Here is a 57098-nt window from a genome sequence, read left to right on the forward strand (position 1 = left end):
CGACGAGGAAATCGAGGAATCCATGAAGTCGATCACCATCGCCGAGCTCGCTGCGCGTGAGGGCACGCCGCTCATCGACGTGCGCGAGAAGGACGAGTTCGCCGCCGGGCACGTGCCCGGGGCAGTGAACATTCCGATGTCTGAGATCGGAAACCGTTTGGATGAGCTTCCTGCCGAGGCGTTCGACGTCATCTGCCAGGCTGGCGCGCGCTCCGGACGCGTGGTGCAGGCGCTCGAGCCGCGCGGCTACGACGCGACGAACGTCGAAGGCGGCACCGGCGAGTGGATCGCAGCGGGTCGTCCGGTTGAGGTCCCCACGGCGTGACCACGATCACGGTCATCGGCAGGCATGGATGCCACCTGTGCCCGACGGCGCTCGGAATCGTCGAAGAGGTCGTCGCGGGGCTTCCGGATGACACCGCGGACGACATCGAGATCGTAGAGCGGTCGATCGACGACGATCCGACCCTGTATGAATTGTGGTGGGAGAAGATCCCCGTCGTGCTGATCGACGACGAATTTCACGCGCAGTGGCGGGTATCGCCCGATCGGCTGCGCCAGAGGCTGGAGAAGATATGACGCTTCGTCACGTGGTCACCTGGAAGCTCGCGAGTGAGGATGCCGCGGAGCGCGGCGCTCAGGCGGCCGAGATGGCCCGCCGCCTGAACGCCCTGGACGGCGTCGTGCCCCAGATCCGCTCGATCTCCGCGGGCGCGAATGCGATCTATCCCGACGTGAACTGGGACGTGACGGTCGTCGCAGATTTCGATTCCGTCGAAGATCTCGAAGCATATGCCGTGCATCCGGCTCACGAAGAGGTCGCCGTCTACATCCGCTCGGTTGTGGCATCGCGAGTGGCCGTCGACTTCGAGGTCTGAGCCGATCCGCTCGCTGAGCCTGTCGAAGCGCGCGGGCGAAATGCAAACGTAATCCGCGGATGCTGGGAAAAATGCGCTGCGCCGTGTCAGGATGAACTCCACACCCGTCAGCGGGCCACGCGGCCCCCTCAGCTTGGAGCGGTCATGACCCGTCGCCGTAACCTCATTCTCGGTATCGCACTCGCTGCGAGCGCCACTCTTGCTCTTGCCGGCTGTGCTGGCGGAGGAAACGATGCGGGGGGCGATGCTGATGCTCCGGCATCCGCGGGAGACGAATACGGTCTGGTCGAGGCGGGCGCGCTGACGATCTGCTCTGACATCCCCTACGCTCCCTTCGAGTTCGAGGGCGGCGACAACGGCACCGGCTACACCGGCTTCGACATCGACCTGCTCGACGCGATCGCGAAGAAGCTCGACCTCAAGCTCGCTGTGCAGGACGTCGGGTTCGACGCTCTGCAGTCCGGCACGACTCTCGCGTCGGGTACGTGCGACATCGGAGCATCCGCCATGACGATCACCGACGAGCGCAAGGCGAACCTCGACTTCTCCGACCCGTACTATGACTCGCTGCAGTCGCTGCTGGTCCCCACTGATTCCGGAATCACGTCGATCGACGACCTCGACGGCAAGATCGTCGGCGTTCAGCAGGGAACCACCGGCGAGGCCTACGCTTCGGAGAACGCACCGGGCGCCGAGCTTCTGCAGCTCCCGTCCGACGGTGAGCTGTGGCCCGCGATCCAGGCTGGCACGATCGATGCGATCCTGCAGGACCAGCCGGTGAACCTCGAGCACGAGAAGGCCGACTCGAACTACAAGATCGTCGAGGAATACAACACCGACGAGCAGTACGGCTTCGCTTTCGCCAAGGGTGAGAAGACAGCACTGCTCGAGGCCGTCAACTCCGCACTGCAGGAGCTGCGCGACAGCGGCGAATACGACACGATCTACGACACGTACTTCACCGCGAACTGACCCGGAGGAACGAGCGGGTCGGGAGGACCTTGACGATGGCGTTGAGGCGCACGCAGAAACAGAAGCTCTACCGCTACACCGTGTACGTGGTGCTGGCCGCCCTGTTGGTATGGGCGCTGGTCACCGCGGATTGGGCGCGGCTCGGGCCGCTGTTCCTCAACCCTGAGGTCGCGCTCAAGATGCTCCCGGGCATCGTCACGGTCGGTCTCGTCAATACGCTGTGGTTCACCGCGGTGGCATTCGCGGGCGGGCTCGTGCTCGGTGTCGTGCTGGCGCTGATGAAGATGTCGGTCATCGCACCGTTCCGCTGGATCGCCACGGTCTGGATCGAGCTGTTCCGGGGGCTCCCGGCGCTGCTGACGATCTTCGCGATCGCCTACATTCTTCCGATCGCGGTCGGTGTGCGAAACCAGGACCTCGGCGGCCCAGTCGTGCTGGGCCTCGTCGGCTTGATCCTCGTCGCCTCGGCGTACATGGCAGAGACGATCCGTGCAGGACTCCAGGCCGTGCCGAAGGGGCAGACCGAAGCTGCTCGCTCGCTGGGCATGTCCCCGCTGAAGACCACGTTCTGGATCGTCATTCCGCAGGGCTTCCGGATCATCATCCCGCCGCTCACCAACGAGTTCGTGCTGCTGCTGAAGGACACCTCGCTGCTGTTCATCGCGGGAAGCTTCATCTGGTCGAAGGAGCTCACCACGTTCGCACGCGACGCGACGACGCAGAACGGCAACGCGACGCCGTTGATCATGGCGGCTCTGCTGTACCTGGTCGTGACGATTCCCCTCACGCGGTTCAGCGCGTGGCTCGAGCGACGAATGGCGAGGCAGCGATGAGCACCGATCTGATCGACATCCACGCTCCGGCCATCGAGGTCCGTGGGCTGGTCAAGACTTTCGGCGACAACGAAGTGCTCAAGAACATCGATCTGACCGTCTCCGGCGGTGAGGTGGTGTGCGTGATCGGCCCGTCAGGCTCAGGCAAGTCGACGCTCCTGCGCTCGATCAACCTGCTCGAAGAGCCCACCGGCGGCAAGATCCTCATCGAGGGCATCGACATCACCGATGAAGACACCGACATCGATCGTGTGCGCACCCGCATCGGCATGGTGTTCCAGAGCTTCAACCTGTTTCCGCACCTCGATGTGATGGGCAACCTGACCCTCGCGCAGCGGCGCGTGAAGAAGCGCACCAAGGCAGAGGCCGAGAAGGTCGCACTCGCGATGCTCGCACGCGTGGGACTCAGCGAGAAAGCCGATGCGTACCCGGGGCACCTCTCGGGCGGCCAGCAACAGCGTGTGGCGATCGCCAGGGCACTGTGCATGAACCCCGACATGATGCTCTTCGACGAGCCGACGTCGGCCCTCGACCCCGAACTCGTGGGCGAGGTGCTGCAGGTCATGCGTTCTCTTGCGGACGAGGGGATGACGATGCTCGTCGTCACTCACGAGATGGGTTTCGCGCGCGAGGTCGGCAGCCGCCTGATCTTCATGGACGGCGGACACATCCTCGAGCAGGGCGATCCCCGCGAGGTGCTGGCGAACCCGCAGCATCCCCGCACACAGGATTTCCTCTCGCGCGTGCTCTGAGCCTGCGGCATCCGCTCGCCCTTCCGCGCCGCGGGCGCCCCGCGGTCAGGAACGCGCGCGCGCAGCCACCGGCACCGGCGCGATCGCCAGCCAGACGCGGTCGCCGAAGGCCGGATGCTGGTGCGCGTCGTGCTGCACGCGGACCAGCTCGCCCGAATCGGTCTTGACCAGAGTGCGCCGGATGCTGCCGAGGAACGTGCTCTCCTCGACCACGCCGCCGGTCGCGGCATCCGCCTGCCCCGTGAAGCGCAGGTTCTCGGGGCGCAGGTGCACATCGACCTCGCCGGTGACCGGGGAGTTCAGGGGAAGCGATCGTCCCCACACCGACACGCTGTCCCCTGAGGCGGCGCCAGGCACGACGCTCGACAGCCCCACGAACGCAGCGACGTGGGCAGTCGCCGGGCGCAGGTAGAGCTCTTCCGGAGAGTCGATCTGGTCGATGCGTCCGGCATCCATGACGGCGATCCGGTCAGAGACGGCCAGCGCTTCTTCCTGATCATGCGTGACGAACACCGTCGTGATGCCCAGGCGCAGCTGGAGGCGGCGGATCTCATCGCGCAGCTGCACTCGCACCTTGGCATCGAGCGCCGACAGCGGCTCGTCGAGGAGCAGCACTCGCGGCTCGGTGACCAGGGCGCGCGCGAGCGCGACGCGCTGCTGCTGCCCGCCCGAGAGCTGGTGTGGAAAGCGGTCAGCGAAGCCGTCGAGACCGACCAGCGCGAGCGCGTCCAGTGCGCGGCGTCCCGCTGCGGATCTGCTCACGCCGCGCCGGCGCAGACCGAATGAAGTGTTATCCGCAACGCTCAGGTGCGGGAACAGCGAGTACGCCTGGAAGACCATGCCGATATCGCGCTTGTTGGTGGGCACGCGCGAGACGTCCTGGCTGCCGAGCCGCACGGCGCCGGCATCGGCGTTCTCAAGCCCTGCGAGAATGCGAAGCGCGGTGGTCTTTCCGCAGCCGGACGGGCCGAGCAGCGACACGAACTCACCGGGGGCGATGTCGAGGTCGACGCCGTGCAGCACGCGGTTCGTGCCGTAGCTCTTCTCGATGCCTCGGAGCTGCACGCGCGTGCCTTCGCCGGCCTCTGCGAGCAGCTGATTGTCCTTGGTCGGGGGGAGCGGGATGGTCATTGTGAGGCCTTTCGGTTGCCGCGCGCGGTGCGGCCGATGATGAGCAGCAGCAGAAAGCAGAGCAGCAGCGCGAGCAGTGTGAAGATCGCGGGGGCATAGGCATCCTGCTTGCCGACGACGACCATCGCCGTCTGGAACACCTGACGGTTCAGCAGAGAGGCGATCGTGAACTCGCCGAGCACGACGGCGATCGAGATGAGCGACGCCGACAGCAGCCCCTGTCGCAGGTTGGGTGCGAGCACCTTCACCACCACGGTCGGCCAGCTCGAACCCAGCGACCTTGCCGCTTCTGCGAGCGTGCGGAGATCGGCGGCATCGATGGATGCCTGGATCGAGCGGTACGCGAATGGCAGCACCGTGATGCCGTAAGCGAAAGCGAGCGTCCAGGTGCCGGTGCCGAGAGCGCGCCCGATCTGCAGGTAGATCGGCGAGAGCCCGACGACGATGACGATCGCGGGGATCGAGATCGGCAGGAGCGCCGTGAACTCGAAGAACGGCTTCAGCTTCGGGAACCGCAGATTCACCAGGATCATGGTCGGCGCGAGCAGCAAGAGAACGATCAGGACCGTGACGAGAGCGAGGATCAGCGAGTTGCCCAGGCCCGTCCAGATCGGCTTGATCGCCGAGGACGCCGCGGGGTCCAGCAGCGTCGCCCAGCGTTCGAAAGAGAGCTCGCCGTCGGTGCCGCGCAGCGTGTAGAGAAAGGTCGAGATCAGCGGGATCGCGAAGAAACCGCCGATCAGGATGCCGATGATCCAGCGCGTCACGCGGGAGGGAGCGATCTTGTTCACGACTGCCACCTCGCAGCGCGCCGCTGGATCAGCGAGTACAGCGCCATCACCACGCCAACGACCAGGATCATGCCGAGCGCGAGGGCGCCGGCGAGGTTCTCGCGGCCGAGTACGGTCTCGCTGGTGAGAGCTGCGCGGATCTGCAGGGGGACGATCTGCGACCCCTGGCTGGCAAGAGCGGCCGCCGTGGCATACGAAGAGAACGCGTTGGCGAACAGCAGCAGCAGGCTGGCGAGGAACGACGGCGCGAGCACCGGAACGCCGATGCGAGTCCAGAAGCCGAGCCGCGTACCGCCCAGAGTGAGGTTCGCCTCGGACCACTGCGGCTTGAGTGCTGCGAGCGCGGGCATGAACGTGATCACCATGAGCGGCACCTGGAAGTAGATGTAGGGGAAGATCAGGCCAGGCACCTCGTACAGCCACATGCCGTTTTCGAAGATGTTGACCCCGAACGAGTCGCGGAGCAACACCGTGATGACACCCTGGGCGCCGATCGTCGCGATGAACGCGAACGCGAGCATGACGCCGCCGAACTGCGCGAGCACGCCGGCCGCAGCATCCACGCTCTGGCGCACCGCGCCCTGCGGATTCATGCCGAGCATGCCGTAACAGACCACAGCGCCTGCGACGGCGCCGACGACGGAGGTGAGCAGCGATACCCACGCAGAGTTCGCGAAGGTGTTCAGCACGACGGGATCCGCGAGGGCTGCGACGTTCGTCCACGTGAACGCTCCGTCTTCGCCTGCGAAGCCCGAGCCGATCGCAAGGATCGTCGGCACGCCGAGGAACAGCAGCACATAGGCGCCGAAGGGCACGAGTCCCAGCCACGCCCACGACAGACCCGACCGCCGGGCCGTGGGAACGGGCCCGGCGGTGGTGGGGGCGGATGCGGGAGCACCCGCCCCCGTGATGATCGCTGTCACTGGACGGCCGCGGCCCACTTCTCGCCGAGCAGGGTGCCCGCTGCCGTGGACTGCTCTTCGGTCGGGACGACGGTCTCCGAGGGCACCTCGGGGAGAGCCGCAGCGAGCTCGGCGTCGATCGTGCCGGCCTCGGTCATGGCCTCCATACGGGCAGGACGGGCGCCACCCTTCAGCCACAGGTTCTGCACCTCGTCGCTGTAGAGGAACTCCTGCCACAGACGGGCGGCGGCGGGGTGCGGAGCATCCTTGTTGATGGCCTGGTTGTAGTACGAGGCGTAGCCGACGCCGTCGAGCACGACGACCTTCCAATCGGCGTTGTCGGCACCGGCAGCGGCGTTCAAGTAGTCCCAATCGAAGACGACCGGAGTCTCACCGCTGGTGATCGTCGCAGGAGTCACATCGACCTTGAGGAAGTTGCCGGCCTTCTGCAGTTCTCCGAAGTACTCGATTCCGGGGGTGAAGTCATCCAGGTCGCCACCGGACTGCACCGCGGCGAGACCGACGGCTGCGAAAGCAGAACCAGCCTGAGTCGGGTCGCCGTTGATCGCCACGGCGCCCTTGAAGTCAGCGCCCTTGAGATCGTCGAGCGACGTGGGCTCGTCGAACTTCGAGGAGTCGTAGCCGATCGACATGTATCCGCCGTAGTCGCCGACGAAGAGGCCGGTCGGCTCCTTCAGAGCGTCGGGGATCTCGTCGAAGTTCTCGACCTTGTATGGCGCGAACACGTCCGTGTTCTCGAGCGCGACGGCCAGTCCCAGGTCGAACACGTCGGGGGCGGTGTCGAGGCCCTGGTTCGTCTCGGCTGCGGTGATCTCTTCGGCGCTGGAGACGTCGGGAGACGCCTCATTGATCGTGATCTCCGGGTAGCGCTCGGCGAAAAGGTCGAGGATCTCGCCGTAGTTGGCCCAGTCGCGGGGGAGGGCGATGACGTTCAGCTGGCCCTCGGCCTTGGCTGCGGCCTCGAGATCCTCGAAGCTGCCGAAGTCGGCGAGGGACGTGGCGGATGCGGCGGCGGAAGAGTCGCCGGCGTCGCTGCTTCCGGCGCTGCTGTCGGCGGCGCAGGAGGTCAGCGCCATGGCGGCGGATGCAGCCAGGGCGATGCCGGCGATGAAACGTGCACGGCGGGTAATTGTTGCCATCAGGGTGGGTTCCTCTCGGAGGTTCGGCGCGCAGGGCGTCGGTGTCGGGATGCCACTGGACGCTACGGCGCGAGAGTTACCGGTTCTCGCGGGCGCGATGAACGCGCAGAGTCCTGAAGGTGAACGCCGACCCAGCGTGGCCTCGAGAATCGGCCTGCCGTGCGAGAATCGCGCTGGCAGGCAGAGCCTCGCCGCGCAAAGCAACTCTCAGATCAGTGTGCGGGGCGGGGAACGTCGTACTTGAAACCGACGTGTGAGCCGACGTACCCGAGGCGATCGTAGAACCGGTGCGCGTCGGTGCGTGCGGCATCAGACGTGAGCTGCACGAGGGACGCGCCGAGGGCGGGAGCTGCGGCATCCGATACCCAGCGCATGACAGCCGAACCGATTCCGGACGAGCGCAGACTGCTGCGCACCCGCACCGCCTCGACGAGCAGGCGGCGCGCACCCCGGCGCGCCATCCCGGGGATGGACGTGAGCTGCAGCGTGCCGACGACGGTGCCATCGAGGTCGACCACGAGCAGGTCGTTCGACGGTTCGGCGAGGATATCCTGCAGTGCGCTGGCGTAGGCGTCGTGATCCGCGTCGGATGCGACGTCACCACGTGCGGCGCTGATCGGGTCGTCGGAGAGCAGCGCCATCAGTGCGTCGATGTCGTCGCCCGTGGCACGGCGGAGCACCGCGGATCCGACACGAGATTCGAACGGATGCGGCAGCGGAAGAGCATCGAGCATGATCCCAGTCTGTCATCGAGACACGACCGCAGCGCGCGATAATGATGCAATGGAAATCGGTGAGCTGCTCGGGCTTGAACAGCTCACCTGGGGGATGCTGATATTCGTCGTCCTCGCAGCCTTCGGCGCCGGCTGGATCGACGCTGTCGTTGGCGGTGGTGGGCTGCTGCAGCTGCCGGCGCTACTGCTGATCCCGGGAATCGCTCCGGTGCAGGCGCTCGCGACGAACAAGCTCGCCTCGGTCTTCGGCACGGCCACGAGCAGCGCCACGTACTACCGACGAGCGAAGCCCGATATCCGCACGGCCTTGCCGATGGCGGCAATCGCGCTCGCGGGCTCGTTCGGAGGCGCAGCGGTCGCCACCGTGCTGCCCCCCGAGGCGTTCAAGCCGATCATCGTGGTCGCGCTGCTCGCGGTCGCGATCTTCACGGTGTTCAAGCCCGAGATGGGCGTGGCGACGAAGCTGCGATTCGCGGGGCATAAGCACCACATCATGGCGGGTGCCGCGGGACTTGCGATCGGCTTCTACGACGGCATGATCGGCCCTGGAACCGGGACGTTCCTCGTCATCACGCTCGTCGCTCTCATGGGATACGGCTTTCTACAGGCCAGCGCCAAGGCGAAGATCGTCAACCTCGCCACGAACATCGGCGCGCTGCTGTTGTTCATCCCGCACGGGTCAGTGCTGTGGGTGCTCGGTGGCATCCTCGCGGTGGCGAACGTGGCCGGCAGCTATCTGGGCTCGCGGATGGCGATCGCCCGAGGGACGAAGTTCATCCGCATCGTGTTCCTCGTCGTCGTGGTGGCTCTCATCGGAAAGCTCGGCTTCGACGTGTGGAACGAGAACATCGCTCCAGGGCTCGCCGCCCTGCAACACTGAGACCCCACCTTTGTGCCGAGACCTCGTCGTGCAGACGTCAATACGACGGGGTCTCGGCGGCAGGATGGGGTCTCAGCGACGGTAGAAGGGGGTCAAGCCTCCGGAACGAAGTCCACGCCGGCCTCGGCGCGCTGCGCGTCGGTGATGGGGGCGGGAGCAGAAGTCAGCGGGTCGAAGCCGTTGCCGGTCTTCGGGAACGCGATGACCTCGCGGATCGACTCGGTCTTGGTGAGGTGCTGCAGCACGCGGTCCATGCCGAGCGCGATTCCGCCGTGTGGCGGGGCGCCGAACTTGAACGCGTCCAGCAGGAAGCCGAACTGCTCGTTCGCAACCTCTTCCGAGATACCCATGACTTCGAAGACACGCTTCTGCACGTCTTCGCGGTGGATGCGGATCGATCCGCCGCCGAGCTCAGAGCCGTTGCACACGATGTCGTACGCGTAGGCGAGCGCCGATCCCGGGTCGGTGTCGAAGGTGTCGGCGAACTCCGGCTTCGGGCCGGTGAACGCGTGGTGCACAGCGGTCCATGCGCCGGCTCCGACGGCGACGTCGCCCGAGGCCACAGCGTCCGCTGCGGGCTCGAACATCGGAGCATCCACAACCCACGTGAACGCGAACGTGTCGGGGTCGAGCAGATCGAGGCGGCGGCCGATCTCGACGCGTGCGGCGCCGAGCAGTGCGCGGGAGTCCTTCGCCGATCCTGCGGCGAAGAACACGCAGTCGCCCGGCTTCGCGCCCACGAAGTCCGCAAGACCCGCCTGCTCCGCATCGGACAGGTTCTTGGCCACGGGGCCGCCGAGCGAGCCGTCCTCGTTGAACAGCACATACGCGAGGCCGCGGGCGCCGCGCTGCTTGGCCCAGTCCTGCCAGGCATCGAGCTTCTTGCGCGGCTGCGATGCGCCACCGGGCATGACCACTGCGCCGACGTACTCCGACTGGAACACGCGGAAGGTCGTCTCGGAGAAGTACTCGGTCGCGTCGACGAGCTCGAGCCCGAAGCGCAGGTCGGGCTTGTCCGAGCCGTACTTCGCCATCGCGTCGGCGTAGGTGATGCGCGGCAGCGGGGTCTGCAGGTCGACGCCGATCGTCTTCCACATCGCCGTCAAGACGCTTTCCATCATCTCGATGACGTCTTCCTGGTCGACGAAGCTCATCTCGATGTCGAGCTGCGTGAACTCCGGCTGACGGTCGGCGCGGAAGTCCTCATCGCGGTAGGAGCGAGCCATCTGGTAGTACTTCTCGATGCCACCGACCATGAGCAGCTGCTTGAACAGCTGCGGCGACTGCGGCAGGGCGTACCAGCTGCCGGGGTGCAGACGCGCGGGCACGACGAAGTCACGGGCGCCCTCTGGCGTCGACTTCGTGAGAGTCGGGGTCTCGACCTCGACGAACTCACGGCTGTCGAGAACGTCGCGCACGGCCTTGTAGACCTTCGAGCGAAGACGAAGAGCGGATGCTGCGGCCGGGCGTCGCAGGTCGAGATAGCGGTACTTGAATCGCACATCCTCGCCGACGGTCTCGGAGTCGCCGAGACCGGTGGACACCTGGAAAGGCAGGGGAGCGGACTCGTTGAGGACCTCGACCTCGGTCGCGATGACCTCGATGTCGCCGGTGGGAAGGTTCGAGTTCGCGTTGCCCTCAGGGCGCTGCGAGACCTCACCGGTCACCTTCAGCACGAACTCGCTGCGCAGTGGGTGCGCAACCTCTTCATCGCGGATGACCACCTGGGCGATGCCTGAGGCATCGCGGAGATCGATGAACGCGACTCCTCCGTGATCACGACGACGATCGACCCAACCCGTGAGGGTGACAGTCTGGCCGATGTGCTCGGCTCGCAGTGAGCCGGTCGTGTGAGTGCGAAGCATCCAGCCAGTCTACGTGGGCGCATCGCGGCATCCGCACTCAGGAGCGAGTGCACCTCTAGACTCATGGCCATGGACCTCAATGACTACACCCAGCAAGTGTTCTCCGGCAGTGCGGGCATCATCACACTGGTGCTCTACATCCTCTACGCGGTGGCATTGTGGAAGGTGTTCACGAAGGCTGGGTACCCCGGCATCCTGGCCCTTATTCCGATCGTCAACCTGGTCTTCCTCGTCAAGATCGCAGGGATGAGCGGATGGTTCGTTCTGCTGTACCTGATTCCGATCGTCAACATCGTCTTCGCGATCGTCGTCGCCGTCAAACAGGGCAAGAACTTCGGCAAGGGTGGAGTGTTCTCCTTCTTCCTGCTGTGGCTGATCCCCATGATCGGGAACTTCATCATCGGCTTCGGCTCCGCGCAGTACCGAAAGGTGTGAGGTGCCGGCCGAACGCCTTCACCTTGTTCGTCACGGGGAGGTCCACAACCCGCAGCGGCTCCTCTACGGGCGGCTTCCGCACTACCGGCTGAGCGAAGACGGGCGCCGCATGGCGCGAGCCGCCGCCGAGTATCTCGAGGGCCTCGATCGCTCGGTGACGGCTCTGCGGTGCTCTCCGCTGCAGCGGACGCAGGAGTCTGCCGAGCCCTTCGCCGAGATCTTCGGGGTCGACCCGGTGCTGGATGAGCGGGTGATCGAGCCGACGAACCTGTTCGAAGGCAAGCGGATGAGTCGTGCACTGCGTGACCCGCGTAACTGGTGGAAGCTGCGTCGTCCCGCGGTGCCGAGCTGGGGGGAGCCGTACATCTCCATCGCCGAGCGCATGGAAGCCGCGCTGAACGACGTCTGGCACGAGACCGATAGCGGCGACATCGTGATCGTCTCGCACCAGGCGCCGATCTGGATCACGCACCTGCATGTCGCGGGGCTCCGTCTGCCGCACGACCCGCGGACGCGCCGCTGTGCGCTCTCCAGCATCACCTCGTTCGAACGTGTGGGCGACGTGTGGCGCGAGGTCGACTACGCCGAGCCCGCCGCGGCCGGCATCGACCTCGGCGCAGTCTGACTTCTCAGTCGCTCAGCTCCTGCACGATCGCGGACGCTGCCAGCTGTCCTGCCGCTGCGGCCTGAAGGACCGACGGCATCGGCCCTGGCATCGAGGCGCGGTGCGCGAGGTCTCCCGCCGCCGAGATGCCTGCGATCGAGGTATGCCCGAAGTCGTCGATCTCGATCCCCCCGCTGTCGAGAATGCGCAGTCCGAGCTCCGCGATGAAGGGCGCACTCTGGCGAAACGTTCCCGCGGCAACGAACAGACCCGCCACTGCGAACTCCTGGTCACCGGCGGTCACGGTCACGCCTTCGTCTGCTGCAGTCGCCGAGTCCACCACCGGCGCGACCTGCACATCGGCGTACTCGAGCCCGGCCAGGTCGCCGGGAAGATCGGTGGCGAGCGGGAACACCGTGATGCGCGAGGCGATTCTCCCGAGCATCCCGATCAGGTGCCCGGCGCGGGGACCTGCGCCGATGACTCCGATCTCTTTGCCGGCGAACTCGTGGCCGTCGCAGAACGGGCAGGCGAAGGCGCGCCGCCCCCAGAGCTCGGTGAGCCCTGGGACAATGGGCAGCTCGTCGATGGCGCCGGTGGCGAGCACGATGCGGCGCGTGTCCTCGCTGTGTCCGTCGGGGAAGTGGACTGTGAAGCCGTCGATGGCGCCGGAGATGCGAGCGACGGTGCCGGGACTGAGCTCCACATCTGGATACTCCGCGAGCTGCGTGCGCGCCCGTGCGCGGTAGTCCGCTGGTGCCGTCCCGTCGTCACCCAGCACGTTGTGCATGTGGGAGACGGTGCCATTGCGGTACTTGCCCGAGTCGAGAACGAGCGTCTTGCGGTGCATCCGTCCCAGGGTCAGACCCGCCTGGAGACCCGCGGGTCCGGCGCCGATAACGATCGCGTCGTACATGGTGTTCCTCTCGTGAGCTTGATTTCTCGATCAGTCTGTGACTTCATGTCAACATGAAGTCAAGCTCTTCTCGTCCCTGGTCCGTCGGAGAGGTCGCCGAAAGAGTCGATCTGCCCACGAATGTGCTCAGGCACTGGGAATCGGTCGGACTTCTTCGTCCGGCGCGCGATCAAGCCGGACGCCGTCGGTACGGCGAGGAAGAGATCGTCCGCATCGCCGTGATCCAGCGCAGCAAAGCCGCCGGAATGACCCTCGAGCAGATCGCGATCCTGCTCGATGACGGCCGGAGTGGGCGCCATGAAGTGCTCTTCGCTCATCTCGCTGATCTTGACCGACGGATGGAGGAGATGCGCCGCTCGAAAGAGATGACCGAGCACGCCGTGCGCTGCACTGCGCATGACATCACCACGTGCCCGCGGTTCCGTTCCGGCGTCGAGGACGTGCTCGCGAAGTTCTGATCACGGCACCTGCACCTTCCAGATCACCCATAGAAAGCCCTGCGTAAACTGGGAATATGCCCCGCCCCCGCTTGCTGCTTTCTGCCGCGCTCGCCGCGGTGTTCGCCGTCACGCTGGTCGGTTGCGCAGCGGACCCCGTCGCGCAGCAGTATCTCGACGGTGACGGCAAGGGATACATCTCCGCCGATGGCGCGGTCGAAGAGATTCCCGTCGCAGAGCGCGGTGAACCGGTCGTCTTCAGTGGGGTGACCGAAGAGGGCGATCAGTTCGAGAGCACAGACATCGCCGGCGACGTCACAGTCGTCAACTTCTGGTACGCCGGATGCGCACCCTGCCGTGCTGAGGCGGGTGCTCTCGAAGAGGTCTGGCAGCAGTACTCCGACGACGAGGTGTCGTTCATCGGCGTCAACACCTACGACCAGCCCGACACGGCGAAGGCTTTCGCCAAGACCTACGGGGTCACGTATCCGAGCCTCATCGACGTCGACAGCGGCACGGCCAAGCTCGCCTTCGCGGGCGCGACGCCGATCCAGGCGACGCCGACGACTCTCGTGCTCGACAATCAGGGCCGGGTCGCAGCGCGCATCATCGGGCAGCTCGACGGGCCCAGCATCCTCGCAACCCTCGTCGGAGACGCGCTCGCGGAGGGCGCGTGAACACCCAGGAACTGATCGGATCCGGCGCCCTCTGGCTTGCCATCCCGGTTGCAATGCTCGCGGGCCTCGTCTCGTTCCTCTCGCCGTGCGTGCTCCCGCTCGTTCCCGGGTACCTCGGATTCATCGGGGGAGCGGCGGCGCCGCGCGGCACGACCGCGAACGCTGCTCAGACTGGCCGTGGCCGCCTGGTGCTGGGCGTGCTGCTGTTCATCCTCGGTTTCAGCATCGTGTTCATCACGTTCACCGTCATCGGCGGCGCAGCATCCGTCTTCTTCCTGCAGTGGGGCGAGCTGATCACCCGAATCCTGGGGGGCGTCATCATCGCGATGGGGCTCGTCTTCCTCGGGATGTTCGGCTTCGCGCAGCGCGAGTGGCGCATGCACGTCACATCGAAGACCGGGCTGATCGGTGCCCCGCTGCTGGGCTTCGCGCTCGGCATCGGCTGGGCGCCGTGCATCGGCCCGACCCTCGCCGCGATCACCAGCGTCGCGTGGACCATCGGCGACCCCTGGCGGGCAGCCCTCCTCGGCCTCGCGTACAGTCTTGGCCTCGGCATCCCGTTCCTGTTGGTCGCGCTCGGCTTCGGTTGGGCGACGAAGACCATCGGGTTTCTGCGCCGGCACATCCGCGTCGTCAACATCATCGGCGGCGTTCTGCTGATCGCGCTGGGCGTGCTGATGGTCTCTGGTCTGTGGACCGACCTCATGTCGAGGCTCACGGCGGTGATGGGCAGTGTCCAGCTCCCGCTCTGATTCCCCCGCTCCCAAGAAGGATGCTGTGACGAGTTCCGACCCGCTCCGCCCGTCTGATCACATCGACGGCGATAACAGCACCATCACCCAGCCGCGCCTCGGGTTCGTCGGTTGGCTGCGCTGGGGCTGGCGTCAGCTGACCTCGATGCGCACGGCGATCGTCCTGCTGCTCGTGCTTGCGATCGCGGCGATTCCCGGCTCGATCTTCCCGCAGCGGATGGCAGACCCCAACGGCGTCACCCAGTGGGAGGCCGACAACCCCGACCTGTTCCCCGTGCTCGACGCGATGGGCCTGTTCGACGTCTACCTGTCGCCCTGGTTCTCCGCGATCTACCTGCTGCTGTTCATCTCGCTCGTCGGCTGCGTCATCCCACGCGTCAAGCACCATCTGAAGGCTCTGCGCGCCCGCCCGCCGCGGACGCCCGCTCGTCTGCAGCGTCTCGAGGACTACCGCGAAACCGTACGCCCTTCGACAGGCTCAGGGAGCAATGAGGCGGATGCTGACGCCGAAGCATCCCGTTCGATCGATGTCGCACAGAAGCAGCTGAAGGCCCTCGGCTACCGTGTCGAGCGCTACGACCTCGCCACCAAGACGGGGCGCACGTACTCGGTCTCGGCAGAGCGCGGCTATTGGCGCGAGACCGGCAACCTGCTCTTCCATATCGCGCTCGTCGGCGTGCTCGTCACCGTCGGGGTCGGGGGAAGCTTCGCCTACACCGGTCAGCGGGTGGTCGTGGAGGGGCAGACGTTCGTCAACACGCTCCTGGATTACGAATCGATGAACCGCGGCCGGTTCGTCAGTGATGACGCGCTCAGCCCATATTCGATGACCCTCGACTCGTTCGATGTGACGTATCAGGAGTACGGGTCGGCGGCATCCGGTCAGGCGGGGGACTTCTCGGCCAACATGACCATTCGCGAGAACGGTGAGACGCGCGAGGCCTCCGTGCGCGTCAACCATCCGCTCAATATCGCCGGCAACAACGTCTATCTGCTCGGCAACGGCTACGCGCCGACGATCACGGTCCGAAACGCTGACGACGAGGTCGTCTACCGCAACTCGGTGCCGTTCCTGCCTCAGGACACGGCGCTCACCTCGCTCGGCGTCATCAAGGTGACCGATGGGATGCCGGAACAGCTCGGCATCGCCGCATTCTTCTACCCCAGCGCGGTGAAGAACGACAACGGTGCATTCGCGTCGGCGCACGGCGATCTGCTCGCCCCTCTGCTCACCCTCCGCGTCTACGAGGGTGACCTCGGCATCGATGACGGTACGCCGAAGTCCGTCTACGTGCTCGACACCGATGAGCTCACCCCGATCGCCGGCGACGGGGGCGATGCGCCCTCGATCGAGCTGCAGCCGGGCGAGACTGCCGAGCTTCCGGGCGGCCGCGGAACGATCACGTTCGAAGATGAAGCGCCCGCGGGCGCCACCGACTTCACCCAGTCGGTCAAGCGCTTCGCGTCTCTGCAGGTGCACCACGATGCATCCGCCGTGTGGGTGCTCGTCTTCGCTCTCCTCTCGCTCGCCGGCCTGATGCTCGCGCTGTTCATTCCGCGCCGGCGCATGTGGGTCAAAGCATCCGTCGCGGGTGGTGAGGTGCGGCTGGAGTACGCCGGCCTCGCCCGCGGCGAGGATCCCACTCTCGGCGGCGCCGTCGACGACCTGGTCACAGGTCACGCGCGGCTGCTCGATGCCCCTTCCTCCGCGACAACCCGAAAGTAGACTGGCACCATGCCCGATCTCGACTCTCTCTCGATCCTGTTCGTCTGGACGGCGATCGCGATCTACGCAGCGGCTTTCATCGCCTACGCCTTCGATCTCGCTCGGCGTTCCGAGGTGAGTTCCGATGCGCGTCTCGTCCGCGAGAGCGAGGCGGCGCTGGTCGGCGCCGGGGCGCCGGTTGTCGACAGGTCTTCCTCATCGGGTGCGGATGCGGCGGGCGACGCATCCGATGTGCCGGTGAAGCCGCGATATGTGATGGCCAGGATCGGCACCGTTCTGACGACGCTCGGGTTCGTGTTCCACCTCGCAGCGACGGTGTTGCGCGGAATCGCCGCTGAGCGCGTGCCGTGGGCGAACCTGTACGAGTTCGCGATGATCGGCACGCTGCTGATCGTCTTCGTCTATCTGCTCGTGAACCTCCGGGTCGATCTGCGCTACCTCGGCACGTTCATCCTCGGGATCGTCGTCGTTCTGCTGGGTGCCGCGTCGCTCAGCTTCTACGTCGGGGTCGTGCCGCTGATGGATCCGCTCAAGAGCGTGTGGCTCGTCATCCACGTCTTCGTCGCGTCGCTCGGCACCGCGTTCTTCGCTCTCGCCTGCGCGCTGTCGATTCTGCAGCTCATGCAGACCCGGCGCGAGCGCCGCCTGGCAGAAGCGCTTGAGAAGCCTGGTCCTGGCTTCCTCGCGACGCTGCCGAGCGCCGACCGCCTCGAGGGCACGGCCTTCCGATTCGCGATCATCGGCTTCATCCTCTGGACCTTCACGCTCATCGCGGGTTCCATCTGGGCGCAGGATGCCTGGGGCCGTTACTGGGGCTTCGACGTCAAGGAGACCTGGACGTTCATCATCTGGGTGCTTTACGCCGGATACCTGCACGCACGTGCGACCCGCGGATGGCGGGGAACGCCATCGGCGTGGCTGTCGATCATCGGCTTCACTGCCGTCATCTTCAACTTCACGATCGTCAACGTCTTCTTCAAGGGGCTGCACGCCTACAGCGGCCTCAGCTGACCCGTCACTGCCGATATGCTCAGGGGGCGAGTGAGCATGCCTAATGCTCCCGCCCTAAACAAGGAGTGAACGGCATGACATTTTGGACCCAGATCTGGGACGTCATCTGGTGGTTCCTGACGATCTTCGTGTTCGTCGCCTACCTGATGGCACTTTTCTCGATCATCACCGACCTGTTCCGTGACCACAAGCTGAATGGCTGGGCCAAGGCAATCTGGTTCATCTTCCTGATCTTCCTGCCGTTCGTCACTGCGATCGTGTACCTCATCGCACGCGGACGCGGCATGTCGGAGCGCGCGCAGAAGCAGGCTGCTGCTGCGCAGTCGGTAACGGACGACTACATCCGTTCGGTGTCGGGCAGTGCGCCCACCCCGGCGGCCGAGATCGCCCACGCGAAGGAGCTGCTCGACTCGGGTGCGATCACCGCAGCAGAGTTCGACAAGCTGAAGCAGGCGGCGCTCAGCCGCGCCTGAGACATTCGAAAAAGCCCCCTCCGTCGCACGCTGACTGTGTGCGGGAGGGGGCTTTTCGCTGTCCGGATGCTACGCCGTGGCGAGCACCGCCTTGACGGAGGTCGTGCGGCGCAGGGCGACGGCGATCGTCGTCGCGACCAGTGACAGCACCGCCCAGACGACGAGCCCTGCGACAGCTCCGCCGTTCGCGGCGATCAGCCCTGTGAAGGCCGGTGCGGTCGGGAGCGCGGCGCCGATGGAGGCGAGCCACCCCGGCACTGTCGAGATGAGTCCCGTTGCCACGGCGGTGACCGCGATGACAGCGCTGATCCAGCGTCCGGCACCGCCGAAGATGGCCACCAGCGCCTGGTTCACCGCGGCGAATGCGACGCCGGCGAGCACGGCAGTTCCCGCGAAGGCCCACCAGGTCGCCAGATCGTACGAGGCGACGATCTGCACGATCAGCGCGACGAGCACGCCCTGGCCTGCTCCGATCGCCGCCGCAGGCCAGAGAGCCCGCAGGGCAAGCCCCGCCGATGAACGACGCGAGGTGAGCGTGCGGGCGGTGTGCGCGCGCATCACGATGAACGAGGCCAGGCCGCCGAGCCACAGCACCACCGCTGCGAGGAGCGGAATCGCGGTCGGCCCGAAGATCATGTTCGCCTGCGCGTTCGACGACACGGGGTCGGCGATCACGGATGCCAGCGACGTCGACTCCTCGTCGTTGAATGACGGAAGCTGCTCGGTGGCCTGGCGCAGTCCGCCAGCGAGATCGGCGGTGCCCGTTGCGAGCTCATCGAGTCCGGAGGCGAGCGTGGCGGCTCCGTCGGCAAGCGCCGTTGCACCCTCGCTGAGCCCTGATGCTCCGGTGCTCAGAGCGGATGCTCCGGCGGACGACTGAGACGTGCCATCGGCGAGCTGGGTGAGGCCAGTGGCGAGCCCGGTTGCGCCTTCACCCGCGGAGCGGAGCTGACCGGCCATCGTCGCCGTCGCCTCAGTGTTGAAGATCGCGAGGCCGGATGCTGTTCCTGCGGCGGCCTGGGCTGCCTGGGCTGCTGGCTCCGTGAGTGCGCTCGCAGTCCCCGACGCCGTGGCGAGATCCTGGCAGAACTCTGGGGTCCCCGTGAAGTCACAGGTGGCGAGCAGGTCCTTCAACTGAGAATCCAGGCCGGCGAGCCCCGCTGAGACACCCGTGGTCGCCTGCTGTGCGCCATCGGCAGCGGTGAACAACTGTGCCGGCACGAGTCCGGACTGCTCCAGAGCCGCAGCCCCACCCGTCAACCCCGAACCGAGCGCGCTCGCACCGTTCGCGGCATCCCGCGTGCCCGATGCGATCGTCCCCAGACCCGAGGCCAGGTCCGACGCGCCGGAACCCAGCTGAGATGCGCCGCTGGCAAGCTGCGTCGCGCCGTCGGGAAGCGCAGCTGCGCCATCGGCGGCGGTGCGCGCGCCGCCGGCGAGCTGGTCCGCACCGGAGGCCGCTTCGCCGATCTGATCGCCGATCGTCGTAAAGCCGACGAGCACGTTCTCCATCGTCGCCTCGCTCAGCATGGTGCCCATGGTGGAGGCCGCGACGGATGCGATCTGCGAGGTGATGAGGTCGTCGGCGACGAGGCCGTCATCGGGAGTCGTGACCTCGATCGTGGCCTGCTCGGGCGTCCCGCTGCCGTTCGCGATCGTCTGGCCCGCGGAGGTCGCCGCTGCCGAGAACTCTGCCGGAATCGTGACAATCGCCTGGTAGTTGCCGTCGGCGAGGCCCGCCGCGGCATCCTTCTCGTTCGAGATGACCCAGGTGAGGTTCGAGTCCATGTCATCGGAGCCCTCGACGAGGCCAGCGGCGAGCTGGCGTCCGAGGGGCGTGTACTGCTCGTTGAGCGTCACCGGCTCGTCGAGATTGACGATGGCCGCGGTCATGCTGTCGAGGCGCTCGGTCGGGTTTTGCAGAGCCGCGACCAGGATGCCGCCGATGATCGCCGGCAGCAGCAGTACGCCGATGATCGTCAGCAGGGTGACGGGCTTGCGGGATCGTGCCCGCTCGATGGAGAGGTTCATGCGTCCACCTCGAGGTCGTTGTGGGAGTTCGACGTCTGCGCGACGTCGAGGACGGAAGCGGTCGGCCAGCCGGCCTCCGCGAGAAGCGTGCGGGCGATGTCAGGGTCGGATGCTGTCGCGAAGACCGCGAGCGGACGGGATGCCGCAGCGCGCTGCAGCATCGTCGTCGCCTGATCGCGCTGTCCGCCGGTGAACCGGTCGATGCCGTCGATGACGACGAGGCGTGACCTGCCGCGCAGCGCCTCGCGCAGGTCGAGCAGCGCAGCATCCGCATCATCGACCAGCACGCTGCCGACGTGCCCGCGCACCCAGGCCGCGCGGCCCGGCAGCAGATGTCCGACGACGCGGAGCAATCCCGCATCCGCAGTCAGGCGCCCCGCGACCGCCAGCGCGACCGCGCGGCGGACCCGGGCATCGCGACCGGCCGCGATGACGGCCTCGCCGGGAGCCACGCGCAGCGACAGTCCTTCGACGATCGGAGCATCCGCGCTGAGCACGAGATCGTCGGCGGCGACGACCGAATCGTCACCAGGCCACCCCGAGAGGTGACGTTCGCGCTCGACGGCCTCACCCTCGATGTCGACGCTCGGAAGGATCTTCTCCAGCCAGCGCGGAATCTCCCAGGCGCGCTCGCCGAGGATCGCCATGAGCGCGGGGATCAGGGTCATACGCACGAGGAACGCGTCGATCGCGATACCGGCGGCAAGGCCCAGCGCGATGGGCTTGAGCGACGAGTCGCCCTCGGGCACGAACGCGACGAAGACGGCGAACATGATGAGCCCCGCGGCAGTGACGACCTTGGCCGATCCGGTGAAGCCGGAGCGGACGGCGCGGAGGGCTGCGGCACGGCGCTTTGCACGAGTCGCGGATTTCGATTCGGGGTCGTGTACGAAGTCCTCGCGCATGCGCGAGACGAGGAACACCTGGTAGTCCATCGCGAGACCGAACAGCACGCCCATGAGGATGATCGGCATGAAGCTGATGATCGGTCCGACCTTCGCCACGTGCAGAGCATCGGCGAGCCAGCCCCACTCGAACACGGCGCCGACGACTCCGAACGCCGCGATGATCGACAGCAGGTAGCCGAGGGCTGCCGTGATCGGCACCCAGAGCGAGCGGAACACGATCGTCAGCAGGATCAGCGACAGCCCGATCACGAAGATGCCGAACGGCAGCAGGGCCGCTCCGAGCTGGTCGGAGATGTCGATCGCGACGGCGGTGAAGCCGGTGATCTTCACGTCGATGCCGAACTCTTCGAGCCACTCGTCGTGGTGCGAGCGCAGCTCACGGACGAGGTCGCTCGTCGCCGGGTCATCCGGCGCGGTATCGGGGATCACCTGGACGATGCCGGTGTCTGCGGTCTCATTCGGTGTCGCGAGAGCGACTTCCTTGACCCCTGGGACCTTCGCGACAGCATCTCCGAGGTCTTCCATCAGGGTGAGCGGATCGGTGGAGGTGACAATCGTTCCGGTCAGGACGAGGGGACCGTTGAAGCCAGGGCCGAACTCATCGGCGACCAGGTCATAGCTCTGTCGAGCTTCGTCGTCGGGTGCGAGCACACCAGCGTTCGGGAGGGCGAGATTGAGGCTGAGGGCCGGGACAGCGACGATTCCGAGGCCGATCACGACCGCAAGAGTCGTGATGACCGGATGCTTGGTCACCCCGCCGACCCAGCGTTCGCTGAACTGACGGCGCGGTGCGCTCGTCTTGCGCTCCTTCTTCGGGCGGCCTGCAGCCTTGCCCCCCAGGAATCCGAGCAGAGCGGGGGTCAGGGTGACGGCGATCGCGACAGCCACCGCGACCGCGACCGACGCGGCGATGCCCATCGTGGTGAGGAACGGGATGCCGGCGAAGCCGAGCCCGATCAGCGCGATGAGCACCGTAATGCCGGCGAAGACCACGGCGGAGCCCGCGGTGCCGACGGCGCGGGCAGCGGACTCTTCCGGGTCGGTGCCTTCGCGCACCTGATCCTGGTGCCTGGCCATGATGAACAGCGCGTAGTCGATGCCGACCGCGAGGCCCAGCATGAGCGCCAGCAGCGGCGTCGTCGAGGAGACCGGGGCGAAAGCGGTGGCCGCGAAGATTCCGGCCATCGAGATGCCGACACCGAGAACAGCGGTCAGCAGCGGGAGACCGGCGATCACGAACGATCTGAACGTGACGATCAGCACGAGCAGAGCGATGACGAGGCCGACGGCTTCGGTGAGCGTCACGCCGGGGATCGAGATCGCGAAGAGGTCTCCGCCAAGTTTGATTTGCGAGTCGGCGGGAAGCTCAGCGCCGAGCGCATCTACTGCCGCGGTGAGGGTGTCTTTCGTCTCGTCGGAGACGTCGGTGGACTGGCCATCGAATTGCAACTGCACGATGGCTGCGGTCTTGCCGTCATTGATCATTCCCTCGATCATTTCGTCGTAGGGAGACGTGGCCGCGAGGACATCGTCGAAGTCAGCGAGTTCGGTGACGGCCTTCTCGATCGGCTCGCGGTAATCGTCGTCGGTGATCTTGTCGCCTTCTGCGGCGACGATGATGAACTGGGCATTCGTGCCGCTCACCTGGGGGAAGGAGCGCGAGAGCTGCTCGATGCCCTCCTGAGCTTCGGTGCCCGGGATGGTGAAGGAGTTGTCGGTGCCCTGCTGCAGGACCACTGCACCGCCACCGGCCGCCGCGAGGATGAGGAGCCAGGCGACGAGCACCCGCCACGGGTGGCGGAATGACCAGCGTCCGAGCGACGATAGGAGTGTGGACACAGGATCCTCCGAGAAGCAGGCGTGGGAGACTGGATACAGAGATGTATCCGATACACATATGTATCCTACGATTATTCGAGTTGCGAAAACTGTGCGCAGGATGTGAAGTGAGGCCATGACGACCCCCGTGACGAGACGACGCGAGAACACGCGTGCGCGCCTTCTGGAAGCCGCAGCCCAGGTCTTCGCGGCAGTCGGGCTCGAAGGGGCGAGTGTCGAGGCGATCTGCGAGCGTGCGGGGTTCACGCGCGGCGCGTTCTACTCAAACTTCGAGTCGAAGGACGAGCTGTTCCTGCAGTTGGCAGCCGCTGTCGCCGAGCAGCGAATCACCACAGTGCGCGCGCGCATCGATGAGTTCGTGAAGTCAGGAATCCTGTCGGCCGATGCCGATCCTGCCGAGCTCGTGCAGCGTGTAATGGACTCGGGCGAGGATGATCGACTGAGCGTCCTCCTGATGAGCGAGATCCGCATACATGCGCTGCGCGATGCAACATTCGCGGCGGCGTATCTCGCCCAGGAGAATGCACTTGCGAGCAGTATCGAAGGCATCATCCAGGGCATCGTTGACTCAGGCCTCTTCGCCCTGCGGGTGGAGGTTCCTGCCGCGGCCCATATTCTGATGGTGCAGTGGGAAGGAAGCATGGCCCGCGGAGCGATCGCAGGTCACGACGGCGAGCAGTTGCACCGCGTCGGCGCTGAGGCGCTTGCTCGGGTCGTCGAACTGATCATCGCGCCGGCCGTGCCGCCCGCCGTGCCGCTCGTTGGCGAGAAACGTCCTTCTGCCTGACACAGGTGCTTCCAAGACGTTTCTGATGCTGCAGGATGTTTCTCGCGTCAGTTGGCGGATGCCGCGAGCAGCGCGTAGCTGCGACGCAGGCGGTCGAGCCACCACTGCTGACGATCAGCGGAGGCCGCGAGCCGATCGAGTCGTGCAGAGTCAGGTATCACGCGGCCGACTTGGATCGCGCCGTCAGCAGGCGACAGATCGACCACGTCCTCGATGAAGAGCGCACTGGTGCCGAGGCCGCAGTCGAATTCGAGCTGGGGGAGGGCTGCGGCGAGCGCCGCGCCGTGACTCAGGCCGACCGCAGTGTCGAGCGCGCTGGAGACGACGGCGGGCAGCCCGGCTTCGGCGACGATGTCGAGCGCTCGCCGGATGCCGCCCAGCGGCTGGGCCTTGATGACGATGAGGTCCGCGGCGCCAGCTCGTGCGACGGCCAGTGGGTCCTCGGCCTTGCGGATGCTCTCATCCGCCGCGATCGGGATGCCCATGTACTTCACGCGCGCGCGCAGTTCGGCGAGCTCTTCAACCGTGGCGCACGGCTGCTCGGCGTACTCGAGGTCGAACTCGGCGAGAGCGTGCAGCGCCCGTTCTGCCTCGTCGACGTTCCAGGCGGCGTTCGCGTCGATGCGGACTCGCCCCTCGGGCCCCAGCGCTTCGCGCGCGGCGCGCACGCGGGCGATGTCGTCTTCGAGGTGCTGCCCCGGGTCTGCGACCTTGACCTTCGCGGTGCGGCATCCGGGAAAGCGCGCGAGGATGTGCGCGACTTGACCGGCGGCGACGGCGGGAACGGTGGCGTTGACCGGGATGCTCTCGCGCAGCGGCGCGGGCTGTATGTTCCAGGCGAAGTCAATGGCCGCGGAAAGCCAGACGGATGCCTCGGCATCGGCATACTCGACGAACGGAGAGAACTCCGCCCACCCCTGCGGGCCCTCGAACAGGAGCGCCTCGCGGGTGGTGACCCCGCGGAAGCGCGTTGTCATCGGCAGCGACACCACGCGCGCTGTGCTGAGCAGATCGGCGATGTCGGCTGTCATGTGCTCATTCTGCCCCGAACCCTCGTCCAGGTCGCGAATTGCGCCGGTTTGGCGTCCGCATAGCGGCACAATTCGCGACCTGAACGGGGGCGAGCGGGGCTACAGCTTCTTCTGGAACTCGGCCAAGTGCTCGGAGGGGGCGAAGCCCAGTGCGCGATTGATCGCAAGCATCTGAGTGTTCACGCCGGCGTTGTACGTGTGGAGTGAGCGGACCGCGGACGCGTGCTGCTGCAGCATCCGAAGATTTGCGACCTTGACAGCCATACCCAGGCGGTGCCCGCGGGCCTCGCGCCGTACGAGCGTGCCCCATTGGTACGCGTTGCCGTCATCGCCCGAGACGACTAGCTGGGTGTAGGCGACCACGCGGCCGGTGGCATCTTGCGCGGCGGTGCCGTAGCTGCGCCGATTCTGTCTCGCGAGCAGCACCTCGTTCTCGCGTACCGCATCGACGTCGACTGTCGTGGGTTCGATGTCGAGGTCTCCCACCGGCGCCTCGGTATCGAGGGAGGCATCCAGCTCGGCCCAGTCGCGGACGAGATCTTTCGGGATATTGCCGATCCATGAGCGCAGCGTGTAGCCGGAATTGTGTCGCGTCGCGTCGTGCTCGAGGTCACCGAGCAGCTCCGCATCCAGCGGCAGACGCAGACGGCTCTGCACATCGCCGAGTGCGAGCGTATACCCGTGGCGCCGCGCGAATTCGCGACCCGGGATGCCGGTGCCGTCGTCGCCCGCAGAGTAGGGCCACGATGCATTCGAGGTGAGGATGCTGCGCCCGGCGCTGCGCGCCGCAGTCTCCAGGGCGCTGAGCACTGCCGTTCCGGTGCCGCGTCGTCGAAGGTCGGGGGCGACGTGGACGCCGAGGGCGGCCGAACGCAGGTTGTCGCGCAGCGGCAATGCGAGTCGTCCGCTCGCGACGACGTTGCCGTCGAGGATCGCCAGGTAGGCGCGGCGCTCGACGGTGTCGGTGCGCTGCTGCAGTTCGTGCCGTGACTCGTTGCGCGTCCACACGGCCGTGTCCGCTCCGCGATCGGCGCGTTCCGCGGCGGCGTAGATGTTCCACCACAGATCGACCGATGCGCGGTCGAAGGGGTCTATCTGCGTGACCTGAAGCATCCTGCAACGGTACCCTCGATCCAGTCTCATCAATGTGTCATTGACAATAGTGTGTGACGCACAGTAATGTGATCGACATGAACGAAACGCTCGATACGCACCTGCAAGAGCTGCGGCGCGGCACCATCGTGCTCGCCTGCCTGCAGCTGCTTCGCACTCCGGGTTACGGCTACGGCCTGCTCGAAGACCTCGAGCGCCATGGGTTCGCGACCGACGCGAACACCGTGTATCCGCTGCTTCGCCGTCTCGAGAAGCAGGAGTATCTCACCAGCGAGTGGAACACCGAAGAGGCCCGGCCTCGAAAGTTCTATCGCACCTCTGGTGCCGGCATCCGCCTGGCTGATGCGCTCACGACCGAATGGGCCTCGCTCACCGAAGCGATCGCGACCCTCCCCCTGGACACCCCTGAACAGGAGAACTGATCATGGCTGCAACACTCATCGAGCGGTACATCGCCGCCGTCACGAAGTCTCTGGACCCCACCACCCAGGAAGACGTCCGCGCCGAGCTCGAATCCTCCATCAGCGCCGCCGTCGAGGCGCGCGCTGACCAGGGCGAGAAGCGAACGGATGCTGAGCGCGCCGTCCTCACCGAACTCGGTGACCCCGCGGTGCTTGCGGCCGGCTTCGCCGATCGTCCGCTGCACCTGATCGGGCCGAAGTACTTTCTCACGTGGTGGCGACTGCTGAAGCTGCTGCTGTGGATCGTGCCCGTGAGCGTCGCGGCAGCCGTGGCGCTCGGGCTGACGATCTCGAACGCGCCTGTCGGCGAGATCATCGGTCAGACGATCGCCGTGACGCTCTCGGTCGCCGTGCACCTCTGCTTCTGGACCACTCTGGTGTTCTTCATCCTGGAGCGGACCGGGGCCGACACGGGGGTGAAATGGTCGGTGGATTCTCTGCCGGAGCCGCACGAGAGCGGTGCGGGTCGAAGTGACCTCATCGCCTCGCTGGTGTTCCTGGGGCTCGCCGCCGCGGCGCTGCTGTGGGACCGTTTCGTCGGATTCGTGGTGTTCTCAACGGGCGACCTCGACGTGACCAAGGGACTGGGTGGGCAGACGGCGGCGATGCCGTTCCTGAATCCGGAGCTGTGGCCCTGGTGGCTGGGCGGGGCTCTGGTGCTTATCGCGCTCGAAGCGGCTCTCGCGATCGCCGTCTACGCAGGGCGCGGATGGCATTCGGGCCTGGCCGTGTTCAACACCGTGCTCGCCATCGTGTTCGCATCCGGTGCGATCTACCTGCTGGTGACCGGCCAGCTGATGAACCCGGACTTCCTTGCGTTCGTGGTGGATGCCGGCGGAGAAGGCTTCGCAGCCGGAGACGCCGAGGCAGCGGGTGAAGGCGGTATCTTCCGGATCCTGGCGGTGCTCACGGGCGCGGTCATCATCGGTGTCGCCGCCTGGGACATCATCGACGGCTGGCGCAAGGCGCGTCGCGCGCAGCGCGGCTGACGACCGCCCGCTCGTTCGCTGACGCGACACACGTTCAGGTCGCGGCATAGGCTGGAGCCATGGTCTCTGATCTCTTCGATCCCGCGGAATGGGTGCTCGCGCCCCGTGCCGACGCCTACACTGACATCACCGCGCACGTCACTCACGACGGCGGCGTCGCTCGCATCGCGTTCAATCGTCCGGAGGTGCGCAATGCGTTCCGCCCGCACACCGTGGACGAGCTGTATCGCGCGCTCGACATCGCCCGTCAGGATCCGAAGATCGGAGCCGTGCTGCTCACGGGCAACGGCCCGAGTGCGAAGGACGGCGGTTGGGCGTTCTGCTCGGGGGGTGATCAGCGCATCCGAGGGCGTGATGGTTACAAGTATGCTTCGACAGGCTCAGCAACCGAGGGCGCTACATCCTCTGCCTCGTTGGGGCGCCTGCACATCCTCGAGGTGCAGCGACTGATCCGTTTCATGCCGAAGGTCGTCATCGCGGTCATCCCCGGGTGGGCGGCTGGCGGCGGACACTCGCTGCACATCGTGTGCGATCTGTCGATCGCCTCGGCTGAGTACGGCAAGTTCAAGCAGACGGATGCTGACGTCGGTAGTTTCGATGCCGGATACGGCTCGGCGTACATGGCGCGCCAGAGCGGGCAGAAGATCGCCCGCGAAGTGTTCTTCCTCGCTGAGGAGTACTCGGCGCAGCGTGCCTACGAGATGGGCACCGTCAACCGCGTCGTGCCGCACGAGGAGCTCGAGAAGGAGGCGCTCGCGATGGCGCGCACGGTGCTGACGAAGTCGCCGACGGCGATTCGGATGCTGAAATTCGCGTTCAACGCTGTCGATGACGGACTCGTGGGGCAGCAGATCTTCGCCGGTGAAGCGACGCGCCTGGCCTACGGCACTGACGAGGCGGTCGAGGGCCGCGACTCGTTCCTCGAGAAGCGCGATCCCGACTGGTCGTCGTTCCCGTACCACTTCTGACGCGGGGAGGCCCGAATGACCCAGCTCGTCACTACCGCGGCTGACGACGCGGCTCTGCTGCAGCAGCACCTCGCGCGCGCGCTCGCCGGCGGCCCCGCACTCGGGCTCGGGATGCTGGGGGATCAGCCAGGCGAGGTTGAAGACGGCACCGCTGTGGTGATCGGAACCTCCGGCTCCACCGGCATCCCCAAGCGGGTCGTGCTCAGCGGCGAGGCTCTGCGTGCCGGAGCCGAAGCGACAGCGAACCGGATCGGCTCTGGGCGCTGGCTACTCGCGCTGCCCGCCGGTTATGTCGCGGGGCTCCAGGTGCTGGTGAGGTCCATCCTCTCGGGCACGAACCCTGTCGTTCTCGACGGTGGGTTCTCGCCGCGGGCGTTCGCCGAGGCGACGCTCCCCATGATCTCGGCGGAACCGCTGTTCACGTCTCTCGTCCCCGCACAGATCTCGTCACTGCTCGACGCGGCGGATGATACGACCGTGCTCGCAGCGCTCCAGGCCTATCGGGCGATTCTCGTCGGAGGCCAGGCATTGCCGCAGCCGGTGCGCGATCGCGCGACCGAGCTGGACGTGCGGCTCGTGCGCACCTACGGCTCGACGGAGACGAGCGGCGGATGCGTGTATGACGGCATCCCGCTCGACACTGCCGCGGTGCGCACGGTCGATGGAGAGCTGCAGATCGCCGGTGCCATGCTCGCAGACGGTTACCTCGGAGATCCCGCGCTGACAGCGCGGACGTTCCTGCGGGATGTGCACGGCATTCGCTGGTATCGCACGGGCGATCTCGGGATCGTCGAAGACGGCACGGTCAGCGTGCACGGGCGGGCGGACAACGTCATCGTCTCCGGGGGCGTCAACGTCTCACTCGACCGGGTGGAGCGCATCGTCCGCGGCATCCCTGGTCTCACGTCTGCCGTGGTCGTCGGCGTCGATGATGAGCGGTGGGGCGAAGCATCCGTCATCGTCGCCGCACGCGGCGAGGCCCTGCGCCGCAGCGAAGCCGAGCAGCTCGAGCGGGCCCGCGAGGCGGTGGCGGAGGAGCTCGGGAAGCCGGCGAGGCCCGCACGGCTGATCCTCGTCGACCAGCTTGCGACGCTGTCTTCGGGCAAGCCCGACCGCGAGGGGATTCGTCGCATCGCCGCCGAGCTCCGCTGACCCGCGGGCGGGCGTGCCAACCGACGGATGCCCACCGCGGCGATGGTGCGAGACTGAGCGAATGGCCACCTACACCCACGGACACCACGAGTCGGTGCTGCGCTCGCACAACAACCGCACGATCGCGAACTCTGCTGAGTATCTGAGGCCGCATCTCGCACCCGGCATGAGCCTTCTCGACGTGGGCGCGGGGCCGGGCACGATCACGATGGAGTTCGCCGCGGCGGTCGAACACGTCACCGCGACAGAGATCGGCGATGCCGAGCTGGCGCTGTCGCGGGCGCTCGCCGCAGAGCAGGGCGTCTCGAACATCGATTTCGCGGTCGAAGACGTGCACGCGTTGAGCTTCCCCGACGACACTTTCGATGTCGTCCACGCGCACCAGGTGCTGCAGCACGTCGCGGACCCTGTACAGGCGCTCCGCGAGATGGGCCGCGTCGCCAAACCGGGCGGTGTGGTCGCCGCGCGCGACGCCGACTATGCGGGGTTCTTCTGGTTCCCGCTGCTGACGGAGCTCGACGAATGGCTACGCCTGTACCGCGAGGCCGCACGCGCCAACGGCGGCGAACCGGATGCTGGTCGCAGACTCCTCTCGTGGGCACGCGCCGCCGGGTTCGAGGACATCACGTCGACAGCATCCACCTGGTGCTACGCGACGCCCGAGGAGCGCGCGTGGTGGGGCGGCATGTGGGCCGATCGCATTCTCGAGTCGGCTCTTGCGCGGCAGCTGGTCGATTCTGCGATGGCGACCAGAGCGGACCTCACACGAATCAGCGACGCATGGCGCGCGTGGGCGGATGACGGTGACGGCTGGTTCCTCCTGCCGCACGGCGAGATCCTCTGCCGCGTCTGAGCACCAGATACATCTCCAGGCGGATGCCGCAGACCACTCGCTCGCGTAGCGTGAAAGCGTGACCCGTCCACTGTCTCCCGCCGCGCTCGTCCTCGACATCGTCGGGGCCTTCGTGCTGTTCGCCGTGGTTGCTCCGTTGTCTCTGGTGTTCTATGCCCCTGGCAGCATGAGCACGATCGCTTCCGAATCAGTGTCGGTCGCCGTCGTGTTCATCGCGGGACTGCTGCAGTGCGGTGCGGTTGCGATCGGCAGGCTCGCCCCGGGCCTCGCGCTCGCAACAGCCTGGATCGGAGCGGTCGTACAGATGGCGGCGGGCCTGGCTCCACTGCCCATCAACGTCGCGATCCTCGCAGTTCTCTACGCCACTGCTGCGTGGGGGGCCACGCGGACGTTCTGGGCGGGGCTGGCATCCGTTCTCGTGGGCGGGGTCATCGCCGGTGCATACATGGTCTACGTGAACGGACTGCTGACCGGCGTGAGCGCGCTGAGTAGCGCCGTCAATGTCGTGCTGTTCAGCATCATCAGCATCCTGGTTCTCGGCGCGCCGTGGCTCGGCGGCTTCGGATGGCGAATGGTGCTGCGCTGGCGCGCCAGCCGGGCGGCGCAGTCCATCGCAGAGCTCGCCGCCGCCGAAGAGCAGGAACGCGTGCGCATCGCGCGTGACATGCATGACGTCGTCGCGCATTCCCTCGCGGTGATCATCGCGCAGTCCGATGGTGCGCGGTATGCGGCGGCAACCGCGCCCGACGTCGCGATCGAGACGCTCGGAACGGTTTCGCAGACCGCGCGCGCCGCGCTCTCAGACGTGCGGATGCTGCTGACCCAGTTGCGTCATCGCCAGGGAGACGGACCCCAGCCGACGATCGCCGACCTGGAGCAGCTGTTCGCGCACGTGCGACAGGCAGGGCTCGAGCCGCGCGTGACCGTCGATCCGATGCCGCCGGGGGAGCCGCCCGCGGCGGTGCAGCTCGCCGTGTACCGGATCCTGCAGGAGGCTCTGACCAACGCGATCCGGCACGGTGCGGGAGACAATGTTAACGTGCGAATGGCGTGGATGGCGGACCGCGTCGACCTCGAGGTGAAGAACTCGGTGGCCTCGACGCAGACCGCCGCGACCGGCGGTCACGGCATCGTCGGCATGCGCGAGCGCGCACAGTTGATCGGCGGCGTGCTGACCGCTTCTCGTGACGGCGAAGAATTCGTCGTGCGCGGCACATTACCGATCGGGAGCACCATCGGTGCGGGAGGACAAGAATGATCCGAGTGCTGCTGGTGGATGACCAGTCGCTGTTCCGTGCCGGCATCCGCATGCTTGTCTCTTCGCAGCCCGACATGGAGGTCGTCGGCGAAGCAGGAAACGGGCAGGAAGCCTTGGGCGCAGTCGCCGCGCACCGCCCGGATGTGGTCCTGATGGACATTCGGATGCCGGTGATGGACGGCCTGACGGCGACGGCCGAGATCCTCTCGCGGCCCCAGCCGCCCAGGGTCGTGATGCTCACCACGTTCGATCTGGATGAGGCAGCGGCACGGGCGATCCGTCAGGGCGCGAGTGGGTTCCTTCTGAAGGATGCCGAGCCGGAGTTCCTGCTCGCCGCGATCCGCACTGTGAATTCCGGATCGAGCGTGATCGCGGCATCCGCCACGCGTGAGCTCTTCGCCCACTTCACTCCACAGACGCGGCCGGTACCGGACTGCTTCGCCTCGCTGACCGAGCGCGAGCAGGAGATTTTCGCACTCGCAGCAAGGGGCCTCTCGAACGCCGAGATCGCCGGGCGTGAGTACCTGAGCGAAGCGACAGTGAAGACGCACATCAGCCGCATTCTGACAAAGCTCTCGCTACGCGATCGCGTGCAGCTGGTGGTGTTCGCCTTCGAGCACGGCCTCGCCTGACCCCCTCCCTCCCGCCAAACCTGCAAAACCACGCCGAGACCACGGCTACACGATGCGGTCTCGGCGTGGTTTTGCAGGGTTGCGGATCATCCTCGAGATGTAGACGGATGCTCCGCGCGGGCGATGCGGCGATGCACAGCGCCGAAATAGCGTCGAAGTCATGGAGATCACGACCACCGACCTCGGGCTCGCCGCCCGGGTCCAGCACCTGACCAAGTCCTACGGCTCCGGCGACGGCGCGGTGAAGGCGCTCGACGACGTGAGCGTCGGCATCCGCCGCGGCCAGTTCACCGCGATCATGGGGCCGAGCGGTTCGGGCAAGTCCACGCTCATGCACATCATGGCGGGGCTGGATGCTCCGACCGAAGGGCGAGCGTGGATCGGCGACACCGACGTCACCGGCCTCAACGACGTCGAGCTGACGATCCTGCGCCGTCGCCGCGTCGGGTTCATCTTCCAGGCGTTCAACCTCGTGCCCACGCTCGATGCGCTCGGCAACATCCTGCTGCCCTTCGAGCTCGACGGGCGCAGGCCCAGCGCCATCGAACGCGCGCGAATCGATGCGCTCGTCGAACGGCTGGGGCTTGCGGCGAGACTGAATCACCGTCCGCACGAGCTCTCCGGCGGGCAGCAGCAGCGCGTGGCGATCGCCCGCGCGCTCGCCACCGGCCCAGACCTCGTCTTCGCCGATGAGCCGACCGGCAACCTCGACTCCCGCAGCGGGCGCGAGGTGCTGGCGCTGCTGGCCACGGCGAGCCGCGAGCAGGGACAGTCGATCGCGATGGTCACCCACGATGCGATCGCCGCCAGCCATGCCGACCGCGTGCTCTTCCTCGGCGATGGTCGCATCGTCGCCGACCACCCCCGCCAGAGCGCCGAGCAGATCGCGTCGCACATGCTGGCGGCTGAAGCTTCCGAAGCGGCAGAGGCCGCCGCATGAGCGCCGTGATGACGTCCGTCCCCGAATCGACGGCCACAGGGCCACGGTTCGGCTGGCTGCGCGAGCGCGGGATGGGAGCGAGCATTCTCGTCGCCGCACTGTCGTCGGCGTTCGGGGTGGTGCTCGTCGAGGCGACGGCCTACATCGGTGCGCTGCTGAAGGCAGACCCGTACATCGGCGACAGCGGGACCCTCGCGGTGATCGTCGCGATCCTCTCCGTCCTCCTCGTCGGTGTCGCCCTCTACGTCGCGGCGATCGTCACCGCGAACACCTTTGCGACGATCGTCGCCGGCCGCACACGTCGCATCGCGCTGATGCGACTCATCGGTGCCACGGCACGCTCGCAGCGCGCCGAGGTCGCAGGCCACGGTTTCGGCGTCGGCGCGCTCGGAGCGCTGATCGGTCTGGTCGTGGGGCTGCTGGTTGCAGCCTCCGGCCTGCTTCTCGCCGATCGGCTGCTCGGTGCCGTGCCGGAGGCGTCGCTCGTACAGCCGGCGGTCCTGATCCCGGCGCTCGGCGTGGTGCTGACGACCTGGCTGGCAGCGTGGGTCGGCTCACGCCGAGTGCTGTCGGTGACCCCGCTGCAGGCGATCGGCGGTTCTGTCGAGCGATCGCACGACAACGCGAAAGCCCGCCCCGCCCGTCACGTCGGCGCTCTGCTGCTGCTCATCCTCGGCCTCGCGCTGCTCGTGTTCGGAGTCCTCGCGGGCCTCGTCACCCCTCTCGGTGTGATCGTGGCGTTCTTCGGCGGCCTGCTGTCATTCACCGGGCTCTCGATCGGCGCAGTGCTCGTCATGCCGCCGCAGCTGCGCCTGGTCGGACGCCTGTTCGGGAAGTCGGCGACGGCGCGGTTGGCCGCGGAGAACGCGCTGCGGTATCCGGAACGCTCGAGCCGCATGGCGATCGGCGTGGTGATGGGGGTGACGTTGGTGACGATGTTCGCCGTCGCGCTGGAGTCGGTCAAGGTGCTGCTGACGAAGGCGGCGGGTGGAGAACTCGACTCGGAGTTCGCACTCATCATGGACGGCTTCGCCGCGGTGATGATGGTGCTCGTCGGGATCTCGGCGGTGATCGCTGCGGTGGGGCTCGTGAACCTGCTGACAATCGGTGTCGTGCAGCGGCGCCGTGAGCTCGGACTGCTGCGCGCGATCGGCCTGTCGAACGTGCAGGTGCGACGGATGATCCTGCTCGAGGCGCTGCATATCACCCTCACCGCGACGGCCACGGGGCTCGTGCTCGGTGTGCTGTACGGCTGGATCGCCGCGCAGTCACTGCTCGGCTCGGTGAGGATGCCGCCGCACTTCGATCAGACGGCAGGGCTCATAGCTCCGGCGGTTCCGTGGGTGCCCGTGCTGGTCATCGTCGTCGCGACCGCGGTGCTGACTCTCGTCGCTGCCGCAGCACCGACGAGGCTGGCAACCAGGGTGGCGCCGGTCGAAGCGCTCGCGGTGGATTGACCACTCGGGTGGCTCGTGACAGTGCGACACACGCCGTCGCCACGAGGGCACCCGCCTCTAGGCTGAGACGCATGTCGCAGCCGTTCTCCCAGCCGTCGTATCAGGTCCGCTTCGAGTGGGGAGTCGCGGGTCTCGCTCGCCTCGCCCCGGCCGACATCGTGGTCGTGGTCGATGTGCTGCGCTTCTCCTCGACGGTGACGGATGCCGTGGCATCCGGCAGTAGCATCTCGCTCCCGGATGCCGTGAGCTGGTCCCGCAACGGCGCAGCCGTCGCGGCGGCAGCGGCAGGGGATGCGACGGTGCTGGTCGGATCGCTGCGCAACGCCTCTGCGGTTGCTCGTGCGGTGCTGGAAGTGCAGAACCGGCGTCAGACGCGCACATCGGTCAACGTGATCGCCGCGGGTGAATTGACGGATGCCGGAGACGTCCGCTTCGCCGTCGAAGACCAGCTCGGCGCGGGGATGATCATCGCGGCGCTCAGCGACCTCGGCGCGGATCACACTTCGCCGGAAGCCGCCGCAGCCTGCGAATCCGCGCGTGGCCTCCGGCGGGCGATGCGGCACCTGCTCACGGCATCCGGGTCTGCCAAAGAGATCGCCGACGGCGTCGGGTCCACCGCGAAGATGCTGGCTTCGGGAGTCGCTCCCACCGAGGCTGCTGCGGCATCCGAGGTCGATGCCACCGACGCGGTCCCGGTGCTCGTAGGCGAGACGTTCGTCGCGTTCGAGTAGCCGACTCAGCGCGGGGTGCGGGCGGCGAGCTTCGCGGCGGGAGTGATCTCGCGGCGCACCCAGCTGAACTCGAACTGCGGGTTGAAGGTCTTCGAGCACTTGGCGCACGATGTCGCCCGGCTCGGCCGGCGGTGCCGATAGGTGACGTGGCCGACTGGGCACGTGCCGATCCAGGGCGCGAGCTCTACGGCGGTCTCACCCTGGTGCGTGGTGCCGCCGACGTAGCCGATCTCGAGGGCGATGCGCTTCCAGCTGGATCCGTGCGCGGCACGGTGACCGGCAAGGGCATGCGCGACCTCGTGCAGCAGGACCTGATGGATCTCGTCATCGTCGAAGCGGGCGGCGAGATAGCGCGAAACAGTGATGCGCTTCGCGCGGAAGTCGCATTGACCTGCGCGCCGCTTCGCGTTGTCGAAGCCGAAAGCCCACGACTCGTCGAGGTGCATGCGAATCAGCGCCTCGCCCCAGACGCGCACTCGGTTCAGATCCGCCATGCGCTCAGAATAGAACACGGCTCAGACAATCGCGCGTCCGATCCGCTGCTGCCCGCTCAGCTGCTGATGAGCTGCCCGGTGCGGCGCTTCTCCGTGGCCTCGATGGCGAGGAGCACGACTTCGAGTTTGGAGTCGGCCGCTCCCGCTTCTCGGCGAAGGAACAGCTCCTGCTTGAAGCTCTCGCGGGCGAGTTCGAAGTCTCCCGCTTCATAGGCGTTGCGGCCCTGATGCTGGTGCGCGAAGGCGGCGATTCCGCCCCAGCCCTGTCCCTCGGCTTCGGTGATGCAGGTGGTCAGCTCCTGCTCTGCGGCAGCGTATGCACCGCGATACTGCAGGACTGTCGCGTGCAGCACGCGCGAGCGCAGCACATCTTTGCGGGTGCCCGCCATGCGCGCGAGGCGAACGGTCTCATCAGCGAGGGCAAGCGCCTCGTCGAGGCTGCCGAGCACCTTCAAAAGCCATACCCGTTCGAGCATGGCGGGAAGGCTTCGCTGCGACTCGATCTCAACGAGTCTCTCGCCGCACTCGATCCGATCGACCGTCTCACGAAGAGTCTCTGAGTCGTACCCCTTGATGTAACCCAATGTGCTCTCCTCTCGCGCGTCTCCAGTCTGCCTGTGACCGGCTGAGAAGAGCGGTCGGCGCGCCCCGCAGTCTGATTTCAGCGGAGGAAGATCGATGCGTCCGGCTTCGGGGACGCCACCGCATCCGCATCCGTGACGATCCGCGCGCCCTGGGCGAAAGCGTCGACCTCTGCACCCTGGGCGATCTTGGCCGGATGGGGGCCCGCCGCCAGCATCCTGGGCAGCCATTCGGTCGGCAGGGGAGAGGCGGATGCCGCGATCACGAGGTTCCCGAATCGACGGCCCTTGAGCACCTGGGCGTCGGCCAGTAGCGCAACCTCGGGAAGCACGTGGGCAACGGTCGCGATCTGGCGGCGCGCGAACGCGAGACCGGGGCCATCGGCGACGTTCACCAGCAGGACGCCCGCGGGCGCGAGCAGAGCCGAGACTTCTCGGTAGAACTCGACGCTGGTCAGGTGTGCGGGCGTCTGCGCGCCGGAGTACACGTCCGAGACGACGAGGTCGCACGCGCCGATGAGCGCTGCGGGCAGGCGAGCGACGCCTTCGCGCGCATCGCCGATCCGAATCCGAATGGATGCTGCACGTGGCAGCGGCAGGTGCTCTCGAACGAGCGTGGCCAGAGGTGCCTCGAGCTCGATCACCTGCTGGCGCGATCCTGGTCGGGTCGCATCGATATAGCGCGGAATGGTCAGCGCCCCCGCACCCAGATGCACCGCCGTCACCGGGCCTGGGCGCAGCTGATCGATCACCGCTCCCATCCGCACGATGTACTCGAAGTGCAGGTGGGTGGGGTCATCGAGGTCGACGTGCGACTGAGGAGTGCCGTCGACGACGAGCTCGAACCCCGAGGTGAACTCGGACGGCACGATGCTCGCGATGCCGCCGTGATCGAGGCGAGCGGTCGGATTCTCGGCATCCCGAGCGCGCGTTCTTCCCACGACAAGGAGCCTACGTTACAGCTGTGTGACGATCGCGGACTGGATTTGCATAGAATTTGTTAGTGGTAAATACTTTTTCGGAGGCGGCGTGCAATCGTGCGGCCGAAGGCAGTTTTCAATGAGGAGATTCACCTGATGAAGAAGCGTATTCTTCCGATCGTGGCGCTCGGCGTCACGGCGGCAATGGGTCTGGCCGGCTGTGCTGGCGACAGCGGCGACAGCGGCAACAGCGGATCGAATGGCGAAGGGGAGACCCTCAACGTCTGGATCATGAAGGGCACCAACCCCGACGCCACCGCCTTCTACGACGAGGTCTCCGCGGCCTTCGAAGAGAAGACGGGCGCCAAGGTCGAGATCGAAGAGGTTCAGTGGGCCGACGCACACGACCGCTTCGTCACATCGATCGCCGGTGGCACGACCCCCGACGTCGCCGAGACGGGCACCACCTGGACTGCAGAGTTCGCCGACGCCGGCGCACTGCTTCCGCTCGATGAGTACGTCGACGCCGAAGACGGCCTCCGCGATGACCTCGTCGAGGGTCTCGCCGTCGCCGGAACCTACGACGAAGAGCTCTACGGCATGCCCTGGTACGCGGGCGTTCGCGCGTTGGTCTACCGCACCGACATCTTCGAGGAGCTCGGGCTCGAGGCTCCGAAGACGTGGGACGACATCGTCACCGCGGGCGAAGCAGTCAAGGCCGCGCATCCCGAGATGATGGCATTCCCGGTTCCCGGCGACGCCGAGTTCCAGGTCTACCCCTGGGTCTGGGGTGCAGGCGGAGAGGTCGCCACCGAAGACGGCGGCGAGTGGACCAGCGAGCTCGACAGCGCCGAGTCGCAGGAGGGCATCCAGTTCTACACGGATCTCGCGACCAAGCACGGCTTCTCTTCCCCAGGTGCCACCACCTGGAAGGAGACCGACCTCAGCGACAACTTCGCACAGGGCAACGTCGCGATGATGTTGTCGGGTTCGTGGACTCCTGCTTCGCTCGTCGAGGCAGGCCCCGACCTCGAGGGCAAGATCGGCGCCGCGGTCATCCCGGGCAAGGATGGCGGCATCGCTCCTTCCGTCCTCGGCGGATCGCACCTGTCGATCTTCAACAACACGAAGAACGCCGACCTCGCGTGGGAGTTCACGAAGATGATGACCACCGGTGAGTTCGCCGAGCAGTGGGCGGCGCAGACCGGCTACTTCCCGGGTGTCGCATCGGCAATGGAAGAGGCCCTGGCCTCGACCGACCCGCTGGTCGCACCGTTCGCCGAGCAGATGGTCCAGGGCGGCGCATCCGTGCCGGTCACCCCCAACTTCGGCGCCGTCCAGGCGAAGAAGACCACCAACGCGATGATGCAGTCGATCCTCAGCGGGCAGAAGGACGTCGCCACCGCGACGAAGGATGCCGCAGCTGAGATGACCGAGCTGCTCAACCAGTAAGACTGGAATACCAGTAACGAAGAGTTAGGCAGTATCTCTTGATGTCGACGGTGCATGCACCGCTGCCGACACCCACGGAGGCGGGGAACAACCCCGCCTCCGTGGCCGGTGGCCGCCGATCCAATCGGTTCACTCTGATCGCGAAGTCGCGGCCGTGGCTGCTGCTTGCGCCGGGGCTGATCATCCTCGCGGGGCTGATGCTCTGGCCCCTCATCCAGGTGTTCATCTTCTCGCTGCAGGACTACGGTCTTCGCGAGATCAACACCGGTGAGAACAACTGGATCGGCTTCGGCAACTACATCGAGGCACTCACCGACTCCACGCTGTGGACCGTCGTGCTGCCCAACACCGTCGGCTTCGCCGTAGTCGCGGTGATCACCACGGTCGCCATCGGCACCCTGGTGGCTCTTCTGCTCCAGCGCCTTGGCAAGACGTGGCGGCTGATCGTCTCCAGCTGCATCATGATCGCCTGGGCGATGCCCGCGGTCACGGGCACATATGTCTGGACCTTCATCTTCGATGCCGACCGAGGAATCTTCAACAGCGTCCTGCTCGATCTCGGACTCATCGACGGACCGGTCAACTGGTTCACCAACCAGTGGTCCTTCTATGCGATCGTTCTGCTGAACGTCGTGCACCACGGCTTCCCGTTCGTCGCGATCACTATTCTCGCCGGTCTCCTCGGCGTGTCGAAGGAGATGCTCGAAGCCGCGGCCATGGACGGCGCAGGCGCATGGCGCCGCTTCTGGCAGATCGTCTTCCCCACACTGCGCCCGGTCTTCGCGGTCGTGATCATCCTGTCGACCATCTGGGACTTCAAGGTGTTCGCGCAGGTCTACCTGATGCCCGGCGGATCCGGATCGAACCGCTCCGTGCTCAACCTCGGCGTCTGGTCGTACGTCGAATCGTTCGGCCAGAACCGTTACGGCTTCGGCGCGGCGCTCGCCGTGCTTCTCACTCTCGTGCTGATCGGAATCACGATCGTGTACATCCGCTCGCTCATGAAGGAGGACGAACTGTGAACCCGAACAAGAAGTCCATCCTCTCCCGCACAGGCATCGGGGTCGCCGTCGCCGTTGTCCTCGCATTCACCCTCTTCCCCGCGTACTGGATGATTTCCAGCGCCTTCGATGCGAATGCCTCCAGCGGCGGCCGCTCCTTCATCCCCGAGGAGTGGACGCTCGATCACTTCGTCTTCGTGTTCAACGAGGGCGGCTTCGGCACGTATCTGCGCAACTCCGCGATCGTGGCGCTCGTGACGGTCCTCGTCAGCGCCCTGGTGTGCCTGCTCGCCGCCGTCGCCGTGGCCCGCTTCAAGTTCAAGTTCCGCACCATGATCCTCATGATGATCCTCATCGTGCAAATGGTGCCGCTCGAGGCGCTCGTGATCCCGCTGTTCCTGCAGGTCAAGAGTCTCGGTCTGCTCAACAGCATCATCGGTCTGATGATCGTGTACGTCGCGCTCTCGCTCGCCTTCGGCATCTGGATGCTGCGTGGATTCGTCGCCGCCGTCCCGGTCGAGCTCGAGGAGGCCGCGTACCTCGACGGCGCCAGCTGGTGGCGGATGTTCCGCTCGGTCCTGCTGCCGCTCGTGATGCCCGGCCTCGTCGCGACCTCGATCTTCAGCTTCATCACGGCGTGGAACGAGTTCATCTTCGCCATGACGATGCTCGGCGGTGCCCAGGACCAGTACACGGTCGCGATCGGCCTGAAGTCGTTCTTCGGTCTGCACTCGAACGACTGGGGCAGCATCATGGCGGCATCGACCATCATCACGATCCCGGTCATGATCTTCTTCGTCATCGTGCAGGGGCGCCTCGCCAGCGGGATGACCGCGGGGGCAGTCAAGGGATGACCGACGAGCTCACTCGCCTCGCCAACAGCGTGCTGTGGCCGGGCTTCTTCGGCACGGACGCGCCCGCGTGGCTGCGCGAGGCGCTCGCGCAGGATCTGGCCGGCGTCGTCTACTTCGGGCAGAACATCTCACCCGCCCTCGTGGAGCTGAGTGCCGAGATCCATGCGGCCAACCCCGACGCCCTGATCGGCATCGACGAGGAGGGCGGCAGCGTCACCCGCCTCGAGGTCGCCACCGGGTCAACGCTTCCAGGGGCAGCGCAGCTCGGCATCCTCGACGATCCGGTCGCGAGCGCGGCGACCGGTGCGGAGCTCGCCAGGCGTGCCCGCGCGGTCGGCGTCGACGTCGTCCTCGGACCCGTCGCCGACGTCAATACGGATCCGCGTAATCCCGTGATCGGTGTGCGTTCGTTCGGGTCCGATGCGCAGCTCGTCTCGCGCCATGTCGCAGCCACGGTGCGCGGCCTGCAAGACGGGGGCGTGGCAGCGTGCGTGAAGCACTTCCCCGGCCACGGCGACACGCATCTCGATTCGCATCACGCGCTGCCGGTGATCACGCTCGATCCGTCGGAGATCGAGGACGTCCATCTGGAGCCCTTCCTCGCCGCGATCGCCGCCGGCGTCGACACGATCATGACCGCGCACATCGTGGTTCCCGCATGGGGCGACCAGCCCGCGACGCTGAATCCTGCGGTGCTCGGGCGTCTGCGAGAGATGGGATTCGAGGGCGTCATCATCACGGATGCGCTCGACATGGCGGCGATCCGCGAGTCGGTCGGACTCGGCGGTGGGGCTGTGCAGGCTCTGGCTGCCGGAGCGGATCTGCTCTGCATCGGCAACCCGACGAACCCGGGGGATGCCGCAGCATCCGACCAGGACGAGCGCGACTTCCTCGCCGTGCGCGACGCGATCGTCGCTGCGCTGCGCGATGGGACGCTCTCCCGCGAGCGGGTCGAGCAGGCCCGCGATCGCGTGCGCGCTCTGTCGACGAAGCTCCGTGCCGCAGCACCTGTCGAGGCGCCGGCGTTCGACGGCGCAGCGATCGTCACGCGCGCACTGCGGATGACAGGCGAGGCGGATGCCGCGGCATCCGCTCTTTCGGTCATCGACGCTCGTCGACGCTCGACGCTCGCCGTCGACAGTGCCGCCGCATACGTCGCTGAAGTGCTGGCGGGGGAAGGTTTCCGTGTGCGGCTCGATGTCGCCCGCGCGACGGATGCCGAGCGGGATGCTGCCCTCGATGCCGCGGTCGCCGCGGAGGGTCGACTCGTGGTGCTGATCGACCGCCCGGACGTGGACGATGATCAGCGTGCGCTCGTCGAGCTCGCCGCCGCTCGTGACCGGGAAGCGGTCGTGGTGAACGTGGGGCTCGCGTCGCAGCATCCGCTGTCTTTGCCTGTCGTGGAGGTCGCCGCGGCGAGTCGTGTGGGGGCTGAGGCGGCCCGCGCGCTCCTGCTTTCTCGCTGAGATGGGGCGCCGGGTGCGGCGCTTGTTACTCGGCTGATACCGGATCGCAACATTAATGCGTTTGGATTCCGGGAGCGGTCTGGGTAGCGTCGATGCATCACGTGTCACGAGAGCGACGTTGCTCCCAGAACGCGCAAGGAAGCGCCCCAACAGGGAAGGTACACAGCATGATCACTACATCTATGCGCAGACGGCGAGGGCTCATCGCCGTCACCGGCACCGCAATCGCGGCGATGCTGCTCTCCGGCTGCGTCGCCAGTGAACGCGGCGACGACTCCGGTGATGGCGGTGGAGGAGACGTCGACAGCACGTTCGTGTTCGCGGCCTCCTCGGACCCGGCCAGCCTCGATCCTGCCTTCGCGCAGGACGGCGAGACCTTCCGCGTCTCCCGGCAGATCTTCGAGGGTCTCGTGGGCACGGAGCCAGGCACTGCCGACCCCGCGCCGCTGCTGGCTGAGTCATGGGAGTCCGCTGAGGACGGCATGTCGCACACCTTCGCGCTGAAGGAGGACGTGACCTTCCACGACGGCACCCCGTTCAACGCCGAGGCCGTGTGCGCGAACTTCGACCGCTGGTACAACTGGACCGGGCTTGCCGCATCCGAAGCCTTCGGCTACTACTACAACAAGCTCTTCCACGGTTACGCCGACAGTCCTGAAGACGCCGTGTACAAGTCCTGCACGCCCGATGGCGACTACTCGGTCACCGTCGAGCTGAACAAACCCTTCGCCGGTTTCATCCCCGCACTTTCGCTGCCGGCCTTCTCGATGCAGAGCCCGAGCGCGATGAACGAGTTCGGCGCTGACGAGGTCGGCGGTTCGGCTGAGGCTCCGCAGATGTCGGAGTACGCCGAGGGCCACCCGGCCGGAACCGGTCCGTTCAAGTTCGAGGACTGGGCGCGCGGCGAGCAGCTCACGCTCACCTACTTCGACGAATACTGGGGCGACAAGGGCCAGATCGACGAGATCATCTTCCGCACGATCGATGACCCGACGGCTCGTCGTCAGTCGCTCGAGGCAGGCGACATCGACGGGTACGACCTGGTCGGCCCCGCTGACACGGCGGCTCTCGAGGAGGCCGGGTTCAACATGGTGTCGCGTCCTCCGTTCACGATCCTGTACCTGGCGTTCAACCAGCAGATCCCTGAGCTGCAGGACCCGAAGGTGCGTGAGGCGCTCTCCTACGCGATCGACAAGGATGCCCTGATCTCGCAGGTGCTGCCCGAGGGCACGCAGAAGGCGACGCAGTTCATCCCGCCGGTCGTCAACGGCTACAACGAGGACATCACCACCTACGACTACGACGTCGACAAGGCCAAGGCGCTGCTGGCAGAGGCCGGCTACGACGAGGCCAACCCGCTGAAGCTCGACTTCAACTACCCCGTGAACGTCTCGCGTCCGTACATGCCCGACCCCGAGCAGATCTTCACCGTTCTGTCGACGCAGCTCGCAGAAGCAGGCGTGGAGACCACTCCGGTCTCGGAGGAGTGGGTCGAATACCTCGACCGCACCACCGGCACGGCAGATCACGGCATCCACCTGCTGGGCTGGACCGGCGACTACAACGACACCGACAACTTCGTCGGCGTCTTCTTCGGTGCGCAGAGCTCGGAGTGGGGCTTTGACAACCCCGACCTGTTCGGCGCCCTGTCCGAGGCGCGTGGCGTCGCGGATCTCGATGAGCAGACCGGTCTGTACCAGAGCATCAATGAGATGGTCGCCGAGTTCATCCCCGGTGTGCCGCTCGCGCACCCGGCTCCGACGCTGGCCTTCGACTCGCGAGTCGAGAGCTTCCCCGCGAGCCCGGTGAACGACGAGGTCTTCAACGAGATCGTCCTCACGAAGTAACGCCGCTCTCACCGCCCCGTTTCGATCCCTGAGCCTGTCAAAGGGTCGAAACGGGGCGGTGCCGGCACCCGAATCAGACGGAGTACTTCTTGCTGCGCACCATCGGCAGGCGACTGCTGTTCCTTATTCCCACCCTGTTCGGCCTCAGCATCCTGCTGTTCGCCTGGGTCAGGGCCCTTCCAGGCGGACCCGCCGTCGCTCTCCTCGGTGAGAAGGCGACACCAGAAGCCATCGAGCGGGTCAACGAGCTCTACGGCTTCGACAGGCCTCTTATCGAGCAGTACTTCATCTGGATAGGCCGACTCCTGCAGGGAGACTTCGGCACCTCGATCCAGACGAACCGGCCAGTGCTGGAAGAGTTCCTCCGCCGCTTCCCTGCGACGATCGAACTGTCTATCGCGGCCCTCATCATCGCGATCGGCATCGGCGTTCCGCTGGGCTACTGGGCTGCGCGCCGACACGGCAAGTTCAGCGACCACTCCGCGGTCGTGCTGAGCCTGGTCGGAATCACGATCCCGGTCTTCTTCCTGGCCTTCATCCTGAAGTACATCTTCGCGGTGCAGCTGGGGTGGCTCCCCGCCGACGGTCGGCAGAATCCGCGGATCGACGCCACGCACCCCACGGGGTTCTATGTGTGGGACGGCATCATCACCGGTGAGTTCGATGCGTCGTGGGATGCCATCCTGCACCTGATCCTGCCGGCGGTCGCCCTCGGCACTATTCCGCTGGCGATCATCGTGCGCATCACCCGAGCGAGTGTGCTCGAGGTGCAGAACGCCGACTACGTCCGCACCGGCCGCGCCAAGGGCGTCTCGAGCTCCACGCTGCGCGGACGCTTCATCCTGCGCAACGCCCTGCTGCCGGTGGTCACCACGATCGGTCTGCAGACCGGCCTTTTGATATCGGGCGCGGTGCTCACCGAGACGGTCTTCGCCTATCCGGGTATCGGATCGTTCCTGGCCCGCGCGATCTTCACGCGCGACTTCCCCGTGCTGCAGGGGTTCATCATCTTCATCGCGATCGCGTACGCGCTGATCAACCTCGCGGTGGATGTCTCCTACAGCCTGATCGACCCGAGAGTGAGGGTCCAATGAGCATTCCACTTCCTCCCGCGCAGGGCGGCGGCGCCCTCGACACCGTCACGATGCTGCAGACGGATATGAGCGAGAGCCCCGGCGGCTTCTGGCACGACGTCTTCCGGCGTCTGCGTGGAAACCCGACCGCATGGATCGGCGCGGTCATCGTCTTCCTCTTCGTGGCGGTCGCCATCCTGGCTCCCCTCCTGGCGCCATACCCGGAGACCGCTCTCCCCGGTGCACGCGACATCACACCGACGCACATCCCCGGTCCCGGTGAGATTCCCGGCTTCCCGCTCGGCCTTGACCGCTTCGGCGGCGACGTGCTCTCCAAACTCATCTGGGGCGCGCGAGCGTCTCTGCTGGTGGGTGTGGTCTCCACCGCCCTTGGCCTCGTAGGCGGAATGGTGCTCGGCCTGCTCGCCGGAACCTTCGGCGGCTGGGTCGACACCCTGATCATGCGAATCGTCGACATCATCCTGTCGGTGCCGAACCTGCTGCTCGCGGTCTCGATCGCTGCGATCCTCGGCCAGACGCCATTCGCGGTGATGATCGCCATCGGTGCCTCGCAGGTGCCGATCTTCGCGCGACTGCTGCGGGCATCCATGCTGCAGCAGCGATCCAGCGACTACGTGCTCTCGGCGCAGACCCTCGGCCTCGGGCGCGGCCGGATCACGATGTCGCACGTGCTGCCCAACGCGATCGGCCCGGTCATCGTGCAGGGCACGCTGACGCTCGCCACCGCGGTCATCGATGCGGCAGCGCTCTCCTTCCTCGGCCTCGGCGGTGGGCGCCCCGAGACGGCGGAATGGGGGCGGATGCTCACCTACGCGCAGAGCGAGCTCGCGATCGCGCCGTGGCTGGCGTTCTTCCCCGGCATCTGCATCGCGGTCACCGCTCTCGGCTTCACTCTGTTCGGTGAGGCGCTGCGAGAATCCATGGACCCGAAGACGAGGGCGCGCTGACATGACAGAAGCACAGAAGGCCAGCACTCCGCTGTTGTCGGTCGAGGGACTCGCTGTCGACTTCCATACCTTGGACGGCACAGTCCACGCCGTCGAGGGCGTCGATCTGGAGATCTCCGAGGGCCAGACGGTGGCGATCGTGGGGGAGTCGGGCTCCGGCAAGTCGACCACCGCGATGGCTATCATCGGACTCCTCGCGGGTGGCGGACACATCGCCAGAGGCAGCATCCGGCTCGACGGGCGTGACATCTCTCATGCGTCCGAGAGTGAACTGCGCAGCATCCGGGGTCGGGATATCGGACTGGTGCCTCAAGACCCGATGTCGAACCTCAACCCGGTCGCGAAGATCGGCACGCAGGTGGCCGAGACGCTGCTCGCGCATGGACTCGCGAACCGCCAGAACGTCTCGAAGAAGGTCGTCGAGGCGCTGGAGGCCGCGGGGCTCCCCGATGCAGCCAAGCGCGCGAAGCAGTACCCGCACGAGTTCTCCGGAGGCATGCGCCAGCGTGCGCTGATCGCGATCGGGCTCGCCTGCAAGCCACGGCTCCTCATCGCCGACGAGCCCACGAGTGCGCTCGATGTCACGGTGCAGCAGACGATCCTCGATCAGATCGGTCAGATGACGAGGGAACTCGGCACCGCGGTGCTGCTGATCACCCATGACCTCGGGCTCGCCGCCGAGCGCGCGGAGCGCGTGATCGTCATGCACCGCGGAAAAGTCGTCGAGCAGGGCGATGCGCGGCAGATCCTCGAGGACCCGCAGCATCCGTACACGAAGTCGCTCGTCGCGGCGGCCCCGTCCGTCGCCGTCGCGCGCCTCCAACCCGAGGCGTTCACGGCGTCTGCTCAGCGTTCGGCCCCTGAGCCTGCCGAGGGGGCAGAACCTGTTCGCGCGGCATCCGACAACATCGTCGAGATCGAGAACCTCACCAAGGTGTACCCGGTGCGCGGGCGAGGCGAGGATTTCGTCGCCGTCAACGACGTCTCGCTGGTGATCCCGCGCGGGGAGACCGTCGCGATCGTCGGCGAATCCGGGTCGGGCAAGACGACCACGGCGCGGATGCTGCTGAAACTGATCGATCCGACCAGCGGCGTCATCCGGTACGAGGGCAAAGACATCTCCAAGCTCACTCGCGCCGAGTCGAAGGATTTCCGTCAGCGGGTGCAGCCGATCTTCCAGGATCCGTACTCGAGCCTGAACCCGATGTTCACGATCGAGCGTCTGATCGCCGAACCGCTGGAGTTCTACAAGCGGGGGAGCGGTGCCGAGCGGCGCAAGCGCGTGCGGCAGCTGCTCGATGACGTCGCGCTGCCGCAGTCGATGCTGCGGCGCTATCCCTCCGAGCTGTCGGGTGGCCAGCGCCAGCGCGTCGCGATCGCACGCGCACTGGCGCTCTCGCCCGATCTCATCGTCTGCGACGAGCCGGTCTCGGCACTCGATGTTCTGGTCCAGGACCAGATCCTGACGCTGCTCGGCGACCTGCAGCGCGAGTACGGGTTGAGCTACCTGTTCATCTCGCACGATCTCGCGGTCGTGCGGCTGATCAGCGACTACGTGTGCGTGATGAAGGACGGCGCACTCGTCGAGGCTGCGACGAGCGAAGAGATCTTCACGAACCCCCGTGACCCGTACACGAGGCGACTGCTCGCCTCGATTCCGGGCAACGAACTGAACATCGCCTGACCCCGCCGCTCCTCCTCCCCTTCCTCTACTAACCTGCAAAACCACGCCGAGACCGCGGCGATTCGCCGCGGTCTCGGCGTGGTTTTGCAGGTTAGCGGGGGCCTTTTACCGCAGCATCCGGAATTGGTCAAGGATCACGCTTGCCATGTCGCGAAATCGGACGTATAGTTGTTCTTTGCGCCTCGGTTCTCCCTGCCCTCATATGGTGGTCGGCAGATGCTGAGCATCCGAGTGCGCACTCCACCTGACGACAAAGGAATCGAGAAGCCCTGCGGGGCTCACGGAGGTTATTCCCTTGGCTGCTGCTCCCAACGCATCCACATCCACCACCAACAAGAACGGGCGCGGCGCATCGCGTCTCTCGTTCGCCAAGATCTCCGACACGCTGACGGTCCCTGACCTTCTCGCGTTGCAGACCGAGTCCTTCGACTGGCTCGTCGGCAACGACACGTGGAAGGCCCGCCTCGCCGAAGGCAAGAAGGCCGGCCGCAAGGATCTCAACGAGTTCAGCGGTCTGGAGGAGATCTTCGAGGAGATCTCTCCGATCGAAGACCTCAGCGAGACGATGCAGCTGAGCTTCACCAACCCGTACCTCGAGCCTGAGAAGTACTCGATCGACGAGTGCAAGGAGCGTGGCAAGACCTACGCCGCGCCGCTCTACGTCGAGGCCGAGTTCATGAACCACCAGACCGGTGAGATCAAGACTCAGACCGTCTTCATGGGCGACTTCCCGCTGCAGACCAGCAAGGGAACCTTCATCATCAACGGCACCGAACGTGTCGTCGTGTCCCAGCTCGTCCGCTCGCCCGGTGTCTACTTCGACAAGACGCCCGACAAGACCAGTGACAAGGACATCGTCTCCGCTCGCGTCATCCCGAGCCGTGGTGCATGGCTCGAGTTCGAGATCGACAAGCGCGACCAGGTCGGCGTCCGCGTCGACCGCAAGCGCAAGCAGTCCGTCACGGTCTTCCTCAAGGCTCTCGGCATGACAAGCGAAGAGATCCTCGCTGAGTTCGCCGGCTTCCCGTCGATCGAAGAGACCCTCGCCAAGGACACCATCCTCACCAAGGAAGACGCCCTTCGCGACATCTACCGCAAGCTCCGTCCGGGCGAGCAGGTTGCCGCTGAGGCTGCCCGCGCGCTGCTGGACAACTTCTACTTCAACTCGAAGCGCTATGACCTCGCGAAGGTCGGTCGCTACAAGATCAACCAGAAGCTGGGCCTGAACCAGCCGCTGGACTCTTCGGTGCTGACCGTCGAGGACATCGTCGCGACCATCAAGTACCTCGTGCGTCTGCACCGCGGCGACGAGACCTTCACCGGTTTCCGCAGCGGCAAGAAGGCCGAGATCCGCATCGCGACCGATGACATCGACAACTTCGGCAACCGTCGTATCCGCGCCGTCGGAGAGCTCATCCAGAACCAGGTCCGCACGGGTCTGTCCCGCATGGAGCGCGTCGTCCGCGAGCGCATGACCACGCAGGACATCGAGGCCATCACCCCGCAGACCCTGATCAACGTGCGCCCCGTCGTCGCCGCGATCAAGGAGTTCTTCGGAACCTCGCAGCTCTCGCAGTTCATGGACCAGAACAACCCGCTCGCGGGTCTGACCCACAAGCGCCGCCTCTCGGCGCTTGGCCCTGGTGGTCTGTCCCGTGACCGCGCAGGCGTCGAGGTTCGTGACGTTCACCCGTCGCACTACGGCCGCATGTGCCCCATCGAGACTCCTGAAGGCCCGAACATCGGTCTGATCGGATCGCTCGCGACCTTCGCTCGCATCAACTCCTTCGGGTTCATCGAGACCCCGTACCGTCGCGTTGAGAACGGCGTCGTCACCGACGACATCGACTACCTCACCGCAGCCGAGGAGAACGACTTCAACATCGCTCAGGCGAACGCGAAGCTCGACAAGAACAAGAAATTCGTCGACAGCCACGTGCTCGCACGCCCGAAGGGCGGAAGCGGTGAGGTCGACATGTTCGAGCCCGCCGAGATCGGCTACATGGACGTCTCCCCGCGCCAGATGGTGTCGGTGGCGACCTCGCTCGTGCCGTTCCTCGAGCACGATGACGCACAGCGCGCGCTCATGGGCGCCAACATGCAGCGTCAGGCTGTGCCGCTGCTTCGCAGCGACTCGCCGCTGGTTGGAACCGGTATGGAGGGCTACGCAGCCGTCGACGCCGGTGACGTGCTCACCGCCGACAAGGCTGGTGTGGTCACCGAGGTCTCCGCAGACCGCGTCGTCGTGCAGCTCGACGAGGGCGGCACGCAGGAGTACCACCTGCGCAAGTTCGACCGCTCGAACCAGGGCACCTCCTACAACCAGAAGGTCGTCGTCTCGGCCGGTGAGCGCGTTGAGGTGAACGAGGTCATCGCTGATGGTCCCGCCACCGAGAACGGCGAGCTCGCCCTCGGCAAGAACCTGCTCGTCGCGTTCATGACCTGGGAAGGCTACAACTTCGAGGATGCGATCATCCTCAGCCAGGACCTCGTGAAGGACGACACGCTCTCCTCGATTCACATCGAAGAGTACGAGGTCGACGCTCGCGACACGAAGCTCGGCAAGGAGGAGATCACCCGTGACCTCCCCAACGTCAGCCCTGAGCTGCTGAAGGACCTCGACGAGCGCGGCATCATCCGCATCGGTGCCGAGGTTCGCCCCGGCGACATCCTCGTCGGCAAGGTCACGCCCAAGGGTGAGACCGAGCTGTCGGCCGAGGAACGTCTGCTCCGCGCCATCTTCAACGAGAAGAGCCGTGAGGTTCGCGACACGTCGCTGAAGGTTCCGCACGGTGAGCAGGGCACGATCATCGCGGTCAAGGAGTTCAACGCTGAAGATGGCGACGACGAGCTCGGCTCCGGCGTCAACCGCCGCGTCGTGGTCTACATCGCCCAGAAGCGCAAGATCACCGAGGGTGACAAGCTCGCCGGCCGTCACGGCAACAAGGGTGTCATCGCGAAGATCCTCCCGATCGAGGACATGCCGTTCCTTCCGGACGGTACCCCGGTAGACATCGTCCTGAACCCGCTCGGCATCCCTGGACGAATGAACTTCGGTCAGGTGTTGGAGACCCACCTCGGGTGGATCGCCAAGCAGGGCTGGAAGGTCGAGGGCAACCCCGAGTGGGCGGCTACGCTCCCGAAGGATGCCTTCGAGGCGGCCCCCGGCACGAAGGTCGCAACGCCTGTGTTCGACGGTGCAGAAGAGCACGAGATCGCTGGTCTCCTCGACTCGACTCTGCCGACTCGCGACGGCGACCGTCTCATCGGCCGCTCGGGCAAGACGCAGCTGTTCGATGGCCGCTCAGGAGAGCCGTTCCCGGCACCGATCTCGGTCGGCTACATGTACATCCTGAAGCTGCACCACCTGGTCGACGACAAGATCCACGCCCGTTCGACCGGACCGTACTCGATGATCACCCAGCAGCCGCTCGGTGGTAAGGCGCAGTTCGGTGGACAGCGCTTCGGTGAGATGGAAGTGTGGGCCCTCGAGGCTTACGGTGCGGCATACGCACTCCAGGAGCTCCTCACGATCAAGTCCGACGACATCCTCGGCCGCGTCAAGGTGTACGAGGCGATCGTCAAGGGCGAGAACATCCAGGAGCCTGGCATCCCCGAGTCGTTCAAGGTGCTCATGAAGGAGATGCAGTCGCTCTGCCTGAACGTCGAGGTGCTCTCGGCTGACGGTACGACGGTCAACCTCCGCGACACCGACGATGAGGCATTCCGTGCCGCAGAAGAGCTCGGTATCAACATCTCCAGCCGATTCGAGTCCGCCTCGATCGACGAGATCTGACGCGCACCCTTCGACAAGCTCAGGGACCGGGTCCCTAAAAATTTATTGAGACACAGGAGAACTAGTGCTCGAGTCAAACACCTTCGATGAGCTTCGCATCGGCCTGGCCACCGCAGACGACATCCGCGGATGGTCCTACGGTGAGGTGAAGAAGCCCGAAACAATCAACTACCGCACCCTCAAGCCCGAGAAGGACGGTCTGTTCGGCGAGCAGATCTTCGGACCTTCCCGCGACTGGGAGTGTGCGTGCGGCAAGTACAAGCGCGTCCGCTTCAAGGGCATCGTGTGCGAGCGCTGCGGCGTGGAGGTCACCAAGAGCTCCGTCCGTCGCGAGCGCATGGGGCACATTGAGCTGGCTGCACCCGTCACGCACATCTGGTACTTCAAGGGCGTCCCCTCACGCCTCGGGTACCTGCTCGACATGGCGCCGAAGGACCTCGAGAAGGTCATCTACTTCGCCGCGTACATGGTCATCTCGGTCGATGAGGATGCTCGTCACCGCGACCTGGCCACGCAGGAGAACAACGTCCGCCTCGAGCTGAAGACGCTGGGAGATCGTCGCGACGCGAAGATCGCCGAGCGCCTCACCAAGCTTGAGGAAGAGCTCGCGGCCCTTGAGGCCGAGGGCGCCAAGGCCGACGCCAAGAAGAAGGTGAAGGACGCAGCGGAGAAGGAGATGAACCTTATCCGCAAGGGCGCCGACGAGGCGATCGCCAAGCTCGAGCGCGTGTGGGAAGACTTCCGCACGCTCGAGGTCGGCGCACTTCGCCCGGAGGACGACGTCTTCCACGAGCTGCAGGACCGTTTCGGTCAGTACTTCGAGGCCCACATGGGCGCGGAGTCGATCCAGCGTCGCCTCGCCGCCTTCGATCTGAAGACCGAGGCGGAGAACTTGCGTCTGCAGATCTCTGAGGGCAAGGGCCAGCGCAAGATCCGTGCGATCAAGCGCCTGAAGGTCGTCAGCTCGTTCCTGGAGACCGGTATGTCCCCGGCATCCATGGTTCTCGATGTCGTTCCGGTCATCCCGCCGGAGTTGCGCCCGATGGTGCAGCTCGACGGTGGTCGCTTCGCGACCAGTGACCTCAACGACCTCTACCGTCGTGTGATCAACCGCAACAACCGCCTCCGTCGTCTGATCGATCTCGGTGCCCCTGAGATCATCGTCAACAACGAGAAGCGCATGCTGCAGGAGGCCGTCGACGCGCTGTTCGACAACGGCCGCCGCGGTCGCCCCGTCACCGGCACCGGAAACCGTGCACTGAAGTCCCTCAGCGACATGCTGAAGGGCAAGCAGGGTCGTTTCCGCCAGAACCTGCTCGGAAAGCGCGTCGACTACTCTGGCCGTTCGGTCATCGTCGTCGGCCCGCAGCTGCAGCTGCACCAGTGTGGTCTGCCCAAGCAGATGGCTCTGGAGCTCTTCAAGCCGTTCGTGATCAAGCGCCTGATCGACCTCGGTCACTCGCAGAACATCAAGGCTGCCAAGCGCGCCGTCGAGCGCACCCGTCCCGAGGTCTGGGACGTGCTCGAGGAGATCATCCGCGAGCGTCCTGTGCTGCTCAACCGTGCACCCACCCTGCACCGTCTGGGCATCCAGGCGTTCGAGCCGCAGCTCGTCGAGGGCAAGGCCATCCAGCTTCACCCGCTCGTCTGTGCAGCCTTCAACGCTGACTTCGACGGTGACCAGATGGCTGTGCACCTGCCGCTGTCGGTCGAGGCTCAGGCCGAGGCCCGCGTGCTGATGCTCGCATCGAACAACATCCTGAAGCCTTCTGATGGCCGTCCGGTCACCCTGCCTTCGCAGGACATGATCATCGGCCTCCACCACCTCACGGTGGTCAAGGAAGGCGCGAAGGGTGAGGGGCGTGCGTTCGGCTCGGTCTCCGAGGCGATCCTGGCCAAGGACGAGGGAACCCTCGACCTGCAGGCCAAGGTCCGCATCCGCATCCCTGGCATGGCATTCCTCGAGGGCGAAGCCCCTGAGGGCTACGAGAAGCACCACCTGGTGGACGCGTCTCTCGGCCAGGCGATCTTCAACGCCACGCTGCCCAAGGGTTACCCGTTCGTCCGCGAGCCCGCTGACAAGGGCAAGCTGTCGCAGATCGTCAACAAGCTGGCCGAGGAGTACCCCAAGGTCGAGACTGCTGCGACGCTGGACCGCATCAAGGACGCCGGTTTCTACTGGGCCACGCGCTCGGGTGTGACCGTTGCCCTCAGCGACATCCTCACTCCTCCGAACAAGAAGGAGATCGTCGGCCGTTACGAGAAGCTGGCCGCGAAGGTTCAGTCCCAGTACGAGAAGGGCCTCACCACCGACGCCGAGCGTCGTCAGGAGCTCATCAAGATCTGGACCGAGGCAACCGACGAGGTTCAGGTCGCGATGCGCGAGAACTTCCCTGAGGACAACACCATCAACCGCATGGTGTCCTCCGGTGCTCGTGGTAACTGGCTGCAGATCCGCAACATCGCGGGTATGCGAGGCCTGGTGAACAACCCGAAGGGTGAGATCATCCCTCGCCCGATCATCTCCTCGTACCGCGAGGGGCTGTCGGTCGCGGAGTACTTCATCGCGACGCACGGTACCCGTAAGGGTCTGGCTGACACCGCTCTGCGTACCGCCGACTCGGGTTACCTGACCCGTCGTCTGGTGGACGTCTCGCAGGACGTCATCATCCGCGAAGAGGACTGCGGCACGTCGAAGGGTCTCGAGCTCCCGATCGCTGCTCCGAACTCGCAGGGTGAGCTCGTGCGCGACGCGAACGTCGAGAACTCGGTGTTCGCTCGTACGCTGGCGTCTGACGTCGTCAGCGAGTCGGGCGAGGTTCTCGCTTCGGCTGGTGACGACGTCGGAGACGTGCTGATCGACAAGCTCGTCGCCCTCGGTGTCGACAACATCAAGGTGCGCTCGGTGCTGACGTGCGACTCGGCTGTCGGTGTCTGCGCGCAGTGCTACGGCCGCTCGCTCGCAACCGGTAAGACCGTCGACATCGGAGAGGCAGTCGGTATCATCGCCGCACAGTCGATCGGTGAGCCCGGTACCCAGCTGACGATGCGTACCTTCCACACCGGTGGTTCTGCATCGGCGGACGACATCACCCAGGGTCTGCCTCGTGTGCAGGAGCTCTTCGAGGCTCGTACGCCCAAGGGGGCATCTCCGATCGCCGAGGCCGATGGTCGCATCACGATCGATGAGAACGACAAGGGCAAGAAGGTCATCCTCACGCCCGACAACGGCGATGAAGAGGTCATCTACCCGGTGCTGAGGCGTGCAACGCTTCTCGTCGAGGACGGCCAGCACGTCACCGTCGGTCAGCCGATCCTGGTCGGCACGCTGGACCCCAAGGAGGTCATGCGTGTCATGGGCGCCCGCGAGGTGCAGCGTTACCTCGTCAACGGCGTCCAGGGCGTTTACCGCTCGCAGGGTGTGCCGATCCACGACAAGCACATCGAGGTCATCGTTCGCCAGATGCTCCGCAAGGTCACTGTCGTCGATCACGCCGACACGAACCTGCTGCCGGGTGAGATGGTCGACCTCAAGCGCTACCAGGCGATCAACCGTGAGACTGTGGCAGAGGGTAAGCGCCCCGCGTCCGGCCGCTCGGAGCTGATGGGTATCACCAAGGCGTCGCTTGCGACCGAGTCGTGGCTGTCGGCCGCCTCGTTCCAGGAGACGACCCGCGTGCTCACCGAGGCTGCGATGCAGGGCAAGCGCGACCCGCTGGTCGGTCTCAAGGAGAACGTCATCATCGGTAAGCTCATCCCCGCTGGAACCGGTCTGTCGAAGTACCGCGACATCACTGTCGAGGCGACGGAAGAGGCCAAGAGCGAGCGCTACCCGAACCGGATCTTCGCATCCGACGGAGCGTACGCCGAGGGTGACTTCGGTTACGTCGACTTCGACGCGTTCTCGACCGATGACGTGACGCCTGGTACCTATAACTGAGCGTGACTGATTGAGAAGGCCCCGCACCTCTTCGGAGGTGCGGGGTTTTTTCGTGCTCCCCACCCCCCGCGTTGGCCGGGCAAGTCCCGTTCAGGTCGCGAATTGTGCCGCTTTCAGCCGCGCAGAGCGACACATATTGCGACCGGGACGAGGGATACGGGCAGAATGAGGGGATGCTGACGTCCCCGCGCGCCGTCGTGATCGGTGATGCCCTGATCGACGAGATCCACGACGCCGGCGGCATCCGGGAGCTGGTGGGCGGAGCAGCCCTCAACGTCGCCGTCGGCATGCGCCGCCTTGGCGTCCAGACGAGCCTGGTCGCGATGGTGGGCGATGATGAGGCGGGCGAGCACATTCGCGAGTACCTTGTCGATCACGACGTGCAGCTGATCGAGAGCGTGGCCCCGCGCGGATCGTCGCGTGCCGTCGTGCAGCGGGATGCTGGCGGAGAACCGACCTACGTCTTCAATGAGGCGGCCCAGCGGCGCAGCATCCGCTATGGCAAACCCGCGCGGCAGTCGATTGCCGCAGCGGACCTCGTCGTGATCAGCTGTTTCCCCTTCGACAACCCGGTCGAAGTCGATGCGCTCGTCGCGGCCCTCGGAGACGCACGCGTCGCGATCGATCCGAATCCGCGGACCGGCATGCTCCGCAGCAGAGACGAATTCGTGCGCGGATTCGAGCGTGTGGCTTCAGGTGCAGCAATCGTCAAGGTCGGTGCCGATGACGCACGGCTTCTCTATGACGGCGATCTCGAGCGGCTCCGCACCCGACTCCGAGAACTGGGTTCCGAAGCCGTGCTCGCGACGGCAGGCAAGGAAGGCGCGGTGCTCGACGTGGATTCCGGCACGCTCACGGCGTCGATCGTCGACCTGCCTGGCCCCATCATCGACACGGTGGGGGCGGGGGATGCGACTCTTGCGAGCGTTGCCGAAGGCCTCGTCGATGCGCGTCCAGCGTCCGCCGAACAGTGGCAAGCGCTGCTGGATAGCGCCATGGAAGTCGCCGCGGCCACCTGTCGTTCTGAGGGCGGATTGCTGCGCACTGCAGGCTCTCTCGCCGACGCAGAAAGAGGCGTCCACGGCAGCTGAGGGCTCGATTTCTTAGCCTCGCTTCTGGCAGGTATGATTGATACTCGCGCCCCCGGTTGGCTGGAAAAGCTGGACGGGTGTGCATCTGGCAAGTTACCCAAGTGGCCAAAGGGAGCTGACTGTAAATCAGCCTGCATCGCATTCACTGGTTCGAATCCAGTACTTGCCACCACTGAAGAAAGCCCCGCACATGCGGGGCTTTCTTCGTTTCACCAGGCATTCTCCCGCTGATCGAACGAATGCGTGACACCGAGCCCTGAGATCGGCCACACTGAGTCCTATGGGATCAGCGTTGACCACCATCGGATTACCCGTCGCCCTCGGCATCATCATGCTGGGTCTCGGGCTCAGCCTCACGCTCGCCGACTTCCGCCGTGTGCTCAAGCAGCCCAAGGCGGTGCTCATCGCTCTGCTGTGCCAATTGGTGGTGCTGCCGGCGCTCTGCTTCGGTCTCGTGGTGCTGTTTCAGCTGCCGCCGGTGCTGGCCGTGGGCATGATGATGCTCGCGGCATCGCCGGGAGGGACGACGGCGAACCTCTACAGCCATCTGTTCCGCGGCGATATCGCCTTGAACATCTCGCTCACGGCGGTGAACTCGGTCATCGCCGTGATCACGCTGCCTGTGATCACGAACCTCGCGATCATGTACTTCCAGCCGTTCGACGACCAGCTGGGCCTGCAGTGGTCGAAGGCACTCGAGGTGTTCGCGATCGTGCTGCTCCCAGTTGCGCTCGGCATGTTGATCCGCCGGCTGTGGCCGAGGTTCGCCGATGGGATGGACCGCCCGGTGCGGATCGCGAGCATCATCATCCTCATCGTGGTGATCGCCGGTGCGGTGGCGTCGAACTGGGC

The 57098-nt window shown here is 66.0% G+C and carries 52 protein-coding genes and 1 tRNA gene (1 of these 53 only partly in view); 39 read left to right on the top strand and 14 right to left on the bottom strand.

Annotation, left to right across the window (positions count from 1 at the left end; translation table 11 throughout):
- Positions 1–22 precede the first annotated feature (22 nt).
- From ACTU6V_RS05765 to ACTU6V_RS05790, 6 genes are all read left to right on the top strand, one after another.
- Positions 23–325 (top strand): rhodanese-like domain-containing protein, encoded by a 303-nt coding sequence (locus tag ACTU6V_RS05765; protein ID WP_443467519.1) that lies wholly within the window; start codon positions 23–25, stop codon positions 323–325.
- Complete coding sequence (locus ACTU6V_RS05770) at positions 322–579, top strand: glutaredoxin family protein (RefSeq protein ID WP_443467518.1); 258 nt, start codon at positions 322–324, stop codon at positions 577–579. Before ACTU6V_RS05765 ends, ACTU6V_RS05770 begins: the two co-directional genes overlap by 4 nt.
- On the top strand, positions 576–878 hold the full coding sequence (locus ACTU6V_RS05775; protein WP_443467517.1) for a Dabb family protein: 303 nt from the start codon (positions 576–578) through the stop codon (positions 876–878). The genes ACTU6V_RS05770 and ACTU6V_RS05775 overlap by 4 nt, the downstream gene beginning before the upstream one ends.
- A gap of 144 nt (positions 879–1022) precedes the next feature.
- Positions 1023–1850 (top strand): transporter substrate-binding domain-containing protein, encoded by an 828-nt coding sequence (locus ACTU6V_RS05780; RefSeq protein ID WP_443467516.1) that lies wholly within the window; start codon positions 1023–1025, stop codon positions 1848–1850.
- 35 nt (positions 1851–1885) lie between these two features.
- The gene (locus ACTU6V_RS05785) at positions 1886–2683 is read left to right on the top strand and encodes an amino acid ABC transporter permease (RefSeq protein WP_443467515.1); all 798 of its coding nucleotides are present in this window, start codon (positions 1886–1888) and stop codon (positions 2681–2683) included.
- Positions 2680–3435, top strand: coding sequence for an amino acid ABC transporter ATP-binding protein (locus tag ACTU6V_RS05790; RefSeq protein ID WP_443467514.1), 756 nt, complete (start codon positions 2680–2682; stop codon positions 3433–3435). The genes ACTU6V_RS05785 and ACTU6V_RS05790 overlap by 4 nt, the downstream gene beginning before the upstream one ends.
- A 45-nt stretch (positions 3436–3480) precedes the next feature.
- Here the strand turns inward: ACTU6V_RS05790 and ACTU6V_RS05795 are convergent, their stop codons facing one another.
- From ACTU6V_RS05795 to ACTU6V_RS05815, 5 genes are all read right to left on the bottom strand, one after another.
- The gene (locus ACTU6V_RS05795) at positions 3481–4566 is read right to left on the bottom strand and encodes an ABC transporter ATP-binding protein (protein WP_443467513.1); all 1086 of its coding nucleotides are present in this window, start codon (positions 4564–4566) and stop codon (positions 3481–3483) included.
- A complete protein-coding gene (locus ACTU6V_RS05800; RefSeq protein WP_443467512.1) occupies positions 4563–5357 on the bottom strand; it encodes an ABC transporter permease in 795 nt (264 codons plus the stop codon). The genes ACTU6V_RS05795 and ACTU6V_RS05800 overlap by 4 nt, the downstream gene beginning before the upstream one ends.
- A complete protein-coding gene (locus ACTU6V_RS05805; RefSeq protein WP_443467511.1) occupies positions 5354–6280 on the bottom strand; it encodes an ABC transporter permease in 927 nt (308 codons plus the stop codon). The genes ACTU6V_RS05800 and ACTU6V_RS05805 overlap by 4 nt, the downstream gene beginning before the upstream one ends.
- Entirely contained in the window at positions 6277–7419 is a 1143-nt protein-coding gene (locus ACTU6V_RS05810) for an ABC transporter substrate-binding protein (protein ID WP_443467510.1), read from the bottom strand. Before ACTU6V_RS05810 ends, ACTU6V_RS05805 begins: the two co-directional genes overlap by 4 nt.
- Before the next feature lie 212 nt (positions 7420–7631).
- Positions 7632–8153 carry a GNAT family N-acetyltransferase gene (locus ACTU6V_RS05815; RefSeq protein WP_443467509.1) on the bottom strand — a complete coding sequence of 174 codons (522 nt, stop codon included), beginning with the start codon at positions 8151–8153 and terminating at the stop codon, positions 7632–7634.
- Between the two features lie 49 nt (positions 8154–8202).
- Here ACTU6V_RS05815 and ACTU6V_RS05820 point away from each other — a divergent pair, with 49 nt between their 5' ends.
- Positions 8203–9033: a sulfite exporter TauE/SafE family protein gene (locus ACTU6V_RS05820; RefSeq protein ID WP_443475174.1), complete on the top strand. Its 831-nt coding sequence runs from the start codon at positions 8203–8205 to the stop codon at positions 9031–9033.
- Positions 9034–9125: 92 nt separating this feature from the next.
- Here ACTU6V_RS05820 and aspS read toward each other — a convergent pair whose 3' ends face one another.
- Positions 9126–10898 carry an aspartate--tRNA ligase gene (gene aspS, locus ACTU6V_RS05825; protein ID WP_443475175.1) on the bottom strand — a complete coding sequence of 591 codons (1773 nt, stop codon included), beginning with the start codon at positions 10896–10898 and terminating at the stop codon, positions 9126–9128.
- A 69-nt stretch (positions 10899–10967) separates the two neighbouring features.
- On the opposite strand from aspS, the gene ACTU6V_RS05830 reads away from it, so the two are divergent.
- Together ACTU6V_RS05830 and ACTU6V_RS05835 are read left to right on the top strand one after the other, a co-directional pair.
- The gene (locus ACTU6V_RS05830; RefSeq protein ID WP_443467506.1) at positions 10968–11333 is read left to right on the top strand and encodes a DUF5684 domain-containing protein; all 366 of its coding nucleotides are present in this window, start codon (positions 10968–10970) and stop codon (positions 11331–11333) included.
- A 1-nt stretch (position 11334) separates the two neighbouring features.
- Positions 11335–11958, top strand: a complete 624-nt coding sequence (locus ACTU6V_RS05835; protein ID WP_443475176.1) for a histidine phosphatase family protein — start codon at positions 11335–11337, stop codon at positions 11956–11958.
- A gap of 4 nt (positions 11959–11962) precedes the next feature.
- Here ACTU6V_RS05835 and ACTU6V_RS05840 read toward each other — a convergent pair whose 3' ends face one another.
- Entirely contained in the window at positions 11963–12853 is an 891-nt protein-coding gene (locus ACTU6V_RS05840; protein ID WP_443475177.1) for an NAD(P)/FAD-dependent oxidoreductase, read from the bottom strand.
- A 53-nt stretch (positions 12854–12906) separates the two neighbouring features.
- Between ACTU6V_RS05840 and ACTU6V_RS05845 the strand changes: the two genes are divergently transcribed.
- From ACTU6V_RS05845 to ACTU6V_RS05870, 6 genes are all read left to right on the top strand, one after another.
- Positions 12907–13311: a helix-turn-helix domain-containing protein gene (locus ACTU6V_RS05845; protein WP_443475178.1), complete on the top strand. Its 405-nt coding sequence runs from the start codon at positions 12907–12909 to the stop codon at positions 13309–13311.
- 56 nt (positions 13312–13367) lie between these two features.
- Positions 13368–13967: a TlpA family protein disulfide reductase gene (locus ACTU6V_RS05850; protein WP_443467502.1), complete on the top strand. Its 600-nt coding sequence runs from the start codon at positions 13368–13370 to the stop codon at positions 13965–13967.
- A complete protein-coding gene (locus ACTU6V_RS05855; RefSeq protein WP_443467501.1) occupies positions 13964–14719 on the top strand; it encodes a cytochrome c biogenesis CcdA family protein in 756 nt (251 codons plus the stop codon). The genes ACTU6V_RS05850 and ACTU6V_RS05855 overlap by 4 nt, the downstream gene beginning before the upstream one ends.
- The gene (gene resB / locus ACTU6V_RS05860) at positions 14700–16445 is read left to right on the top strand and encodes a cytochrome c biogenesis protein ResB (RefSeq protein ID WP_443475179.1); all 1746 of its coding nucleotides are present in this window, start codon (positions 14700–14702) and stop codon (positions 16443–16445) included. The genes ACTU6V_RS05855 and resB overlap by 20 nt, the downstream gene beginning before the upstream one ends.
- A gap of 9 nt (positions 16446–16454) precedes the next feature.
- A complete protein-coding gene (gene ccsB, locus ACTU6V_RS05865) occupies positions 16455–17456 on the top strand; it encodes a c-type cytochrome biogenesis protein CcsB (RefSeq protein ID WP_443475180.1) in 1002 nt (333 codons plus the stop codon).
- Positions 17457–17530: 74 nt separating this feature from the next.
- Positions 17531–17929 (top strand): SHOCT domain-containing protein, encoded by a 399-nt coding sequence (locus ACTU6V_RS05870; protein ID WP_443475181.1) that lies wholly within the window; start codon positions 17531–17533, stop codon positions 17927–17929.
- Between the two features lie 69 nt (positions 17930–17998).
- Here ACTU6V_RS05870 and ACTU6V_RS05875 read toward each other — a convergent pair whose 3' ends face one another.
- On the bottom strand, positions 17999–19960 hold the full coding sequence (locus ACTU6V_RS05875; RefSeq protein ID WP_443475182.1) for a YhgE/Pip domain-containing protein: 1962 nt from the start codon (positions 19958–19960) through the stop codon (positions 17999–18001).
- Positions 19957–22707 carry an MMPL family transporter gene (locus ACTU6V_RS05880; RefSeq protein ID WP_443475183.1) on the bottom strand — a complete coding sequence of 917 codons (2751 nt, stop codon included), beginning with the start codon at positions 22705–22707 and terminating at the stop codon, positions 19957–19959. Before ACTU6V_RS05880 ends, ACTU6V_RS05875 begins: the two co-directional genes overlap by 4 nt.
- Before the next feature lie 115 nt (positions 22708–22822).
- Between ACTU6V_RS05880 and ACTU6V_RS05885 the strand changes: the two genes are divergently transcribed.
- Positions 22823–23494: a TetR/AcrR family transcriptional regulator gene (locus ACTU6V_RS05885; RefSeq protein WP_443475184.1), complete on the top strand. Its 672-nt coding sequence runs from the start codon at positions 22823–22825 to the stop codon at positions 23492–23494.
- A gap of 47 nt (positions 23495–23541) precedes the next feature.
- Here the strand turns inward: ACTU6V_RS05885 and ACTU6V_RS05890 are convergent, their stop codons facing one another.
- Both ACTU6V_RS05890 and ACTU6V_RS05895 read right to left on the bottom strand, forming a co-directional pair.
- Positions 23542–24525, bottom strand: coding sequence for an o-succinylbenzoate synthase (locus ACTU6V_RS05890; RefSeq protein ID WP_443475185.1), 984 nt, complete (start codon positions 24523–24525; stop codon positions 23542–23544).
- 99 nt (positions 24526–24624) lie between these two features.
- Positions 24625–25638, bottom strand: coding sequence for a GNAT family N-acetyltransferase (locus ACTU6V_RS05895; RefSeq protein WP_443475186.1), 1014 nt, complete (start codon positions 25636–25638; stop codon positions 24625–24627).
- A gap of 77 nt (positions 25639–25715) precedes the next feature.
- Here ACTU6V_RS05895 and ACTU6V_RS05900 point away from each other — a divergent pair, with 77 nt between their 5' ends.
- The 10 genes from ACTU6V_RS05900 to ACTU6V_RS05945 all read left to right on the top strand — a co-directional run bounded on the left by ACTU6V_RS05900 (position 25716) and on the right by ACTU6V_RS05945 (position 35079).
- The gene (locus tag ACTU6V_RS05900) at positions 25716–26060 is read left to right on the top strand and encodes a PadR family transcriptional regulator (protein WP_443467492.1); all 345 of its coding nucleotides are present in this window, start codon (positions 25716–25718) and stop codon (positions 26058–26060) included.
- A 2-nt stretch (positions 26061–26062) separates the two neighbouring features.
- Positions 26063–27088 (top strand): HAAS signaling domain-containing protein, encoded by a 1026-nt coding sequence (locus ACTU6V_RS05905; RefSeq protein ID WP_443475187.1) that lies wholly within the window; start codon positions 26063–26065, stop codon positions 27086–27088.
- 59 nt (positions 27089–27147) lie between these two features.
- Positions 27148–28056 (top strand): 1,4-dihydroxy-2-naphthoyl-CoA synthase, encoded by a 909-nt coding sequence (locus ACTU6V_RS05910; protein WP_443475188.1) that lies wholly within the window; start codon positions 27148–27150, stop codon positions 28054–28056.
- Between the two features lie 15 nt (positions 28057–28071).
- Complete coding sequence (locus ACTU6V_RS05915) at positions 28072–29208, top strand: AMP-binding protein (RefSeq protein WP_443475189.1); 1137 nt, start codon at positions 28072–28074, stop codon at positions 29206–29208.
- A 61-nt stretch (positions 29209–29269) separates the two neighbouring features.
- Positions 29270–30061 carry a class I SAM-dependent methyltransferase gene (locus tag ACTU6V_RS05920; protein WP_443467488.1) on the top strand — a complete coding sequence of 264 codons (792 nt, stop codon included), beginning with the start codon at positions 29270–29272 and terminating at the stop codon, positions 30059–30061.
- 58 nt (positions 30062–30119) lie between these two features.
- A complete protein-coding gene (locus ACTU6V_RS05925) occupies positions 30120–31319 on the top strand; it encodes a sensor histidine kinase (protein WP_443475190.1) in 1200 nt (399 codons plus the stop codon).
- A complete protein-coding gene (locus tag ACTU6V_RS05930; protein WP_443475191.1) occupies positions 31316–31951 on the top strand; it encodes a response regulator in 636 nt (211 codons plus the stop codon). The genes ACTU6V_RS05925 and ACTU6V_RS05930 overlap by 4 nt, the downstream gene beginning before the upstream one ends.
- Positions 31952–32111: 160 nt before the next feature.
- On the top strand, positions 32112–32891 hold the full coding sequence (locus ACTU6V_RS05935) for an ABC transporter ATP-binding protein (RefSeq protein WP_443467485.1): 780 nt from the start codon (positions 32112–32114) through the stop codon (positions 32889–32891).
- Positions 32888–34348, top strand: a complete 1461-nt coding sequence (locus ACTU6V_RS05940) for an ABC transporter permease (protein ID WP_443475192.1) — start codon at positions 32888–32890, stop codon at positions 34346–34348. The genes ACTU6V_RS05935 and ACTU6V_RS05940 overlap by 4 nt, the downstream gene beginning before the upstream one ends.
- Before the next feature lie 71 nt (positions 34349–34419).
- Complete coding sequence (locus tag ACTU6V_RS05945; protein WP_443467483.1) at positions 34420–35079, top strand: 2-phosphosulfolactate phosphatase; 660 nt, start codon at positions 34420–34422, stop codon at positions 35077–35079.
- A gap of 5 nt (positions 35080–35084) precedes the next feature.
- Here the strand turns inward: ACTU6V_RS05945 and ACTU6V_RS05950 are convergent, their stop codons facing one another.
- The 3 genes from ACTU6V_RS05950 to ACTU6V_RS05960 form a co-directional block, all read right to left on the bottom strand.
- Complete coding sequence (locus tag ACTU6V_RS05950; protein WP_443467482.1) at positions 35085–35573, bottom strand: SprT-like domain-containing protein; 489 nt, start codon at positions 35571–35573, stop codon at positions 35085–35087.
- A 56-nt stretch (positions 35574–35629) separates the two neighbouring features.
- On the bottom strand, positions 35630–36157 hold the full coding sequence (locus ACTU6V_RS05955; protein WP_443467481.1) for a tetratricopeptide repeat protein: 528 nt from the start codon (positions 36155–36157) through the stop codon (positions 35630–35632).
- Between the two features lie 77 nt (positions 36158–36234).
- Positions 36235–37095 carry a spermidine synthase gene (locus tag ACTU6V_RS05960; protein WP_443467480.1) on the bottom strand — a complete coding sequence of 287 codons (861 nt, stop codon included), beginning with the start codon at positions 37093–37095 and terminating at the stop codon, positions 36235–36237.
- Positions 37096–37230: 135 nt separating this feature from the next.
- Here ACTU6V_RS05960 and ACTU6V_RS05965 point away from each other — a divergent pair, with 135 nt between their 5' ends.
- The 13 genes from ACTU6V_RS05965 to ACTU6V_RS06025 form a co-directional block, all read left to right on the top strand.
- Complete coding sequence (locus ACTU6V_RS05965) at positions 37231–38526, top strand: sugar ABC transporter substrate-binding protein (protein ID WP_443467479.1); 1296 nt, start codon at positions 37231–37233, stop codon at positions 38524–38526.
- 41 nt (positions 38527–38567) lie between these two features.
- Complete coding sequence (locus ACTU6V_RS05970) at positions 38568–39548, top strand: carbohydrate ABC transporter permease (protein WP_443467478.1); 981 nt, start codon at positions 38568–38570, stop codon at positions 39546–39548.
- Positions 39545–40381: a carbohydrate ABC transporter permease gene (locus ACTU6V_RS05975; protein WP_443467477.1), complete on the top strand. Its 837-nt coding sequence runs from the start codon at positions 39545–39547 to the stop codon at positions 40379–40381. The genes ACTU6V_RS05970 and ACTU6V_RS05975 overlap by 4 nt, the downstream gene beginning before the upstream one ends.
- Positions 40378–41847 carry a glycoside hydrolase family 3 protein gene (locus ACTU6V_RS05980; RefSeq protein WP_443475193.1) on the top strand — a complete coding sequence of 490 codons (1470 nt, stop codon included), beginning with the start codon at positions 40378–40380 and terminating at the stop codon, positions 41845–41847. Before ACTU6V_RS05975 ends, ACTU6V_RS05980 begins: the two co-directional genes overlap by 4 nt.
- Positions 41848–42014: 167 nt before the next feature.
- Positions 42015–43694: an ABC transporter substrate-binding protein gene (locus tag ACTU6V_RS05985; protein ID WP_443467475.1), complete on the top strand. Its 1680-nt coding sequence runs from the start codon at positions 42015–42017 to the stop codon at positions 43692–43694.
- A gap of 89 nt (positions 43695–43783) precedes the next feature.
- Positions 43784–44788, top strand: a complete 1005-nt coding sequence (locus ACTU6V_RS05990; protein WP_443467474.1) for an ABC transporter permease — start codon at positions 43784–43786, stop codon at positions 44786–44788.
- Positions 44785–45735 (top strand): ABC transporter permease, encoded by a 951-nt coding sequence (locus tag ACTU6V_RS05995; RefSeq protein ID WP_443467473.1) that lies wholly within the window; start codon positions 44785–44787, stop codon positions 45733–45735. Before ACTU6V_RS05990 ends, ACTU6V_RS05995 begins: the two co-directional genes overlap by 4 nt.
- A gap of 1 nt (position 45736) precedes the next feature.
- The gene (locus ACTU6V_RS06000) at positions 45737–47419 is read left to right on the top strand and encodes an ABC transporter ATP-binding protein (protein ID WP_443467472.1); all 1683 of its coding nucleotides are present in this window, start codon (positions 45737–45739) and stop codon (positions 47417–47419) included.
- A gap of 295 nt (positions 47420–47714) precedes the next feature.
- Complete coding sequence (rpoB, locus tag ACTU6V_RS06005; protein WP_443467471.1) at positions 47715–51215, top strand: DNA-directed RNA polymerase subunit beta; 3501 nt, start codon at positions 47715–47717, stop codon at positions 51213–51215.
- Positions 51216–51279: 64 nt separating this feature from the next.
- Positions 51280–55155, top strand: a complete 3876-nt coding sequence (rpoC, locus tag ACTU6V_RS06010; protein ID WP_443467470.1) for a DNA-directed RNA polymerase subunit beta' — start codon at positions 51280–51282, stop codon at positions 55153–55155.
- A 173-nt stretch (positions 55156–55328) separates the two neighbouring features.
- Positions 55329–56246: a carbohydrate kinase family protein gene (locus ACTU6V_RS06015; protein WP_443467469.1), complete on the top strand. Its 918-nt coding sequence runs from the start codon at positions 55329–55331 to the stop codon at positions 56244–56246.
- An 87-nt stretch (positions 56247–56333) separates the two neighbouring features.
- Positions 56334–56418, top strand: a tRNA-Tyr gene (locus ACTU6V_RS06020).
- 108 nt (positions 56419–56526) lie between these two features.
- Positions 56527–57098: the 5' portion of a bile acid:sodium symporter family protein gene (locus ACTU6V_RS06025; protein ID WP_443475194.1), read on the top strand. The gene runs 313 nt beyond the window's last position; 572 of the gene's 885 nt are visible here — the first part of the coding sequence; it begins with the start codon at positions 56527–56529; the stop codon falls past the right edge of the window.

This window comes from Microbacterium zouquanmingi, from assembly GCF_052266675.1.
Lineage (GTDB): Bacteria > Actinomycetota > Actinomycetes > Actinomycetales > Microbacteriaceae > Microbacterium.

What these genes read in the sequence shown, in the direction of transcription:
- ACTU6V_RS05765 (WP_443467519.1), top strand. Translation starts at nt 23, where the DNA reads ATGAAGTCGATCACCATCGCCGAGCTCGCTGCGCGTGAGGGCACGCCG.
- ACTU6V_RS05775 (WP_443467517.1), top strand. Translation starts at nt 576, where the DNA reads ATGACGCTTCGTCACGTGGTCACCTGGAAGCTCGCGAGTGAGGATGCC.
- ACTU6V_RS05780 (WP_443467516.1), top strand. Translation starts at nt 1,023, where the DNA reads ATGACCCGTCGCCGTAACCTCATTCTCGGTATCGCACTCGCTGCGAGC.
- ACTU6V_RS05785 (WP_443467515.1), top strand. Translation starts at nt 1,886, where the DNA reads ATGGCGTTGAGGCGCACGCAGAAACAGAAGCTCTACCGCTACACCGTG.
- ACTU6V_RS05790 (WP_443467514.1), top strand. Translation starts at nt 2,680, where the DNA reads ATGAGCACCGATCTGATCGACATCCACGCTCCGGCCATCGAGGTCCGT.
- ACTU6V_RS05795 (WP_443467513.1), bottom strand. Translation starts at nt 4,566, where the DNA reads ATGACCATCCCGCTCCCCCCGACCAAGGACAATCAGCTGCTCGCAGAG.
- ACTU6V_RS05810 (WP_443467510.1), bottom strand. Translation starts at nt 7,419, where the DNA reads ATGGCAACAATTACCCGCCGTGCACGTTTCATCGCCGGCATCGCCCTG.
- ACTU6V_RS05815 (WP_443467509.1), bottom strand. Translation starts at nt 8,153, where the DNA reads ATGCTCGATGCTCTTCCGCTGCCGCATCCGTTCGAATCTCGTGTCGGA.
- ACTU6V_RS05820 (WP_443475174.1), top strand. Translation starts at nt 8,203, where the DNA reads ATGGAAATCGGTGAGCTGCTCGGGCTTGAACAGCTCACCTGGGGGATG.
- aspS (WP_443475175.1), bottom strand. Translation starts at nt 10,898, where the DNA reads ATGCTTCGCACTCACACGACCGGCTCACTGCGAGCCGAGCACATCGGC.
- ACTU6V_RS05830 (WP_443467506.1), top strand. Translation starts at nt 10,968, where the DNA reads ATGGACCTCAATGACTACACCCAGCAAGTGTTCTCCGGCAGTGCGGGC.
- ACTU6V_RS05840 (WP_443475177.1), bottom strand. Translation starts at nt 12,853, where the DNA reads ATGTACGACGCGATCGTTATCGGCGCCGGACCCGCGGGTCTCCAGGCG.
- ACTU6V_RS05845 (WP_443475178.1), top strand. Translation starts at nt 12,907, where the DNA reads ATGAAGTCAAGCTCTTCTCGTCCCTGGTCCGTCGGAGAGGTCGCCGAA.
- ACTU6V_RS05850 (WP_443467502.1), top strand. Translation starts at nt 13,368, where the DNA reads ATGCCCCGCCCCCGCTTGCTGCTTTCTGCCGCGCTCGCCGCGGTGTTC.
- ccsB (WP_443475180.1), top strand. Translation starts at nt 16,455, where the DNA reads ATGCCCGATCTCGACTCTCTCTCGATCCTGTTCGTCTGGACGGCGATC.
- ACTU6V_RS05870 (WP_443475181.1), top strand. Translation starts at nt 17,531, where the DNA reads ATGACATTTTGGACCCAGATCTGGGACGTCATCTGGTGGTTCCTGACG.
- ACTU6V_RS05875 (WP_443475182.1), bottom strand. Translation starts at nt 19,960, where the DNA reads ATGAACCTCTCCATCGAGCGGGCACGATCCCGCAAGCCCGTCACCCTG.
- ACTU6V_RS05885 (WP_443475184.1), top strand. Translation starts at nt 22,823, where the DNA reads ATGACGACCCCCGTGACGAGACGACGCGAGAACACGCGTGCGCGCCTT.
- ACTU6V_RS05890 (WP_443475185.1), bottom strand. Translation starts at nt 24,525, where the DNA reads ATGACAGCCGACATCGCCGATCTGCTCAGCACAGCGCGCGTGGTGTCG.
- ACTU6V_RS05895 (WP_443475186.1), bottom strand. Translation starts at nt 25,638, where the DNA reads ATGCTTCAGGTCACGCAGATAGACCCCTTCGACCGCGCATCGGTCGAT.
- ACTU6V_RS05900 (WP_443467492.1), top strand. Translation starts at nt 25,716, where the DNA reads ATGAACGAAACGCTCGATACGCACCTGCAAGAGCTGCGGCGCGGCACC.
- ACTU6V_RS05905 (WP_443475187.1), top strand. Translation starts at nt 26,063, where the DNA reads ATGGCTGCAACACTCATCGAGCGGTACATCGCCGCCGTCACGAAGTCT.
- ACTU6V_RS05910 (WP_443475188.1), top strand. Translation starts at nt 27,148, where the DNA reads ATGGTCTCTGATCTCTTCGATCCCGCGGAATGGGTGCTCGCGCCCCGT.
- ACTU6V_RS05915 (WP_443475189.1), top strand. Translation starts at nt 28,072, where the DNA reads ATGACCCAGCTCGTCACTACCGCGGCTGACGACGCGGCTCTGCTGCAG.
- ACTU6V_RS05920 (WP_443467488.1), top strand. Translation starts at nt 29,270, where the DNA reads ATGGCCACCTACACCCACGGACACCACGAGTCGGTGCTGCGCTCGCAC.
- ACTU6V_RS05930 (WP_443475191.1), top strand. Translation starts at nt 31,316, where the DNA reads ATGATCCGAGTGCTGCTGGTGGATGACCAGTCGCTGTTCCGTGCCGGC.
- ACTU6V_RS05935 (WP_443467485.1), top strand. Translation starts at nt 32,112, where the DNA reads ATGGAGATCACGACCACCGACCTCGGGCTCGCCGCCCGGGTCCAGCAC.
- ACTU6V_RS05940 (WP_443475192.1), top strand. Translation starts at nt 32,888, where the DNA reads ATGAGCGCCGTGATGACGTCCGTCCCCGAATCGACGGCCACAGGGCCA.
- ACTU6V_RS05945 (WP_443467483.1), top strand. Translation starts at nt 34,420, where the DNA reads ATGTCGCAGCCGTTCTCCCAGCCGTCGTATCAGGTCCGCTTCGAGTGG.
- ACTU6V_RS05950 (WP_443467482.1), bottom strand. Translation starts at nt 35,573, where the DNA reads ATGGCGGATCTGAACCGAGTGCGCGTCTGGGGCGAGGCGCTGATTCGC.
- ACTU6V_RS05965 (WP_443467479.1), top strand. Translation starts at nt 37,231, where the DNA reads ATGAAGAAGCGTATTCTTCCGATCGTGGCGCTCGGCGTCACGGCGGCA.
- ACTU6V_RS05970 (WP_443467478.1), top strand. Translation starts at nt 38,568, where the DNA reads ATGTCGACGGTGCATGCACCGCTGCCGACACCCACGGAGGCGGGGAAC.
- ACTU6V_RS05980 (WP_443475193.1), top strand. Translation starts at nt 40,378, where the DNA reads ATGACCGACGAGCTCACTCGCCTCGCCAACAGCGTGCTGTGGCCGGGC.
- ACTU6V_RS05985 (WP_443467475.1), top strand. Translation starts at nt 42,015, where the DNA reads ATGATCACTACATCTATGCGCAGACGGCGAGGGCTCATCGCCGTCACC.
- ACTU6V_RS05995 (WP_443467473.1), top strand. Translation starts at nt 44,785, where the DNA reads ATGAGCATTCCACTTCCTCCCGCGCAGGGCGGCGGCGCCCTCGACACC.
- ACTU6V_RS06000 (WP_443467472.1), top strand. Translation starts at nt 45,737, where the DNA reads ATGACAGAAGCACAGAAGGCCAGCACTCCGCTGTTGTCGGTCGAGGGA.
- ACTU6V_RS06015 (WP_443467469.1), top strand. Translation starts at nt 55,329, where the DNA reads ATGCTGACGTCCCCGCGCGCCGTCGTGATCGGTGATGCCCTGATCGAC.